Source organism: Pseudomonas sp. M20, from assembly GCF_045037865.1.
In the GTDB taxonomy this organism is placed as follows: Bacteria; Pseudomonadota; Gammaproteobacteria; order Pseudomonadales; family Pseudomonadaceae; genus Aquipseudomonas.
In genome coordinates this window covers 1,840,636-1,897,964 of record NZ_CP173611.1, presented here as the reverse complement: position 1 = coordinate 1,897,964, position 57,329 = coordinate 1,840,636, and the positions used below count along the sequence as shown (strand labels likewise).

The 57,329-nt window shown below is 56.8% G+C and carries 57 protein-coding genes (1 of these 57 running past the window's edge); 38 read left to right on the top strand and 19 right to left on the bottom strand.

Going from position 1 to position 57,329, the window contains the following annotated elements:
• Window positions 1-147, top strand: partial view of a 3-deoxy-7-phosphoheptulonate synthase gene (locus ACI514_RS08615; protein WP_160058216.1) — the 3' end only. It extends 930 nt beyond the left edge of the window; the window shows 147 of its 1,077 coding nt (coding positions 931-1,077); its start codon lies beyond the left edge, outside the window; its stop codon occupies window positions 145-147.
• Window positions 148-200: 53 nt separating this feature from the next.
• On the opposite strand, the gene ACI514_RS08610 is transcribed toward ACI514_RS08615, so the two are convergent.
• Window positions 201-1,280 carry a hypothetical protein gene (locus ACI514_RS08610; protein ID WP_160058218.1) on the bottom strand — a complete coding sequence of 360 codons (1,080 nt, stop codon included), beginning with the start codon at window positions 1,278-1,280 and terminating at the stop codon, window positions 201-203.
• 335 nt (window positions 1,281-1,615) lie between these two features.
• Between ACI514_RS08610 and ACI514_RS08605 the strand changes: the two genes are divergently transcribed.
• The 10 genes from ACI514_RS08605 (at window position 1,616) to ACI514_RS08560 (ending at window position 14,683) form a co-directional block, all read left to right on the top strand.
• Complete coding sequence (locus ACI514_RS08605; RefSeq protein WP_160060105.1) at window positions 1,616-2,485, top strand: triacylglycerol lipase; 870 nt, start codon at window positions 1,616-1,618, stop codon at window positions 2,483-2,485.
• 97 nt (window positions 2,486-2,582) lie between these two features.
• Entirely contained in the window at window positions 2,583-2,864 is a 282-nt protein-coding gene (locus tag ACI514_RS08600) for a peptidylprolyl isomerase (RefSeq protein ID WP_160058220.1), read from the top strand.
• Window positions 2,865-2,997: 133 nt separating this feature from the next.
• On the top strand, window positions 2,998-4,866 hold the full coding sequence (locus ACI514_RS08595; RefSeq protein ID WP_160058222.1) for an extracellular solute-binding protein: 1,869 nt from the start codon (window positions 2,998-3,000) through the stop codon (window positions 4,864-4,866).
• Window positions 4,866-5,927: a microcin C ABC transporter permease YejB gene (locus ACI514_RS08590; protein WP_160058224.1), complete on the top strand. Its 1,062-nt coding sequence runs from the start codon at window positions 4,866-4,868 to the stop codon at window positions 5,925-5,927. The genes ACI514_RS08595 and ACI514_RS08590 overlap by 1 nt, the downstream gene beginning before the upstream one ends.
• Window positions 5,927-6,949: an ABC transporter permease gene (locus tag ACI514_RS08585; protein WP_160058226.1), complete on the top strand. Its 1,023-nt coding sequence runs from the start codon at window positions 5,927-5,929 to the stop codon at window positions 6,947-6,949. Before ACI514_RS08590 ends, ACI514_RS08585 begins: the two co-directional genes overlap by 1 nt.
• 9 nt (window positions 6,950-6,958) lie before the next feature.
• The gene (locus tag ACI514_RS08580) at window positions 6,959-8,533 is read left to right on the top strand and encodes an ABC transporter ATP-binding protein (RefSeq protein WP_160058228.1); all 1,575 of its coding nucleotides are present in this window, start codon (window positions 6,959-6,961) and stop codon (window positions 8,531-8,533) included.
• Window positions 8,534-8,699: 166 nt separating this feature from the next.
• Window positions 8,700-10,106, top strand: a complete 1,407-nt coding sequence (locus tag ACI514_RS08575; RefSeq protein WP_405123544.1) for a sigma-54 interaction domain-containing protein — start codon at window positions 8,700-8,702, stop codon at window positions 10,104-10,106.
• A 294-nt stretch (window positions 10,107-10,400) separates the two neighbouring features.
• The gene (locus ACI514_RS08570; protein ID WP_160058230.1) at window positions 10,401-11,792 is read left to right on the top strand and encodes a GntP family permease; all 1,392 of its coding nucleotides are present in this window, start codon (window positions 10,401-10,403) and stop codon (window positions 11,790-11,792) included.
• A 7-nt stretch (window positions 11,793-11,799) separates the two neighbouring features.
• Window positions 11,800-12,573, top strand: coding sequence for a 3-hydroxybutyrate dehydrogenase (gene hbdH, locus ACI514_RS08565; RefSeq protein ID WP_160058232.1), 774 nt, complete (start codon window positions 11,800-11,802; stop codon window positions 12,571-12,573).
• A 157-nt stretch (window positions 12,574-12,730) separates the two neighbouring features.
• Window positions 12,731-14,683, top strand: a complete 1,953-nt coding sequence (locus tag ACI514_RS08560) for an acetoacetate--CoA ligase (protein ID WP_405123543.1) — start codon at window positions 12,731-12,733, stop codon at window positions 14,681-14,683.
• Window positions 14,684-14,730: 47 nt separating this feature from the next.
• On the opposite strand, the gene ACI514_RS08555 is transcribed toward ACI514_RS08560, so the two are convergent.
• Window positions 14,731-18,504, bottom strand: a complete 3,774-nt coding sequence (locus ACI514_RS08555; protein ID WP_160058236.1) for a hypothetical protein — start codon at window positions 18,502-18,504, stop codon at window positions 14,731-14,733.
• Between the two features lie 136 nt (window positions 18,505-18,640).
• A complete protein-coding gene (locus ACI514_RS08550) occupies window positions 18,641-19,750 on the bottom strand; it encodes a PilT/PilU family type 4a pilus ATPase (RefSeq protein WP_160058238.1) in 1,110 nt (369 codons plus the stop codon).
• Between the two features lie 113 nt (window positions 19,751-19,863).
• On the opposite strand from ACI514_RS08550, the gene ACI514_RS08545 reads away from it, so the two are divergent.
• Together ACI514_RS08545 and ACI514_RS08540 are read left to right on the top strand one after the other, a co-directional pair.
• Complete coding sequence (locus tag ACI514_RS08545; RefSeq protein WP_405123542.1) at window positions 19,864-22,401, top strand: PAS domain S-box protein; 2,538 nt, start codon at window positions 19,864-19,866, stop codon at window positions 22,399-22,401.
• Between the two features lie 51 nt (window positions 22,402-22,452).
• Window positions 22,453-22,728: a peptidylprolyl isomerase gene (locus ACI514_RS08540; protein WP_007912322.1), complete on the top strand. Its 276-nt coding sequence runs from the start codon at window positions 22,453-22,455 to the stop codon at window positions 22,726-22,728.
• Between the two features lie 113 nt (window positions 22,729-22,841).
• Here the strand turns inward: ACI514_RS08540 and ACI514_RS08535 are convergent, their stop codons facing one another.
• From ACI514_RS08535 to ACI514_RS08485, 11 genes are all read right to left on the bottom strand, one after another.
• Window positions 22,842-23,774, bottom strand: coding sequence for a sugar kinase (locus ACI514_RS08535; protein ID WP_160058242.1), 933 nt, complete (start codon window positions 23,772-23,774; stop codon window positions 22,842-22,844).
• Between the two features lie 131 nt (window positions 23,775-23,905).
• Window positions 23,906-25,120, bottom strand: coding sequence for an amino acid deaminase (locus ACI514_RS08530; protein ID WP_405123541.1), 1,215 nt, complete (start codon window positions 25,118-25,120; stop codon window positions 23,906-23,908).
• 39 nt (window positions 25,121-25,159) lie between these two features.
• Window positions 25,160-25,924, bottom strand: a complete 765-nt coding sequence (locus tag ACI514_RS08525; RefSeq protein ID WP_160058246.1) for an IclR family transcriptional regulator — start codon at window positions 25,922-25,924, stop codon at window positions 25,160-25,162.
• 178 nt (window positions 25,925-26,102) lie between these two features.
• Window positions 26,103-26,465: a Mor transcription activator family protein gene (locus tag ACI514_RS08520; protein ID WP_016987191.1), complete on the bottom strand. Its 363-nt coding sequence runs from the start codon at window positions 26,463-26,465 to the stop codon at window positions 26,103-26,105.
• Between the two features lie 31 nt (window positions 26,466-26,496).
• A complete protein-coding gene (locus tag ACI514_RS08515; protein WP_405123540.1) occupies window positions 26,497-26,814 on the bottom strand; it encodes a hypothetical protein in 318 nt (105 codons plus the stop codon).
• Window position 26,815: 1 nt separating this feature from the next.
• Window positions 26,816-27,997, bottom strand: coding sequence for an ExeA family protein (locus tag ACI514_RS08510; RefSeq protein ID WP_405123539.1), 1,182 nt, complete (start codon window positions 27,995-27,997; stop codon window positions 26,816-26,818).
• Entirely contained in the window at window positions 27,997-29,760 is a 1,764-nt protein-coding gene (locus ACI514_RS08505) for an integrase (RefSeq protein WP_405123538.1), read from the bottom strand. The genes ACI514_RS08510 and ACI514_RS08505 overlap by 1 nt, the downstream gene beginning before the upstream one ends.
• A complete protein-coding gene (locus ACI514_RS08500; protein WP_405123537.1) occupies window positions 29,757-30,692 on the bottom strand; it encodes a hypothetical protein in 936 nt (311 codons plus the stop codon). Before ACI514_RS08500 ends, ACI514_RS08505 begins: the two co-directional genes overlap by 4 nt.
• A gap of 9 nt (window positions 30,693-30,701) precedes the next feature.
• A complete protein-coding gene (locus tag ACI514_RS08495) occupies window positions 30,702-31,004 on the bottom strand; it encodes a helix-turn-helix domain-containing protein (RefSeq protein ID WP_405123536.1) in 303 nt (100 codons plus the stop codon).
• A complete protein-coding gene (locus ACI514_RS08490; protein WP_405123535.1) occupies window positions 31,001-31,240 on the bottom strand; it encodes a hypothetical protein in 240 nt (79 codons plus the stop codon). The genes ACI514_RS08495 and ACI514_RS08490 overlap by 4 nt, the downstream gene beginning before the upstream one ends.
• A gap of 8 nt (window positions 31,241-31,248) precedes the next feature.
• On the bottom strand, window positions 31,249-31,485 hold the full coding sequence (locus ACI514_RS08485) for a DNA-binding protein (protein WP_038361110.1): 237 nt from the start codon (window positions 31,483-31,485) through the stop codon (window positions 31,249-31,251).
• A 219-nt stretch (window positions 31,486-31,704) separates the two neighbouring features.
• Here ACI514_RS08485 and ACI514_RS08480 point away from each other — a divergent pair, with 219 nt between their 5' ends.
• From ACI514_RS08480 to ACI514_RS08470, 3 genes are all read left to right on the top strand, one after another.
• Complete coding sequence (locus tag ACI514_RS08480) at window positions 31,705-32,034, top strand: hypothetical protein (RefSeq protein ID WP_405123534.1); 330 nt, start codon at window positions 31,705-31,707, stop codon at window positions 32,032-32,034.
• A gap of 17 nt (window positions 32,035-32,051) precedes the next feature.
• Window positions 32,052-32,465, top strand: coding sequence for a hypothetical protein (locus ACI514_RS08475; protein WP_405123533.1), 414 nt, complete (start codon window positions 32,052-32,054; stop codon window positions 32,463-32,465).
• A gap of 78 nt (window positions 32,466-32,543) precedes the next feature.
• On the top strand, window positions 32,544-33,089 hold the full coding sequence (locus tag ACI514_RS08470) for a hypothetical protein (protein ID WP_405123532.1): 546 nt from the start codon (window positions 32,544-32,546) through the stop codon (window positions 33,087-33,089).
• A 62-nt stretch (window positions 33,090-33,151) separates the two neighbouring features.
• Here the strand turns inward: ACI514_RS08470 and ACI514_RS08465 are convergent, their stop codons facing one another.
• Window positions 33,152-34,558, bottom strand: coding sequence for a hypothetical protein (locus tag ACI514_RS08465; RefSeq protein ID WP_405123531.1), 1,407 nt, complete (start codon window positions 34,556-34,558; stop codon window positions 33,152-33,154).
• 259 nt (window positions 34,559-34,817) lie between these two features.
• Here ACI514_RS08465 and ACI514_RS08460 point away from each other — a divergent pair, with 259 nt between their 5' ends.
• The 9 genes from ACI514_RS08460 (at window position 34,818) to ACI514_RS08420 (ending at window position 42,325) form a co-directional block, all read left to right on the top strand.
• A complete protein-coding gene (locus tag ACI514_RS08460; protein WP_405123530.1) occupies window positions 34,818-35,123 on the top strand; it encodes a DUF2730 family protein in 306 nt (101 codons plus the stop codon).
• Entirely contained in the window at window positions 35,120-35,413 is a 294-nt protein-coding gene (locus ACI514_RS08455; RefSeq protein WP_405123529.1) for an ArsR family transcriptional regulator, read from the top strand. Before ACI514_RS08460 ends, ACI514_RS08455 begins: the two co-directional genes overlap by 4 nt.
• A gap of 2 nt (window positions 35,414-35,415) precedes the next feature.
• Entirely contained in the window at window positions 35,416-35,967 is a 552-nt protein-coding gene (locus ACI514_RS08450) for a phage protein Gp27 family protein (protein ID WP_134176972.1), read from the top strand.
• Entirely contained in the window at window positions 35,964-37,577 is a 1,614-nt protein-coding gene (locus ACI514_RS08445) for a hypothetical protein (RefSeq protein WP_405123528.1), read from the top strand. The genes ACI514_RS08450 and ACI514_RS08445 overlap by 4 nt, the downstream gene beginning before the upstream one ends.
• On the top strand, window positions 37,574-39,067 hold the full coding sequence (locus ACI514_RS08440; RefSeq protein WP_405123527.1) for a DUF935 domain-containing protein: 1,494 nt from the start codon (window positions 37,574-37,576) through the stop codon (window positions 39,065-39,067). The genes ACI514_RS08445 and ACI514_RS08440 overlap by 4 nt, the downstream gene beginning before the upstream one ends.
• A gap of 1 nt (window position 39,068) precedes the next feature.
• Complete coding sequence (locus ACI514_RS08435; RefSeq protein ID WP_405123526.1) at window positions 39,069-39,815, top strand: phage minor head protein; 747 nt, start codon at window positions 39,069-39,071, stop codon at window positions 39,813-39,815.
• Between the two features lie 87 nt (window positions 39,816-39,902).
• The gene (locus ACI514_RS08430) at window positions 39,903-40,379 is read left to right on the top strand and encodes a phage virion morphogenesis protein (RefSeq protein WP_102902395.1); all 477 of its coding nucleotides are present in this window, start codon (window positions 39,903-39,905) and stop codon (window positions 40,377-40,379) included.
• Between the two features lie 583 nt (window positions 40,380-40,962).
• Entirely contained in the window at window positions 40,963-41,274 is a 312-nt protein-coding gene (locus ACI514_RS08425) for a helix-turn-helix transcriptional regulator (protein ID WP_102902394.1), read from the top strand.
• Window positions 41,246-42,325, top strand: coding sequence for a reverse transcriptase family protein (locus tag ACI514_RS08420; RefSeq protein WP_405123525.1), 1,080 nt, complete (start codon window positions 41,246-41,248; stop codon window positions 42,323-42,325). Before ACI514_RS08425 ends, ACI514_RS08420 begins: the two co-directional genes overlap by 29 nt.
• A 105-nt stretch (window positions 42,326-42,430) precedes the next feature.
• On the opposite strand, the gene ACI514_RS08415 is transcribed toward ACI514_RS08420, so the two are convergent.
• On the bottom strand, window positions 42,431-44,077 hold the full coding sequence (locus ACI514_RS08415; protein ID WP_146033712.1) for a hypothetical protein: 1,647 nt from the start codon (window positions 44,075-44,077) through the stop codon (window positions 42,431-42,433).
• 385 nt (window positions 44,078-44,462) lie between these two features.
• On the opposite strand from ACI514_RS08415, the gene ACI514_RS08410 reads away from it, so the two are divergent.
• A complete protein-coding gene (locus ACI514_RS08410) occupies window positions 44,463-45,137 on the top strand; it encodes a hypothetical protein (RefSeq protein ID WP_405123524.1) in 675 nt (224 codons plus the stop codon).
• Between the two features lie 295 nt (window positions 45,138-45,432).
• Here ACI514_RS08410 and ACI514_RS08405 read toward each other — a convergent pair whose 3' ends face one another.
• Window positions 45,433-46,680: an RES family NAD+ phosphorylase gene (locus ACI514_RS08405; RefSeq protein ID WP_405123523.1), complete on the bottom strand. Its 1,248-nt coding sequence runs from the start codon at window positions 46,678-46,680 to the stop codon at window positions 45,433-45,435.
• Window positions 46,681-46,860: 180 nt separating this feature from the next.
• Between ACI514_RS08405 and ACI514_RS08400 the strand changes: the two genes are divergently transcribed.
• The 12 genes from ACI514_RS08400 (at window position 46,861) to ACI514_RS08345 (ending at window position 55,668) form a co-directional block, all read left to right on the top strand.
• On the top strand, window positions 46,861-47,742 hold the full coding sequence (locus ACI514_RS08400; protein WP_405123522.1) for a phage protease: 882 nt from the start codon (window positions 46,861-46,863) through the stop codon (window positions 47,740-47,742).
• A gap of 2 nt (window positions 47,743-47,744) precedes the next feature.
• Window positions 47,745-48,113 carry a head decoration protein gene (locus ACI514_RS08395; protein ID WP_405123521.1) on the top strand — a complete coding sequence of 123 codons (369 nt, stop codon included), beginning with the start codon at window positions 47,745-47,747 and terminating at the stop codon, window positions 48,111-48,113.
• 12 nt (window positions 48,114-48,125) lie between these two features.
• On the top strand, window positions 48,126-49,106 hold the full coding sequence (locus ACI514_RS08390; RefSeq protein ID WP_405123520.1) for a major capsid protein: 981 nt from the start codon (window positions 48,126-48,128) through the stop codon (window positions 49,104-49,106).
• 3 nt (window positions 49,107-49,109) lie between these two features.
• A complete protein-coding gene (locus ACI514_RS08385; protein WP_123375339.1) occupies window positions 49,110-49,544 on the top strand; it encodes a gp436 family protein in 435 nt (144 codons plus the stop codon).
• Window positions 49,541-50,026, top strand: a complete 486-nt coding sequence (locus ACI514_RS08380) for a Gp37 family protein (protein ID WP_405123519.1) — start codon at window positions 49,541-49,543, stop codon at window positions 50,024-50,026. The genes ACI514_RS08385 and ACI514_RS08380 overlap by 4 nt, the downstream gene beginning before the upstream one ends.
• Entirely contained in the window at window positions 50,023-50,256 is a 234-nt protein-coding gene (locus tag ACI514_RS08375) for a hypothetical protein (RefSeq protein WP_102902384.1), read from the top strand. Before ACI514_RS08380 ends, ACI514_RS08375 begins: the two co-directional genes overlap by 4 nt.
• Window positions 50,257-50,259: 3 nt before the next feature.
• Entirely contained in the window at window positions 50,260-51,684 is a 1,425-nt protein-coding gene (locus tag ACI514_RS08370) for a phage tail sheath subtilisin-like domain-containing protein (RefSeq protein ID WP_405123518.1), read from the top strand.
• Window positions 51,685-52,209 (top strand): phage major tail tube protein, encoded by a 525-nt coding sequence (locus tag ACI514_RS08365; RefSeq protein ID WP_405123517.1) that lies wholly within the window; start codon window positions 51,685-51,687, stop codon window positions 52,207-52,209.
• 92 nt (window positions 52,210-52,301) lie between these two features.
• Entirely contained in the window at window positions 52,302-53,003 is a 702-nt protein-coding gene (locus ACI514_RS08360) for a hypothetical protein (RefSeq protein ID WP_405123516.1), read from the top strand.
• A 174-nt stretch (window positions 53,004-53,177) separates the two neighbouring features.
• Complete coding sequence (locus ACI514_RS08355) at window positions 53,178-53,921, top strand: HEPN domain-containing protein (protein ID WP_405123515.1); 744 nt, start codon at window positions 53,178-53,180, stop codon at window positions 53,919-53,921.
• Window positions 53,922-54,065: 144 nt separating this feature from the next.
• The gene (locus ACI514_RS08350) at window positions 54,066-54,707 is read left to right on the top strand and encodes a hypothetical protein (protein ID WP_405123514.1); all 642 of its coding nucleotides are present in this window, start codon (window positions 54,066-54,068) and stop codon (window positions 54,705-54,707) included.
• A gap of 40 nt (window positions 54,708-54,747) precedes the next feature.
• The gene (locus ACI514_RS08345) at window positions 54,748-55,668 is read left to right on the top strand and encodes a hypothetical protein (RefSeq protein WP_405123513.1); all 921 of its coding nucleotides are present in this window, start codon (window positions 54,748-54,750) and stop codon (window positions 55,666-55,668) included.
• A 15-nt stretch (window positions 55,669-55,683) separates the two neighbouring features.
• Here ACI514_RS08345 and ACI514_RS08340 read toward each other — a convergent pair whose 3' ends face one another.
• Together ACI514_RS08340 and ACI514_RS08335 are read right to left on the bottom strand one after the other, a co-directional pair.
• Complete coding sequence (locus ACI514_RS08340) at window positions 55,684-56,199, bottom strand: hypothetical protein (protein ID WP_405123512.1); 516 nt, start codon at window positions 56,197-56,199, stop codon at window positions 55,684-55,686.
• A 12-nt stretch (window positions 56,200-56,211) separates the two neighbouring features.
• Entirely contained in the window at window positions 56,212-56,406 is a 195-nt protein-coding gene (locus tag ACI514_RS08335; protein WP_405123511.1) for a hypothetical protein, read from the bottom strand.
• Window positions 56,407-57,329: the final 923 nt, after the last annotated feature.

The following is a 57,329-nucleotide window of genomic DNA, read 5'->3' as shown; positions in this document are numbered from 1 at the left end:
GAATCTCACCTGTTCGAAGGCTGCCAACCGCTGACCGAATCCTTGCGCTACGGGGTTTCAATCACCGATGGCTGCCTCGGTTTCAGCGCAACAGAACACTTGCTGCGTGCCGCCGCCCAGCGCCTCGCCGAACACGCCAAAGATTGACTTCCAGACCAACCCTCCGGACTCATGGCAAACCGGAGGGCTGGTCGATCCCGCTACGCCTCTACTCGCACCGGTGTGGCAGCCGAGTCCTGACTGACATCGTCCAGACGCTCAACTGTGTAGGCTACCCGCACGGTCGTGCCATCGTGCTCACGCCAGAATCGGTGCGGCACGATAAAGATCAGCGGCTTTCCCGCCGTTTCCCGCGTAATTTCACGGTCATCCCGATGATTGAAAAGATCGCCGTCGCACTTGAGATAAACCAGCTCACCTTCCTGCGTCCGGGCATTACCGATCACGACGGTGACACCATCGACTGAGTCTTCTTTCAGCAACACGCCATCTTCAGCCTCCAGCACGTCGGGAGCCTCCAGCTCACCACGAAGGAACGGAGTGACGAGGATTATTGCCGACTCGGATTCTCGAACCGCGCCATCGGACTGTTCCACTCGATAGCGCACCGACACCTCACCACCGAGATGTGCAGCGATATGCGCCCCGTCAACCCAGAATGACAGCACGTCAGCGACAGCAAAGGATTCGACTTTCAGGCTGTCGCTGAACGTCGCCGGCAATGCGTCGGCGCCCCACAGCAATGTGACACGATCCCCCACCGCCATGCGGGCGTAAGGCTGGAGCACGATAAGCGTGCCTTCTGTCACCCGCTGCGGATCCAGTGTTCCCGCTATCGCCCCCTCGACAATTGGCGCAAGCAGCTGCGGCCGTGTATCTCCCACAGACAATTGCACGCGTGCAGATGACGCTGGGACTGATGAGCTTGCACTGAGCAGTTTCCAGTGAACCTCCAGCGAACCGCCATCCAGTGCGGCGATGTGCATGCCTTTGATAACGAATACGACATCCTTGCCGACCTGGGCTTCGCTGACATAGCGCACCATTTCATGCTGATAAGCGAAGCCCTCTATATCCAGACCGTCCCAACTCAACAGCAACTGATCGCCACAGGCCATGTTTGCATAAGGGGCAATACGGGCAACGACTCTGCCAAGAGAAGGGTCAAGCACCGCCCCCTCCAGACAATCGAGGATCGCTGCTGGCAGCAGTTCGCTCGCCACACAGGGACTGACGGGGTGGCGCATCCGGTAGCAAAACTCGACTTCATGCGTGTGCATTAGTGGCTCCATTCCTTGGAAAAAACGCCGTATCGGTGGACGGCGTCGACAGCCAACATTTAACGCGCGCTCTCACATTTTCGATGTCAGCCCGATCCGCCGCAGGCCCCCGGCAAAAGCCTCCAGCTGGGTAGGCAAACTGCACAGAACTGCTATCAACCAGGCGAAAGACAGCCGCAACTTCCGATTCGGATTTCATAAGTATCTGAAAATTCTTACAACCCCTAGTCCATATTCAACGGCCAATAGAAGCCTATTCTTACTTCGTCAACGGGATGAGTGTTTTAGAGTGGCCCCCGGACTCCCCGATGAACTTCTGCGAAAAAGGTAAGAACATGCAACGGAATGCTTCAACTCGTTATCCCGTCCTGTTGGTACACGGCCTGTTCGGATTTGAGCGCATCGGTCATTTCGAGCTGTTCCATGACGTAAAGAACGCGCTGAAAGCCGGCGGCAGCCGAGTGTTTGTTCCGCACCTCTCTGCCACCCATAAAAACGAAATACGAGGTGAACAACTGCTCGCACAGATTGATCGTGTCTTGCGGGGCACAGGTGCTGACAAAGTCAATCTCATTGGACACAGCCAGGGCGCATTGGCTGCTCGCTACGCTGCCGCGCTCGCACCACACGCCGTCGCCTCGGTGACCTCCGTCAGTGGCCCAAACCATGGCTCGGAGCTGGCTGACTTTCTGCGCAAGGCGCTAGTGCCTGGGCGACTGCCCGAGGCGGTCGCACAGAATGTGGCGACCCTGTTTGGCAACTTTCTTTCGTTGCTCAGCGGCAATGCGAGATTGCCGCAAAACGCACTGGCAGCACTCCATGCCCTGACGACAGAAGGAGTGGGCGATTTCAACGACAAGTTTCCTCAGGGGTTGCCCGGGAGCTGGGGCGGCCAAGGCGCGGCGCTAGTCAATGGTGTGCGTTATTACTCATGGAGCGGCGTGCTGCCGGCTCACAGTCCTTCAACACTCGATCCGACACGGAACATTTGCCATGCGCTATCGCAATACTTCATGACCGAGACGCAGCAGAATGACGGTTTCGTCGGCCGCTTCAGTTCTCATCTGGGGCAGGTTATCCGCTCCGACTATCCGCTGGACCATCTGGGCAGCCTGCGCCGCACAGACAGCACCATCACTACCCTGCCCGACCCGATTGAACTGTACGTTGAACACGCCGAACGTCTGCACGCCGCGAATCTCTGAGCAAAGCCACGGACAATCGAACGGAACTTTGCCGAGAATTCGCCCACTGAATCCGGTAGGCTCCACACTTTACTGAAATAGATTGGAGAGTTTCCCCATGGCTAAAGCCACTGCCCGCCACATCCTGGTTTCCAGCGAAGACAAGTGCAACGAACTCAAGGCCCAGATCGAAGGCGGCGCTGATTTCGCCGATGTCGCCAAAGCCAACTCCACCTGCCCGTCCAGCCGTCAGGGCGGTGATCTGGGTTCGTTCGGTCCTGGCCAGATGGTCAAGGAATTCGACACCGTGGTCTTCAGCGCGCCAATCAACGTCGTGCAAGGTCCGGTGAAAACCCAGTTCGGTTATCACCTGCTGGAAGTCACCAGCCGTCAGGACTGATCCGTCGCCTGATTGCCTACCAACGGCCCGCCTTCTGGTGGGCCGTTGTGTTTCAGTTACATATACGGCTGGCGACTGGCGCGCCTCTCGCGTACAACTTGCGCTTATCGATTTCCCGGTTCCAAGGCTGACAATGCGACTGGTTTTCCCCACATTGATGCTCACCGCCCTCGCCCTGCTGACGGGCGCCACCGGCGCGAACGCTGCACCGCAACACGCGCTGACTGTTTATGGCGAACCCGCCAAGTACCCTGCCGGCTTCAGTCACTTCGACTACACCAACCTGCAAGCGCCCAAGGGCGGAACTATGCGCCGCTCGGCCATCGAGATCGGCCACTTCGATCATGTTCTTCCTTATATAGACAAAGGCATCGGCGTCACGCAGATTGATGGTTTGCTCTATTCGCCGTTGGCTCAGCGTTCGCTGGACGAGCCTTACACGGTTTACGGACTGGTCGCGCAAAAGATGGAGCGCTCGGACGATGGTCTGTCACTGCGGTTCTTCATCAATCCCAAGGCACGTTTTGCTGATGGCAAGCCGATTACCGCCGAAGACGTACGCTACACCTACGATTTATTGATGACCCAGGGCAGCCTGCGTTATCGCACCCAGTTTGCTGACGTCAAAGGCGTCGAAGTGGAAGGCCCGTTGACCGTGCGTTTCGACTTCAAGAGCAATGAAAACCGCACCCTGCCACTGGATATCGCGACCTTGCCGGTGTTCCCCGAGCATTGGTGGAAGAGCCGCGATTTCGCCGGGGGTGGCGGCTATGAACCACCTCTGGGCAGCGGCCCCTATCGAGTCGGTAAAGTCGATTCAGGGCGCAGCATCACCTTTGAGCGCAACGCCGACTGGTGGGGCAAGGATTTGCCGGTCAGTCGTGGCCTGTACAACTTCGATCATTTCAGCATCGAGTACTTTGGTGATACCGACGTCGCCCGGCAAGTGCTGCGTGGCGGCGCCTATGACTACAACCGCGAGTTCTCGGCCACCGGCTACTCGATCGGCTACGACAGCCCCGCACTGAGTGACGGCCGCCTGCAAAAAGCGCATCTGGCCACCGAGGCGCCCCAGTCGGCCCAGGGATTTGTGTTCAATCTGCAGAAACCGATGTTCGCCGATCGCCGCGTGCGCCAGGCTCTGGCCATGCTCTGGGACTTCGAGTGGAGCAACCGGCAGATGATGCGCGGCATGTATATCCGCCAGCAGAGCTACTTCTCCAACACGCCACTGGCGGCGAGCGAGCTGCCCGATGCGCAGGAACTGAAAATCCTCGAACCGCTGCGCGGTCAGGTTCCCGACGAAGTCTTCAGCAAAGTCTTTGAAGCGCCGAAAACCGATGGCAGTGGCCTGATCCGCGACAAGCAGCTGCAAGCACTCGAATTGCTCGAACAGGCGGGCTGGAAACCGGATGGCGATCTGCTGGTGAATGCCCAGGGCGAACCGCTGAGCTTCACCTTCCTGGTCAGCCAGAACGGTATGGATCGCTTGCTGCTGCCGTACAAACGCACGCTGAAACAGATCGGCATCGACCTGAACATTCGCCGTATCGACTCCTCGCAATACGTCAATCGCCTGATGAGTCGTGACTACGACATGATCGTCACCGGCTACCCGGTCAGCACTTCGCCGGGGGGCGAGTTGCTCAATTACTTCGCCTCGGCGTCGGCCAACGACCCGGGCGCGAACAACTACATGGTGTTGAAAAACCCGGCAGTGGATACGCTCATCAACGGTCTGATACGCGCGTCCACGCAGTCCGACATGCTGCACTACGCGCATGCTCTGGACCGTGTGCTGCAATGGAATTACTACTGGATTCCCAACTACTATCCGCCGGGCACGTCGACGGTGTGGTGGAATCGTTTCGGCATACCCTCAGTACAAGCCAGCAATGACGAAGCCATCGAGAGCTGGTGGGAAATCAGCAGCACGCCACTGACCAATCAACAGATGACGGCCGAGAAAATCGCGCGTGGCAGACCCGGAGGGCCGCACTGATGTGGGGTTACATACTGCGGCGCCTGCTGCTGATCATCCCGACGCTGGTGATCATCCTGCTGGTCAATTTCGTGATCATTCAGGCCGCACCCGGCGGCCCGGTAGAGCAGGCCATCGCCCACCTGCAAGGGATCGGCGGCGCCAGTGTCGGTGGCGGCGCCAGCGAAACCATGAGTGGCACCTCCCGTGCCAGTCGCGGCCTCGATCCGCAACTGATCAAGGACATCGAAAAACAGTACGGCTTCGACAAACCGGCCCACGAACGCTTGTGGCTGATGTTGAAGAACTACGCGCAACTGGATTTCGGCAAGAGCTTCTTCCGTGGCGCGACGGTCACCGACCTGATCCTGGAAAAAATGCCGGTGACCATTTCCCTCGGGTTGTGGGCGACGCTGATCACCTATCTGGTGTCGATCCCGTTGGGGATCCGCAAGGCTGTGCACCATGGCAGTCATTTCGATATCTGGAGCAGCACGGCGATTATCATCGGTTACGCGATGCCAGCGTTTCTCTTTGCGATGTTCCTGATCGTATTGTTTGCCGGCGGCACGTCGCTGAACTGGTTTCCGGTTCGCGGCCTGGTGTCGGACAACTTCGAATCGCTGTCGAACCTCGGCAAAATCGCCGATTATTTCTGGCACTTGGTGCTGCCAGTGACGGCGCTGGTGATTGGTGGTTTCGCCACGCTGACGATCCTGACCAAAAACTCGTTTCTCAATGAAATCACTCGCCAGTACGTGGTCACCGCGCGCGCCAAAGGCCTGAGCGAGCGCCGCGTGCTCTATGGCCATGTGTTTCGCAATGCGATGTTGCTGGTGGTGTCGGGCATCCCGCAGGCATTCATCAGTGTGTTCTTCGCCGGTTCCTTGCTGATCGAAGTGATTTTCTCCCTCGACGGTCTCGGACGCATGAGCTACGAAGCCGCGGTTTCCCGGGATTACCCGGTGGTGTTTGGTTCATTGTTCATCTTTACCCTCTTCGGCCTGCTGATAAAACTGGTCGGTGACCTGTGTTACACGCTGGTCGATCCGCGTATTGACTTCGCCGCGAGGAACGCCTGATGTTCAAGCTCTCGCCTCTGGGTCGTCGGCGCTTCGAGCGCTTCAAGAAAAACCGCCGTGGCTGGTGGTCGCTGTGGCTGTTTATCGGTCTGTTTGTGGTCACACTGGGCGGTGAGTTGATCGCCAATGACAAGCCGTTGGTCGTCAGCTATCAGGACCAATGGTACTTCCCGGTATTCAAGCGCCACACCGAGCAGGAGTTCGGCGGACAACTGCCGTTTCAGGCCGATTACCGTAGCGATTATGTGCAGAACCTGATTCGCAAGGACGGTGGCTGGCTGCTGTTCCCGCCGATTCCGTTCAGTGACGATACGCCGAACTACGACCTCAACAAACCGGCTCCCAGCCCGCCGACATCGGTCAATTGGCTGGGCACGGACGATCAATCGCGAGATGTGTTGGCGCGGGTGATTTTCGGCGCGCGGGTGTCGATTCTGTTTGCCTTGATGCTGACCTTTGTCAGTGCCCTGATCGGCATCGCCGCCGGGGCATTGCAGGGTTACTACGGCGGCTGGGTCGATCTGCTCGGGCAACGTTTGCTGGAAGTCTGGTCGGGGCTGCCGGTGCTGTACCTGCTGATCATTCTCTCCGGTTTCGTCGAGCCGAATTTCTGGTGGCTGTTGGGGATCATGGCGCTGTTTTCATGGCTGGCACTGGTGGATGTCGTGCGCGCCGAGTTCCTGCGCGGACGCAATCTGGAGTACGTCAAAGCAGCCCGCGCGCTGGGCCTGAGCGATCGCAAGGTGATCTTCCGGCACATACTGCCCAATGCGATGAACGCAACACTGAGTTACTTGCCGTTCATTCTCACCGGGGCGATTTCCACCCTTACTGCGCTGGATTTTCTCGGCTTCGGCATGCCCGCCGGCAGTGCTTCGCTGGGTGAATTGATCGGTCAGGGCAAACAAAACCTGCAAGCTCCGTGGCTCGGGTTGACGGCGTTTTTCACCCTGGCGCTGATCCTTTCTCTATTGGTGTTCATCGGCGAAGCGTTGCGTGACGCGTTCGACCCTCGATCCTGAAGCGTGACCATGACTGACAACCTGATTGAAATCCGTAATCTCAACGTCGCCTTCCACGGCCAGACCGTGGTGCGCGAGCTGTGCCTGGACATTCGCCCCGGTGAGTGTCTGGCGCTGGTCGGCGAGTCGGGCTCAGGCAAATCAGTGACTGCCCATTCGATTCTGCAATTGCTGCCTGAAAGCGAAGCACAAACCACTGGCAGCATTCGCTATCGCGAGCAGGAACTGATCGGCGCCGATCCCAAGGTCTTGCGCGAGTTGCGCGGCAACCGCATCGCGATGATCTTCCAGGAGCCGATGACCTCGCTGAATCCGCTGCACACCATCGAAAAACAGATTGGCGAAACGCTGCTGCTGCACCGTGGCCTCGGCGGCAAAGCGGCGCAGGCACGGATCCTCGAACTGCTCGGTCTGGTGGGCATCCAGAAACCCAAGGAACGCCTCAAGGCCTATCCACATCAACTCTCTGGCGGACAACGGCAACGGGTGATGATCGCCATGGCGCTGGCCTGCGAACCGGAGCTGTTGATCGCCGACGAACCGACCACGGCGCTCGACGTGACGGTGCAGCGCAAGATCCTGCTGCTGCTCAAATCCCTGCAACAACGCTTGGGCATGTCGCTGCTGCTGATCAGCCACGACCTCAATCTGGTGCGCAGTATTGCCCAGCGCGTGTGCGTGATGAAAGCCGGGGAAATCGTCGAACAGGCGCCCTGCGAAACCCTGTTTACCGAACCGAAGCATCCTTACAGCTGCGTGCTGCTCAACGCCGAACCCGAAGGCGAAGCCCTGCCCCGGGATGAGCGCGAAAACGTGCTTGAGGTCGAGGATCTTAAGGTTGAGTTTGTCGTCGGTGGCGGGCTGTTCCAGCGCAAGCAATACCTGCGGGCGGTGGACGGCATCAGTCTGAGCATCCAGCGTGGCAAGACCCTCGGCATCGTCGGCGAATCCGGTTCCGGCAAGTCGACATTGGGCCAGGCGATCCTGCGTTTGCTCGACTCCGAGGGCGGTATCCGCTTTCAGGGCCAGGCGCTCGACGGCCTCAATCAGAAACAGATGCGGCCGTGGCGTCGACAGATGCAGGTGGTATTTCAGGATCCGTTCGGCAGCCTCAGCCCGCGCATGTCGGTGGCGCAAATCATCAGCGAGGGCCTCGAAGTGCACTGCGAGTCGACGGCCGATGAATGCGACGAGCAAGTCATCCGTGTGCTTAAAGAGGTCGGTCTCGATCCCGAGAGTCGCCATCGCTATCCCCACGAGTTCTCCGGTGGTCAGCGCCAGCGCATTGCCATCGCGCGGGCGCTGGTGCTGAAACCGGCGCTGATCCTGCTCGACGAGCCGACGTCGGCACTCGATCGCACGGTGCAGAAACAAGTGGTCGCCCTGCTCCGCCAGCTTCAGGAAAAACACGGCTTGACCTATCTGTTCATCAGCCACGATCTGGCGGTGGTGCGCGCCCTGGCCCACGACATGATCGTGATCAAGGACGGCAAAGTGGTCGAGCGTGGCGCCAGTCATGAGGTGTTTGATGCGCCGCAGCATCCGTATACCAAAGAGCTGTTGGCGGCGGCGCATCCGGGGTAGGCGTCATATGTGTTCGGCGTGAAACCGGGTCGAGGCTTTCGCGAGCAGGCTCGCTCCCACAAGGTTCACGCCGGACACAAAATTTGGGAAAGACCCAATCTACTGTGGGAGCGAGCCTGCTCGCGAAGGGGCCGGCACAGGCCATACACAATCAGGATCAGCCTCCATGAACACCACCGAAAGCCTCAAGGACTACCAACGGGTTCGCTCCCTGGCGATCCGCTCGCTGTTCGAGATCATTGAGCAGTCCAGCGAAGGTACGGTGATCGTCGATCGCGATGCGAATATCGTCTGGATGAACGAACGTTACGCCCGACGTTTCGGTCTCGAATCGGCTGAAGGTGCCATCGGCAAGCCTTGTGAAAGTGTGATCCCGGGCAGTCTGTTGCGCGAAGTCGTGCGCACCGGGCGCCCTATCCTTCTGGACATGCAGGACACCCCGAAAGAGCCGTTGGTGGTCATGCGCCTGCCCATCCATGACGACGTCGGCACGGTGATCGGCGCGATCGGATTTGCCCTGTTCGACGAGTTACGCACCCTGTCGCCGATGCTCAAACGGTATTTGAGCATGCAGGAAGAACTGGCTTCGACCCGCTCCCTGCTGCGCGCCCGGCAGACCAAATACAACTTCGCCCACTTTATCGGCACCAGCGCCGCCAGCCTCGAAGTCAAACGCCGTGCCCGACGCAGTGCCAGCGCCGAGTCGCCGGTGTTGCTGCTCGGCGAAACCGGCACCGGCAAAGAGCTGCTGGCCCAAGCGATTCACAGTGCCTCACCACGAGCACACAAGGCCTTTGTCAGCATCAACAGCGCGGCGATTCCCGAAGCATTGCTGGAAGCGGAGTTTTTCGGCACCGCACCCGGCGCGTTCACCGGCGCCGACCGCAAGGGCCGCACCGGCAAGTTGCAGATCGCCCAGGGCGGCACGCTGTTTCTCGATGAGATTGGTGACATGCCGCTGCCCCTGCAAAGCAAACTGCTGCGCGTGTTGCAGGAAAAGGAATTCGAACCGGTCGGTTCCAACGACGTCATTCAGAGTGACGTGCGCGTGATTGCCGCCACCTCGACCGATCTGCAAGTGGCGATCAAACGCGGTGAATTCCGCGCCGATTTGTACTATCGCCTCAATGTGCTGCCAATCCAGGTACCGCCATTACGTGAACGTCTTGATGATCTGCCTGCACTCAGCGAAGCGATCCTTGAAGAGCTGCGCAGTCAGCATGAGTTGCATCGGGATGCACTGGAACTGCTCGGGCAACATGCCTGGCCGGGGAACATTCGCGAACTGCGTAATGTGCTGGAGCGGGCAGCATTGCTCAGTGATGACTTGATGCTGAGCGAGCAGGATATTCGTGCGGCGATTGGCACACTGACGCCGGTTGAGCGTGGTTCTGGCCCACTGGCTGAGGTGGTGCCAGAGGAAACATTCGCCCAGGCACGCGAGCGGTTTGATCGGCAGTTGATTCAGTCTGCCCTCGCGCAATGCAACGGAAATGTACCGGAAGCATCTGCTCGGCTGGGGCTTGGTCGGTCGACGCTGTACAAGAAGATGGTGGCGCTGGGGATTGCTTGAGTCTCTATAAAGAGACGCGGATCTCATTAATTAGAAACTTCGTCAAGATCGAAAGATCGCAGCCTTCGGCAGCTCCTACAGGGGAATATCGGGTCCGCACTGTAGGAGCTGCCGAAGGCTGCGATCTTTTCGACTTAATCCCGTCTCTATAGTGAGACAAAAACTCTGAAGCCTGCCCTACCCGCACGACAATATCTTTATATTTCAACGTGTTAGATAACTGGCACAGATCTCGCTAAAGCCTCTCCCACACCCGTTCCACCCACAAAAATAACAATTCTGGAGAGACACACCATGAGTGTGATCATTGCCTTGGCAGCCCTTACGCTGCTGATGCTGGCTGCCTACCGTGGCTACAGCGTTATCCTCTTCGCCCCGATTGCCGCCCTCGGCGCTGTCCTGCTCACCGATCCGTCTGCCGTTGCCCCTGCGTTCACCGGGGTGTTTATGGAGAAAATGGTCGGTTTCATCAAACTGTATTTCCCTGTGTTCCTGCTCGGTGCGGTGTTCGGCAAGTTGATCGAACTGTCGGGGTTCTCCCGCTCGATCGTTGCTGCCGCCATTCGCTTGCTCGGCACCAAACAGGCGATGCTGGTAATCGTTCTGGTCTGCGCCCTGCTCACTTACGGTGGCGTGTCGTTGTTCGTCGTGGTGTTTGCGGTGTATCCGTTTGCCGCCGAGATGTTTCGCCAGAGCAATATTCCCAAACGGCTGATCCCGGCGACCATCGCCCTCGGCGCGTTTTCGTTCACCATGGACGCCCTGCCCGGCACGCCGCAGATCCAGAACATCATCCCCAGCACGTTCTTCAATACCACCGCGTGGGCGGCGCCGTGGCTGGGCGTGATCGGCACGATTTTCGTGTTCTGCGCCGGCATGCTGTTTCTCCAGCGTCAACGCAACAAGGCGCAGCGCGCCGGTGAAGGCTACGGCACTGAACTGCGCAACGAGCCGGAAACCGCTGAAGACCTGAAACTGCCAAACCCATGGATTGCGCTGTCGCCGCTGCTGGCAGTGGGCATCATGAACCTGCTGTTCACCCAATGGATTCCGCAGTGGTACGGCAAGACCCACAGCCTCGCACTGCCGGGCATGGCCACGCCAGTCACCACCGAGATCGCCAAACTGACGGCAATCTGGGCGGTGCAGGCGGCGTTGCTGGTCGGCATTGTGATGGTGCTCGCGTTCGGCTTTCAGGCCATTCGCAGCAAGCTCGCCGAAGGCAGCAAAAGCGCGGTCAGCGGTGCCTTGCTGGCAGCGATGAACACCGCTTCCGAGTACGGTTTCGGCGCGGTGATCGCGTCGCTGCCGGGCTTCCTGGTATTGGCGGACTGGCTCAAGCAGATTCCCAATCCGCTGGTCAACGAAGCTATCACCGTGACGCTGCTGGCCGGCATCACCGGCTCCGCATCGGGTGGCATGAGCATTGCGTTGGCGGCGATGTCCGAGCAGTTCATCAGCGCTGCCCACGCCGCAAACATTCCGCTGGAAGTGCTGCACCGCGTCGCCGCGATGGCCAGCGGCGGCATGGACACACTGCCGCACAACGGCGCGGTCATCACCCTGTTGGCCGTCACTGGCCTGACCCACCGCGAAGCCTATAAAGACATTTTCTGTATTACGCTGATCAAGACCCTGGCGGTTTTCGTAGTGATCGGCACTTTCTACGCCACTGGCATTGTGTGAGGTATTCATGACCACTCTTTCCGGCAAGACTGCACTGGTAACCGGTTCCACCAGCGGCATCGGCCTGGGTATCGCGCTGAGCCTGGCCAAGGCTGGGGCGAATCTGATTCTCAACGGTTTTGGTGATGCATCGACAGTCATCGCCGAGGTCGCCCGGTTTGGCGGCAAGGTCGGTCATCATCCGGCCGATGTCAGTGACCCGGCGCAAATTGCCGACATGATTGCGTATGCCGAGCGTGAGTTCGGCGGTGTCGATATTCTGGTCAACAACGCGGGCATCCAGCATGTGGCGGCAGTGGAAGAATTCCCCGTCGAGCGCTGGGATTCGATCATCGCGATCAACCTGTCTTCGGTGTTTCACAGCACACGTTTGAGCCTGCCGGGGATGCGCGCCAAAGGTTGGGGGCGGATCATCAATATCGCCTCGGTGCATGGCCAGGTCGGTTCGACCGGCAAAGCGGCCTACGTAGCCGCCAAGCATGGTGTGATCGGTTTGACCAAAGTGGTCGGCCTGGAAACCGCCACCAGCAACGTCACTTGCAACGCGATCTGCCCGGGTTGGGTGCTGACGCCGCTGGTGCAGAAGCAGATCGATGACCGAGCGGCCAAGGGTGTCGATCCGCAGCAGGCGCAGCATGATCTGCTCGCCGAGAAACAGCCGTCGCTGGAGTTCGTCACACCGCAGCATCTGGGCGAACTTGTGCTGTTCCTGTGCAGCGAGGCTGGCAGCCAAGTGCGCGGGGCGGCGTGGAATATTGATGGTGGCTGGCTGGCCCAATAGCACGGCCATCCCCCTCTGTGGGAGCGAGCCTGCTCGCGAAAGCGCTGGGTCAGCCAAAGAAGTCGTTGAGTGCACGGACGTCTTCGCGAGCAGGCTCGCTCCCACAGGTGTCATGTGTGCGCTCGACCTTGTGCATGAATAAAACAAGAGGCAAACAATGTCCGACATCCTCTGGCAACCCGACGCCAACCGTATCGCCCAATCGCGCATGGACACCTTCCGCCGCGCGGTCAATCAACGTCATCATCTGAAACTCGACGACTACCCTGCCCTGCACCAATGGAGCGTCGATCAGCGCGCGGAGTTCTGGCAGGCAATCGTCGATGCCTTCGATATCCGCTTTCACACCCAGCCCGACGCCGTACTGCGCGAAGGCGCACAAATGCCCGACGCCGAGTGGTTTCCCGGCGCCACGCTGAACTTCGCTGAACACCTGCTGCGTCGTCGCGACGATGCTGTGGCGGTGATAAGCGTGGCGGAGAATGGCCAGCGCGAGCAGTTGACCTGGGCCGAACTTGCCGAACACGTCGCCGGGTTTCAAGCCAGCCTGCAAGCCGCCGGCGTTGGCCTCGGCGATCGCGTCGCGGCGTGCATGCCGAATACCTGGCAGACACTGGTGGCGATGCTCGCTACCACCAGCCTCGGTGCAATCTGGTCATGCTCCTCGCCGGACTTTGGCACCCACGGCGTAATCGACCGCTTCGGTCAGATCGAGCCGAAGGTGTTGATCACCTGCGCCGCTTATCGCTATGCCGGCAAGACCATCGACCAGACCGACAAGATCAACGGAATACTCAAACAACTGCCAACGTTAAGGCAGTTGATCATCGTGCCTTATGCCCACCACGCCCATGTCGAGGCTTACAAGACTCACGCCGAAGTGACTTTGTGGGATGACTTTTATCAAATCGGCGGCGAACCGGACTTTGTCGCGGTACCCTTCAACCATCCGCTGTACGTGCTGTATTCCAGCGGCACCACTGGCGTGCCGAAATGCATCATTCACAGCACCGGCGGCGTACTGCTGCAACACGTCAAGGAACACGGCCTGCATTGCGATCTTGGTCCTGGTGATCGACTGTTTTACTACACGACGTGCGGCTGGATGATGTGGAACTGGCTGGTCTCGGCGCTCGCGGTTGGCAGTGCCGTGGTGCTGTACGACGGCTCACCGTTCCACCCGGACAATCAGCGCTTGCTCGACTTGATCGACGATGAACGTATCAGCGTGTTCGGCACCAGCCCCAAGTTCCTCGCGACCCTGGAGAGCAGCGGTGCCAAACCCCGCGAAAGTCATGATCTGGGCACCCTGAAGACGCTGCTGTGCACCGGTTCGGCGCTGTCGCCGCAGAGCTACGATTTCGTCTATCGTGACGTCAAACCGGATGTGTGCCTGGCGTCGATGTCTGGCGGCACCGATATCGTCTCGTGTTTCGTCAATGGCAACCCGATGAACGCCGTGCGACGCGGTGAGAACATGGGCAAGAGTCTGGGCATGGCGGTTGAAGTCTGGAACGACGCCGGTCAGCCGGTGGTTGGCGGAAAAGGCGAACTGGTCTGCACCCGGCATTTTCCGGCGATGCCGATCGGTCTGTGGAATGATCCGGACGGAACAAAACTGCGGCAGTCGTATTTCAGTCTGTTTCCCGGTGTCTGGGCACAGGGTGATTACGCCGAACAACGGCCGCATGGGGGGATGCTGATACACGGGCGTTCGGACGCCGTGCTCAATCCCGGCGGCGTGCGCATTGGCACGGCAGAAATATATCGTCAGGTCGAGAAAGTCGCTGAAGTGCTGGACAGCGTCGCTATCGGCCAGCAGTGGCAGGACGATGTGCGGGTTGTGCTGTTTGTCAGATTGCGTGAAGGATTGGTGCTGGATGACCCGCTCGAGCAGCGTATCCGACAAGTGATCCGCGCCAATACCACCCCAAGGCATGTACCGGCGAGGATCGTGGCGGTGACGGACATTCCACGCACCATCAGCGGCAAGGTGGTGGAACTGGCCGTGCGCGATGTCGTGCACGGCCGGCCGGTGAAAAACACCGATGCGCTGGCCAATCCCGAAGCGTTGGAGCAGTTCCGGGATCGGCTGGAGCTGAGCATTTGAGCCCGACGCTGACGCTCTGATAACAAACGCAGGCGGCAGCGCCTGCGTTAGCGGGGCTTGTTTAGCGTAATGACGACCGGCTGAACAATCGCTTTACCGCCACTGGCGTCGAGTGCGCTGCGAATGATCGTCATGTTGCGATCGAAGGTGTCTTTGTCCGTCGCCCTCTGGCTCAGTAACGAGGTCGCCAGTGCAAGCGTGTCGGCATTCTCAAAGGCTTCGGATACCTCATGAAAACTGTAGCTTGAGACAGCGCCCGCCAAAGCCAGGGAACCAGATGCAAGATTCAACAACGGCGCCACATCCAGTCGCTGTCCAGTGGTGCTGGTGTACTCCGTATCGGTGGCGTAGCCGACATCCACGGTCTGCGCACTGCCGTGGAACAGTTCATGGATCAGGTCATCTGCCACCACATCATGGTTGAACCCCAGATTGACGAAATGCTTGTTCAGGTTTCGAGTATGGATTTCAACGAACGCAATATCTTTTGCGTCGCTGGAACTCGCGTTCTTCCAACGCTTGTAGCTGTTCACATCGAACGAGGCGATGGATTCATTATTTTTAAAAGCATCAAGAATGGTATTGCTCATCGAGAAGCCAGCGAAATCAAAGCGAATCAACCGTAGATAATTCACCAGTCGATCAGTAGCCACTTGGGAGGTGTTACCAAACAAGGCTTTCATCAGCAGATCGCCATCTCGCTTGAACTCATGGCGACTGATCACATCGATGGCGTTGTCGATCTTTTCCCGAGCGCGGGGCAGACTTTTCTCGATGAAATTGCGTGTGTAACTCACTGGTAGGGTCTTGGGTGAGTACGGTAACTGTAGGGGGGCTTGATACGTGAAGCCTTTCAACGGGTTGCCCCACAAATTGCCGCGGCGATTCAAGGCATACCATTTGTTGCCACTGCGTGCTGCCAGAACAGCAACGACGTTGCCAGTGGTGCCATGTGGCTTCCAGTTACCCAACCCCAAATGCACATTATCGGATGCACTGATCAGATCATAGGATTGACGGCGACCACTGAGTCTGTGCAACTGGCTGTTGGCCTTGGCAACGAGTTCATGGCTGTTTTTGTTAAAACGCAACAAGCCCTTATGCACCAGTTTGCCGCCTGCCTGTATCCCGGAAGGCACTCCGTCAAGCGGATTGAAAAGTGAAACGGCCGAGGTAAATGCCAACTTGGTAAAACGCGCAGCCTTGGATGTCGTTGAGATAGCCTTGGCAGAAATGCTCAGCACTTTTGAGCTGGCGCCCGCCACCGTTCCCACTAGACCGATACCATCCATCAAACACCCGTAAAACCCATCAACCATCTTGTCGTGCTCACCCGAGGCGATGTCCTCGATGCATTTTTTGAAAGGCACCAACAAGTCGATGAAATAAGTCAGCAATCGCTCGCCCTCCTCCTTGGAGAGCTCGAGTGGGGTGGGTAGACGAACTATTTCCCTCAATTCCCTTTTGTTCAGATAGGGCCGGTTTTCTACCAGAAACTCGGCAATACGTGCGATATCCGGATCGTTGAATTTTTGATAGAACCCTTGCTTTGGCGTCGAAGTGGTTTCTGGCTCTTTCAGCCTGCCAAAGTAATCGAGGATGGCCATACTGCTGGTAATCGAAGAATCTTCAGCAGACGCATGGGTATAGCGTTTTACATCGAGCGGAAGGCTTTGCGTCGCGGTGATGCTCAGTGGGAACGTTGCATCCCCGCTGGCACTCATTCTCGAACGTTGTTGCAGTTTTCGCTCGCGCTTGATGAAAGCGGCCAAGGCGTCATTTTTTCGAGACTCTGCGCGCGATGTGAACAGCTCGTAGCAGGTGACAGCATTCTCGTAAGTTGCATACATCACAATGCCAAAACGTCCCGTCGCCGCGTCTCTGCTTTGTCGTGTTTCTTGATCGAGATCGATTTTCAAGGGGCCACTCAGCCGACGCGACTTAGAATAGACTGCGGACTCGCGTACCGTGAAAAAATGGATATCGGCATTCATGAATACTTGCAGATCCGCCTCCGGCATCTGCGCCAGAGCCAGCTTCACGGTGGACAACATGGCACTCTTCAGTTCATTGAAATGCACAGCCAGTTGACGATCCATCTCCACGTCACAGGAGCCCAGTTTCAACAAGTTCGGATAGCGCGTGTATAGGCTGACACCGGACGGATTGTAGTTGATGGCCGGCTTGGGCACCCCGTTAGTCACCAGGCGCACTGTACGCCTATCCCATTGGCCGGTGACCAGATCACCCGACTGATGCAGGTCGACCATGGACATGACCTGCTGCCCACCTTTCTCGGAAAGTGCTTTTTCGTCCAAAGTGTCACAACCCGGTGCGGCGATTTTCAACGCCGCACGGGCAATCTCTGCTCTGTCAGGTAACGGTGTCGAAAATGCCTTGGCGATTTGCGCGAATTGTTCCGAGTGCTGGTCAAATGCATCAATCGCACGTCGAGTGCAGGCTTCCTCCGTCTGTTCGAGCTCAGCGATCGTCACAATCTGATTGATCAGCGCCCAGTCGACAATCGGGTCGATCAAGGCTAGATCACGTTTATGCTTCTGCTCGTCACTGACCGGTTCAAGTTCGCCGTAAGCCATGATCTGCGCATAGGACATGACGCGCGTCGCGCCGTTTTTTACAGTCTCGATCAGCATCACGGCACGACACAAATTGATCCAGCCAATCGAGCCCAGGGTAATCGACGATGGAATCTCCCGGACCAGAAACTCGGGTGCATTACGTGCCAATAGCAGGTGAGCCGCCAACGGCTCCAAGCCAACGTCAACCCATTTTCTGGTTCGCAGAGAAGCCGTGACCTCCTCAAGCATCTGCGAGGGATGACGATCAACATTTTTTGGCGCATACAGATCAATCCCGGCGACGCAATTGCGCCGCACGCCATGACCTATGGACGGATCCAGATCAAGCAATATTGCCGTCATCAGCAATTGCCGGAGGATGTCATCGGAGACCTTCTGCCCTGTGTTCACACCGAACCAGCCGAGTTCCTTCAGATAGTCGCCTGCAAGAATCAGCGCAACCGGATAATTGACAAATTCGCTGATTCGTTGGGCCGCGCTTTCATGCGTGACAGCCGCACGACCGGTCACATTGTGTAGAGCCGTCAGGAGTTTTTTCCTTGGCATCAACTTGGCAGTGGCATTGCGGATGGCCGAAAACTGTTCCTCGGATAACGCTATTAATTCTTTATTATCGGTTTCAAAGTGTTCCCAGTAGCTGCCAGGCTCATAGGCTTGAGGATCAAACTTGAACAAGGCGATAAGTTCCCTGACCTTTAACGTGTTCTCGGGCAGGCTAATATCATGAAATCGAAACCATTGATCGAGTGTTATATCGTTATCAGGCCATATGTAACCACCGGCCACGCCTGCTATATCCGCAATCAACTTCAATGCTGACCGAGTGGGAACGCTGTGTTCAAAATGCCGCGCCGCCACTAGATCCACCCAGCCTCTGACGGCACGGACTTCCATCTTGCCTTCAGAGGTAACGCGTAACAGCCCATCATGTTCGCGCGCTTCTTCCCGGGCAAGCGCCCCCCTCACCGGGCCGGTATTCAGCAACTCATCGAGCAGAAGCCGGCCAGGGTTATATATCTCGTACAACGACGATCCCGCCTGCAACTCCAGCTCATGCGCATACCAATTGATCTTTTGATTCTCTGTGTATTTGATCAACGCATTCTCAAGATGGGCTAGAACCAATTCACGCTCGATGCCATCGGCTTCAGCCTTGTGTTTCCATTCAGAAAGAGCAACAGCCGAAGACCAGAATATTTTATTTTTAACTTTCCCACTCACAACCAGAACCTCATCAAATAAACCAACTGAAATTTTCAGCCCGATGACGTTCTACTTTCTTTGATACAGCCAAGCCACCTTAAAAACATTAGCCACTGTTTCCAACAATACAACGACATCCTTGATTAACCATCAATCAGTCCATTAATCCCCAGCCTTCTGGCGTTGAACCACGGCTACTACTTTCCTCTCCGGACAGTTTCATCCGCAACTTCAAGTTATTAACCGAATCTGCATTCTTCAAAGCTTCCTGCGCACTGATTACACCTTCAGCGACCAATGCGAACAGGGCTCCGTCAAACGTCTGCATACCCAGACCGGTGGATTTTTCCATTATTGGTTTCAGTTCCTCGAACTGACCGCGCCGAACCAGATCGGCGATGGTTGGCGTACCCAACAGCACCTCCACTGCGGCCCTTCGTTGCCCATCGACAGTGCGCACCAAGCGCTGCGAAATAAAGGCTCTCAGATTATTGCCCAGCACCTGCAACAACTGCGGCCGCCGCTCTTCCGCAAACATATTGATAATCCGCTCCAACGCCTTGTTGGCATTCGTGGCATGCAACGTCGACAACACAAGATGCCCGGTATCGGCAAACGCCAAAGCATGTTCCATGGTTTCGCGATCACGGATTTCACCGATCAGCACCACATCCGGCGCCTGGCGCAAAGTGTTCTTCAACGCCGCATGAAAGCTGCGCGTATCGACCCCGACTTCACGTTGATTGATGATCGAACGCTGGTGCCGATGGATGTACTCGATCGGATCCTCGATGGTGATGATGTGCCCGCTGCTGTGGCGGTTGCGGTGATCGATCAGCGCGGCGAGCGAGGTTGATTTCCCCGAGTCGGTGGCGCCAACAAACAGAATCAACCCTTGCTTGAGCATGACAGTGTCGAGCAGTACCGCTGGCAGCTTCAGATCGGCGAAACGCGGGATGTCGAGTTTGACGTTACGAATGACGATCGATATATCGTTGCGCTGCTTGAAGATGTTTACGCGAAAGCGACCAATGCCCGCTCGCGAAATCGCCAGGTTCATTTCCAGATCCCGGTCGAACTCCCGCCGCTGCTCGGCGTCCATCAGGGAGGCGGCGATGGCGGCGGTCTCACCGTTCTTGAAAGGACGCTCGCTCAGCGCCGTGAGCACGCCGTCGAAACGCGCACTGGGCGGAGCACCCGTGGAAAGGAACAAGTCCGAACCATTTTTATTGGACAAAATTGACAACAGTGCATCGATTTCCATGGCAAAAAGCACCCGCGAAGCATTCAATGAACAGAAAATGGCCTGCGCCTGGCGCAGATCAACTGCAACAATGATAGACGTCGCCTCACCGAACCACGCTCAGGACTGATGTAATGAATGCTGTACCGAACACCGACGACGCTCAGGCACTGATCGCCCGCACCGACTGGAGTCGCGGACCGCTGGGTGCTGCCGGCAACTGGCCGCAGAGTCTGCGTACCGCGGTGGACATCGTGATTCACTCGCCCATGCCGATGCTGTTGCTGTGGGGGCCACAGCTCACGCAGATCTACAACAACGGTTTCGCTCTGCTCGCCGGCCACAAGCATCCGCACGCTTTCGGACAGCCTGCACACCAGATCTGGCCGGAGCTGCGCGACTTTACCGACCCGATTTACAGCGCCGTCCTACAAGGCCAGGTACGTACCTACAGCGAAAGACGTTTCACCCTGCAACGGGACGGCAAAGAGTCCGACTTCTGGCTGGATCTGACCTACAGCCCGATCCGTGATGAAACTGCGCAAGTCGCCGGCATCCTCGTCACCGCCATCGAAACCAACGAACGCCGGCGCATCGCCCTGGAGCTGCAACGACGCTCCGAAGAAAGCCTCAAGGCGCAACGCGAAACCGAGGAACGTCTGCAACTGGCCCTGGCCGCGACCGATGCCGTCGGCACCTGGGATTGGGACATCGGCGAAGATCGCTTTATCGCCGACGCGCATTTCGCCCAACTGCATGGCGTTGATCCCGGCCTGTCCGGCCGATTGCCGATCAGTGATTACCTGCAAGGCGTGCACCCTGAAGACCGCGCAATGGTCGCGCGCAGCATCAAACACTGCATCACCTACGGCACCGAATACGCTGAGGAATATCGCTTGCTGCAAGCCGATGGCGAGGTGCGCTGGGTGTTCGCTCGCGGACGCTGCTACAAGGATCACCATGGCCGGCCCATGCGATTCCTCGGGGCGGCGCTGGATCTGACCGAGCGCAAACACACCGAACAGGCGTTGCGCCAGAGCCAGACCGAACTGCAGTTGATCATCAACGCCATGCCGATCCTGATCAGTTATGTCGACCGCGAAGAATGCTTCCGTCTGAACAACGCGGCTTATCTCGACTGGTATGGCCTCACGCCACAGGAACTCTACGGACGCACGATTCGCGACGTCATTGGCGAAGAAGCCTATTTCCTCCGTCTGCCTTACATTGCCGAGGCGCTGGCCGGCAGGCCGTGTTCGTTCAGCCTGTATACCCCGCATCGCGATGGCAGCAGTCGTCACGCGCTGATGAATTACCTGCCACGCTACGGGGCGGACGGCGCCGTCAACGGCTTCTATATCTTTGTGATCGACGAGACCGAGCGCAAGAAAACCGAAGAGGCCTTGCGCAATCTCAACGAAACCCTCGAAGAACGGGTCAGCGCCCGCACCGAACAATTGGCCCAGGCCAACCAGCGTTTGCAGAACGAGATGTTCGAACGCGAGCGCGCCGAAGATGCCTTGCGCCACGCGCAAAAAATGGAAGCTGTCGGTCAGCTCACCGGTGGTATCGCCCATGACTTCAACAACATGCTCACCGGGATCATCGGCAGCCTCGATTTGATGCAGCGCTACATTGCCAATGGCCGGGCGGACGAGATCGGTCGTTTTACCGAAGCAGCGGTGTCATCGGCCAACCGTGCGGCAGCGTTGACCCATCGTCTGCTGGCGTTTTCGCGGCGACAGTCGCTGGATCGCAAAACCCTGAACGTCAATGAACTGGTGCATTCGCTGGAGGACCTGATCCGTCGGACCAAAGGCGATCCGATCGAACTCACTCTGCGCCTGGCCGAGCATGTATGGCCGGTCAGCACCGACGTCAGCCAACTGGAAAACGCCCTGCTTAATCTGGTCATCAATGCCCGCGATGCCATGCCCGATGGCGGTGAATTGTTGATCGAGACGGCCAACGTCTATCTCGACGGCAGCGATATCACCACGCTCGAACCGGTCAAGGCCGGCGATTACCTGATGCTGGCGGTCAGCGACAACGGCACCGGCATGACGCCGTCCGTGCGTTCCAAGGCCTTCGATCCGTTCTTCACCACCAAGCCGATTGGCCAGGGCACCGGGTTGGGGCTGTCGATGATTTATGGTTTTGCCCAGCAGTCAGGTGGCCACGTCAGCCTCGACAGCCTGCCGGGCCAAGGCACTTGCGTGCGGTTGTACTTGCCGCGCTTGTACGGCGTCGAGGCGGAACGGCCGGCGATCGCGCCCATTGAACAAGCGCCGGCGACGGCGACTGGCGAAACCGTGATGGTCGTTGAAGATGATCCGGCGGTGCGCATGCTGGTACTCGATCTGCTCCGGGAGTTGGGTTACCAAGCCTACGAAGCCGAAGATGCCAAGACCGCCCTGCCGCTGCTGGAGTCCGATCTGCGGGTGGATCTGCTGGTCACCGACGTCGGGCTGCCCGGCATGAACGGCCGGCAACTGGCGGAAATCGCCCGTCAGCATCGGCCGGGTCTCAAGGTGCTGTTCATGACCGGTTATGCGCAGAAAGCCGCCGAGCGTCAGGGGTTTCTCGAGGATGGCATGGACATGGTCGCCAAACCGTTTGCCATTGAGCTGCTGGCCAGCAAGATCCGCACGATGATCAGCCAAACTCCGTGACTTGAGGCATAATCCGCGCCCCGCCGTCACCCCGTTATCAGGTACCGCACGATGAAAGCCCAAGCCCGCCACATTCTGGTGAAAACCGCCGAAGAGGCCGAACAGCTCAAACAACGCATCGCCAAGGGTGAAGCGTTCGATGTGCTGGCGAAGAAATTTTCGACCTGCCCGTCCGGCAAGCGCGGCGGCGATCTGGGTGAAGTGCGGCCGGGGCAGATGGTCGGCGCGATAGATGCGGTGATTTTCAAAAAGCCGTTGCGTACCGTGCATGGGCCGATCAAGAGCAAGTTCGGGTATCACCTGGTGCAGGTGTTTTATCGGGATTAGTGTTTGGCTTTAAGACCCTATCGCGAGCAGGCTCACTCCTACAGGGGAACGCATTTCAATTGTAGGAGTGAGCCTGCTCGCGATCGATTGCGCAGCAAGCGGCCACACAAAACCTATTTCGGAATCAATGCCCCCGGCACCTGAATCACCCGGCTCGCCAACTGATGCCCCGCCTCGGCAGCCTCCACCGGACTCCCGCCCAGCAATCGACTGGCCAGATACCCCGCACTGAACGAATCCCCCGCCGCCGTGGTGTCCACCACTTTTTCGACCTTCTGCGCCGGCACCTCGAATGACTCGTCATCACAGCGAATCAAACAGGCTTCGCCGCCACGCTTGAGCACCACTTCCGGCGTTCCGAACTGCGCATAAGCGGCAAACACCGCCGCGCAATCGGTGAAACCGAACAGCGCCTGTTCGTCATCCACCGTCAGCAACGCCAGATCAACGTAAGGCAATACGCTGCGATACGCCGCCCGCGCGTCTTCGACAGTGGCCCACAGGCGTGGCCGGTAATTGTTGTCGAAAACAATGCGCGCATCACGCTGCCGCGCCTCGATGAGGGTCTGGATCAGTTTTTCCCGGCCCGATGCGCCGAGCACAGCGAGGGTAATGCCGCTGAAATACAGCACATCGTAATCCGGCAAAGCCGCCAGAATCGGTTCGGCTGCCGGGGTGGTGAAACAGTCGCGAACCGCTGCTTCGTTGCGCCAATAGAGAAAACGCCGCTCGCCATTGGCATCGGTCTGAATGCAATACAGACCCGGCAGGCGACCCGGTAGACGTTGTACCAGATCGAGGCCAATGCCCTCGTCGGACCAGATCTGGCACATGGCATCGCTGAAGCTGTCGTCACCCAATGCGGTGACATAGTCGACCTGGGCCTTGTCACCCATCGCGCGGGACAGGTACACCGCGGTGTTCAGGGTGTCGCCGCCGAAGCTTTGCTGCAGACTGCCGTCGGCACGCTGCTGCAGTTCGATCATGCACTCGCCGATCAGGGCGATGCGCGGGGTGTTCGGGCCCAAGGGGCTAAGGGTGTTCATCTTGTGCTGTCTCTAGTTGATCGATGGTGTCTGGACTGGCGCCTTCGCGAGCAAGCTCGCTCCCACAGGGGAATGCATTCCAAGTGTGGGAGCGAGCCTGCTCGCGAATGGCCGCGACTCGGTCTCAAGCTTTAGAAACAAGTTTCCATGCTCTCGATCACCGACAACTGCTCATCCACCAACAACCCCACGCGCCACTTGTCGAACGTCAGGCACGGGTGCGACGTACCAAAGGAAATGATGTCGCCAACGCGTAATTCAACGTCCGGCGCCACCGTCATGAACGCGTGCTGATCCATCACTGCCGTGACCTTGCACGCACCGACGTCATCGCCCAGCGCCGGCACCACACCCGCCTTGTAGCGCAGCAACGGCACAGGCAACCCGGCATCGTACGCCACGTCGCGTTTGCCCAAGGCGATCACCGCAAAGCCTGGCTCGGGCAACGACTGCACGTGCGCCCAGACTTCCAGCGCAGGGCGCAATCCTTCGTGCAAATCGCTGCGACGGTCGAGCACGCAGCACTGCGCCTCTTTGTAGATACCGTGGTCATGCGCTACGTAACTGCCCGGACGCAACACGCTAAGGAAGCGCCCAGCCGCATTCTGCGCTTCGAACGATTCGGCAATCAGGTCGTACCACGCCGAACCCGAGGCGGTGATGATCGGCTTGGCGATCGCGAACGCGCCGCTGTTCTGCAACTGCACCGCCAGACGCACCAGCGACGCGGCGAATTCACGAATGCCGCTGACCGCGTGATCGCCGTGAATCACCCCTTCGTAGCCTTCGATACCGGTCAGGGCCAGCGCCGGTTGCGCGTTGATCGCCTTGGCCAGCTCGATGACTTCCTGCTCGCTGCGGCAACCGCAACGCCCGCCGATCACGCCGTATTCGATCATCACGTTCAGCTTCACCCCACGCGAGGCGAAGTAGGCGCCGAGGTCAGCGACGTTGTCCGGGTGATCGACCATGCAATAGAAATCGAACAACGGATCGGCCAGCAGATCGGCAATCAGTGCCATGTTCGGCGTGCCGACCAATTGGTTGGCCATCAGCACGCGGCGCACACCATGGGCGTAAGCGGCGCGGGTCTGGGTCGCGCTGGCGAGGGTGATGCCCCAGGCGCCAGCGTCGAGCTGGCGCTTGAACAGCGCCGGCGTCATGCTGGTTTTACCGTGAGGCGCGAGTTCCGCGCCGCTGTCGCTGACGAACTTCTGCATCCAGCGGATGTTGTGCTCCAGCGCTTCGCGATGCAGCACCAGCGCCGGCAGGCTGACGTCACGCGTCAGGTGCGCACCGATGGCGGCGTCGCCCTTGTCCCCAGCAGTATTGATGGCAGTGGTCATGGTCGAACTCCTCACTTTCGCGGCCGCAGGCAGCCGCGGTTATTCGTTGATGCGCCGGGCGAGGCTGTTGGCGCTCTCGATCAGCACCCGGCGATAGTCGTTGTAATTGTTCTTCGCATCGGCCCGAGGGGCGACGATGCACAAGGTGCAAATGGCCACGCCTTGCGGATCTTTTACCGGCGCGGCGAAGCAATGGGTAAAGGTGTCGGCAACGCTGTCGAAGGAGAAAAATCCATCGATGCCGGCCTGACGGATCTCCGCCAGAAAACGTTCCAGCGGCAGGCGTTCGCCATCGGGCAGGATGAAGTCGTCTTCGTCGATCAGGTCGATGATCTGTTGATCGCTCAAGTGCGCGAGCAGCAGGCGTCCGGAAGCCGTCCACGGGATTGGCGCGTTTTCGCCGATGTCGGAGGAAATACGGAAATGCCGCTCGCCCTCCTTCATCAATGCCACCGTGTATTTGCGCCCGTTGAGCAGGCACATCTGCGCGGTTTCATGGGTCTGGCTGACGATCTCCTGCAAGGCGTGATCGGCCTCGCGGCTGAGGTCGAAATGTCGCAGGTGCGCCTGACCGAGAAAGTACAACTGCCGGCCGAGATAGACGTGACCGTCCTTGCCCACCGGTTCCAGAATCCGTCGTTCCAGCAGCGAAGCGACCAGCTCGTAGACCGTGGATTTCGGGCTGCCGATGCCGTTGGCGATGTCGTTCGGACGCAGCGGCTGGCCGACCTCCTTGAGGAAATCGAGGATATCGAACGCCCGGTCCAGACCTCGGGCCCGGCGTTTGATGGTGTCTTCGGTCATTTCAGTGGGTTCCCATTCAAAGTCGCCGGATGGTAACTGGCCCTTGGTGTTGTTGTTAACGCGTGACATAAATCATACCCAAAACGCGCGATAAACCCGACCCATTCCGGTCCACCCCGACCCAAACCGGGACACGCCCTGCAATTCCCTTGCACCCAGCGCAACGAAAAACGCCCCGTCAGTCATCAACCGACGGGGCGAACATATCCACCTGACGACGCGCCACCTCATCCTTGCGCACCGCCTTCACAATCTTATAAATCCACTGCAACGACACCGCATACTTCCTCGCCAGATCACTATGATTTGTCCCATTGAACTCCTCAAAAATCTGCCGATCCCGCCGACTAAGCTTCCCCGCCAGCCCCATCGGGAAATAGACATTCTGCCCACCCCAATGCGCCGCCATCCGATCGGCCACCTCTTTAGCCACATGCCGAGCCGCCTCATCCTCCATCGACACCAGCTCAACCAACGAAGCCGCCACATGCTCAGTCAGATCCACCAACAACTCCGGCCCCTTACTGCGCAAGCCACTCATACCCGTACCGCCGCACGCTCGGGGCCAACAATCATTGCACCTGCCCCCTGGCCAACGTCATCCAAACCACATCCACCCCGCGAACCGTCACCGAACTACACGTGAACTGCCCCGCAGACGAATAGCGAATCCCACTCAAACAATCCCCGAACCGCACCACAAACAAATCAGCAAAGTCATCATCAATCACCACCTTATTCTCCAACAGCACCTGCTCCTTGATCCCAATGCCGGCCCCACGCAACTCCCGCACCAGCTCATTAAAAGCCGAAAGCATGATTGGAAACCCCTCAGCCAAAATGCTCAGTGGCACACACCTCAAACGGTTGGTCAGATTCAAAGTCTCCAAATCACACCCCCTTGATGACATCAGCAGACACCTTCGGCACACCCAACTGCACCGCCAAATTCATCGCCGCAATCACCAGATTCCCGATCGCCAACGGATAAAGCAGCGAAACCGTCCCATCCCGCCCACCATGCCGAGTCGGCTGAGACAGGCGCGCCACAATCGCCTCAACAGCGCCAGGCTCGATGACATCCCCCAACGCCTTACCGATCCGCTCAAACCGAAACGTCAAAAACTCCCCCAGCCGCGAACCATCAACCGGCCCCAGCACCACCCGTTCACAGCGCTGCACCACCTCCCGCACATCCGCATTCCGCTCACTCAACTTCACCCCCAACTCCGGCTGGCCGATCATGATGACGCTCACCAACTTCGTGAACCCCACCTCCAACTCCAAAATCCGCTTCAAATGCTTAAGCGTCGGCACCGGCAAACTATGCGCCTCCTCAATCACCAGACAATGGCGATACCCCGCCGCATGCGACTCCTTCAACGCCCGATGCAACTGAGCAAAGCGCGCCTCAGGACTACTCTTCGGCTTAGCCAACGGCGCCACAGCCGTCATCATCGACTCAGCAATATGCGTACTCTTAAGCGACTTCCCCTTCGAATCGTTATCCTCAGACGCCAACACATAAGGCTCAATAATCAGCACCGGATCATTATTCTCAGCAAGACGATTCACCAGATCCCGGCGAAGCGTACTTTTACCGGCCCCCGATTCCCCCTCAACCGCCAGAAAGCCACCGTGCCGCGCCGCCTGATACATCGCCTCCCGCACATAGCGAATATCCGGACTCACCCACATATCCTGGGCACACTGCAACTCATCAAACGGATCACGAAACAGACCAAACGCCTTACGTGTAGCGGGCTGAAGCGTTTGCTTGGGTAACAACATCGAATCGTCCTCCTTGGACAGCACAACCACAGCAGCCGGAACATCGGCCATCAAACACGGCACAACCGCCTCATCAAAAGCACCCGCAATCGCAACGTCATTCGCCCCACAATCCGCCAGAAAGGAACGAATACGCCCCCGCAATACCTCACCATCCAACTTGCGCGGCCAAAGATTGTGATTCACCAACTGCGCCACCGCCGCACTGCTCACACACAACGACTGCGCCAACGCCGCCTGAGGCCGGCCCATCTCCTGCAAAATCCCTTTCAACTTCAACATCACACACCCCCAACCGAACCGAACGGCCCACGCCTGACCTCAACAGGCCGCTTCAACTCAGCCTCAATCGCCTCAAGAAGCTCCTGAGGAACACCCTGCGGAAAACGCTCCAACAACCAGCCGTAAGACTGCGGCGACCACAACTGACCCAACCTCGGCCGCAACCACTTCGCCGCCTCAACCAGACTCAACGGCGCAACCTCAACCGTCGGCGCATCCACATTCAGCGTCGACCCCCGTCGCGGGAGATAAGCCGGCAACACCGTATCCTTCACATACTTAAGCGGATCCACACGCCCACCAAACGGCACCGCCTTCGCCTTGCGCGCAGCCAGCGCATCCGCCTCCGAATGCGTCCCCGTCGCCAACTGCTCCAACACCTTGCGCGACACCTGCGCCGGCGTCTGCGCATGCTGTTTAAACTGCTCACCAATCACCGCCGCCGACTCAGCAAAGCCAAACGCATCCACCCCGATCCGCTCGATCACGTGGTACCGCTCACGCCCGTCATCGCCCACCAACACCGCAATCGCCGAATCCTTATCCCGCCAGCAATTACGCGTAACCAGCAACTTCTCACCGACCATCACACCCGGCACCGAACTCACATCAAACGACGCCCCGCGAAACGACACCCGCAGCAAATTACTCACCTTGCGGTACTCCGGCGTACAGACCGCCAACTCCCGGCACACCTCAACACTCGGCGCCAAGCGCAACTGCTCAGGCGTAATCAACTGCCACACCCCATACCGACTGCGGCGCGTGCGCGTATGAATCGACGTCGAATTGAAAAACCGCATCCACTGCGTGGCCCACGCATTAATCTGCTCAAGCGTCTTCGCCGGCTGAAACTTCAACGCACTCTCAAACTCCCGCTCAACCAAATTGTGCGCCTGCTCAACCTGGCCCTTCGCCCGCGCATTCCCGACCCGATTAATCACCAAATCAATCGACAACACCCGGCACAAATTGCGGAAAATCCCACTCGTCATCGCCGCCCCCGGATCCGTCATCAACACCCAAGGCACCCCGTGAAAAGGATCCGCCGCACCGCGTTTCTGCATCGCATTAATCAACACACTGCACAAATTTTCGGCCGACTCCGCCCCCAACACATACTCCACATACAGCGTCCCGCTCGTATGATCCGTCACCACATACCGCCACAACCGCTGGCGCTCAATCCGCTTCAAATTCGCCGGCTTCCCCTCATAAAACTCAGCCTTATGCATCACCCGCGCACCGTCATCCGCCAAATAGAACTGCGTCGAAATCGACGCATCCACCTGCCACACATGATTAGGATGCAAACTGGCCAACGACACCGCCGGGGCGTCCTGCAACAACTGCGAGGGATGCAACTTATAAGCATGCAGCGCCCGGCAAATCGCACTGCGGCTCAACGGCCGAAACACACCCGTCAACTCATCCACACGACCCGCCGTAATCAACCCATTACTGCGCAAACGCTCAACCGCCCGCACAATCGTCGACAACTGCTTGTTATTCGCCCGAATCGACTCCAACAACATCGCCGAAATCAACCGCGCCTCCTCAATCGGCAACACACTGCTGCCCGCATCCCGACGACGCTTACGCGGTTTCGCCACAGACACCGACTTCAACAACCGTTGCAGCGTAGAAAGCGACACCCCCAGCTCCGAAACACCCGCCGCATAAATCGCCGAACGCTCGCCATACACCGCTGCATCCAGACGGCGAGCAATCTCCATCAACTGCTGAGCTTGAACAGGATTCATCCCTCAACCTCCGCAGCCGACAACCAAACCGCAGCACCATCCGCCGCCCCCAGCAAATTGAACTCACTGCGAACCACGCCCAGCGTCGTCTCCAACTGCCCAATCAACCCGGCCTGAAACACCCGATGATCCTCACCGTCACACGCCAGCGCCGCCAACTTCGCAAACCCCTCCCGCAGCGGCCCCAACACACAACACTCCGCCTCAAACGCAATCGCCGTCACCTCCGCGCGCAACGCCTTCGCCACCTCATCGGCCGGCATCGCCTGCACCTGCTGGCGGGAGCACTCCAGCGCCCGACGAGCGCCATCCAACTCACCGGACCGCTTCGCCAGCAACTCGCTCTGCGCCGAATAATCCGCCGTAGCCTCCTCAAGTCGTCGACCTAACACCGCCGTCTCCCGAGCATGCTGGCCGATCAACTCCTCAGCCAACTCAACAAACGCCTCCTTATCACCGGCCCTGGCCACCTCAACCAGCGCCGACTGCTGGTCCTGCGGCAACTGGCGAAACTGGCGCAACTCGCGATAGCCAAACCCCATCCGCGACATCGAATCCAGCGCCTCCTCACCGAAAGCCCGGACATTCGCAATATCGCGATCCACCTGATCAACCGAACGCCCCAGCAGGCCGCAAAACTCCTCCCACGTCCCACTCAACACCTGCGCACCGTGCGGACTTTTACCCCCGGCAATCGCTCGATAAAGCTTCTTCTCCTTCACAAACGCCAACTTCGAAATCCGCACCGTGCGGGAAAACGCCTCCAACGCACCCGCCATCAGCGACTGACCCAACAACTGATTCACCACATCCCGCTCATCGCCATGCAAAGCCTGCAACGACGCCATCGCATTCTGATCAGCCGTCAACCTCGCGCCATCCAACGCCGGCAACACCAACGCCTCAGCGCAAACACCCTTGCTCCGTGCCATACAGCCTCCTTAAATCCTCGAACCCGCGGCAATCCGCCGATTGATTTCCTGCATCCGCCCCGTCAAGCGCGCCATGTGCTCGGCATGCGCCTGCGCCATCTGCAACACCTTCACCGAATGAGCGAAACGCCCGTTATCCAACTTCAGCGCCAAACCTTCCTCAATCAACGTCTGCATCGCCCGCGTAATATTGCTCGGACTGTCCTGCGTCAAAACCGCCAACTCCGCATTACTCAAGCCCGTCACCGTGTGCCCCTTCAACGCCAACAGCACACGCAACACCCGAGCAGACGCCGACACCGGCCGACTCATCGCAACACCCAAGCAAAAGCGGTCAAACACGACACAGCACGCACAACAAAATCAGGTAAATTGCCCCCTTCAAAACCGAAGGCCCGCACCCGCCACCTATTAAGCAGCCCACGCGTCACCGCAAAAAAAGTGGCAAATAGTGTGTTTTTTGTAGGAAAACTCTCTTTTTCACCCGCGCGCAGTCTCGGCAAACAAATAAAAGCGGTAGATTCCCCATAACCGATATGATTTTTCATCCAGAGCCTCACGCCACAAAACGCGAAGACTCAAGAGCCGACGCCGGGTCCACACAAATCTCCCCGGCCTTAAGCCCCAACTTGATCGCAATCTCATGCGTCTGACCGCGCACACATTTCTTGCGCCCACCCAACACCTCAAACACCAGGTTGGGCGAAAAGCGATTCGCGATCGCCCACTGAGTAATCGAAACACCCTTAGCCCTAAGCTCAGCTTTAGCCTCATCCGCAGTACGTAGCGTCATAAAATCCCTCCGGGGAAACAGCACCCGCCTTGGTGCCGATAAAGTTGCCGTTCGTGGTCGGACGGTGTGAACGAATGATGGAACCGAACGGTTCCCATGTAAAAGGATTTTGGTAACCGAATGGTTTCCTTTTGTGAGCGACTACGCGGCGAGCGGACACGGCTAGGCCTCAACCAAACCGACTTCGCAGCCCTGGCCGGCGTAACCAAAAAAACCCAAATGCTCTACGAAGCAGGCGACCGCGTCCCCGACGCCCACTACATGGCCGCCATCGCCCAAGCCGGCGCCGATCTCTACTTCATCATCACCGGCCAAAAAATCCTCGTCCCCAACACCGACGCAGCAGCCCCCACCTGGGCGCCCATCGACGGCGAAAAACTCGGACGAATCATCGAAATGCTCGAAGCCGCCGCCAAACAAGCCGGCCGGCGTTGGCCATCAAAAAAACTGGCCGAAGTGGCCGCAGAGATCTACAACGCGCTGGGCCACGAACAACAGTTCGACCAGCCCCGCGTTGAGCGCATATTGAAATTGGTAATAAATCGCTGAAATAGCAAAGGAGAACTATGCCAAGCGAGGACGGAGACCTGGTCAGCAAACTATCAGCCAGGCTTTCAGAGGAAATACAAAACCTCCCCATGGATGGAAAAGACCATCAACTCACCATCAAAATCAAAGGCAACCGCGGCCAAATCAACCTCGGCCACCACACCCTCAAACACCCGCCACCCCAACCCAGCGAACGACAGTGCCTGCACTGCAACCACAACCCCCACGACGACGACACCGCCCATAAAAACGCCCTGACACGGCAACACAACAACCACCGGCTCATCCTCAAAACCTGCGTAGCCTGCATCGGCATCGCCGCCCTCAGCTACTCAATCAAAGACCACCTGCCCGAAGCCCTCAAAACCTACGCCCTCATCGCCACAGGCGTATTTGCAGGCCTGGCCTTCATGCTCGTCGCATCCCACTGAACACCCCAACCACAGACGGTGTCACCACCGTCGCCCACGCAGCCCCCACGGACGAAACGCCCCAAAAAGGAAGCACCAATGGACCAGAATAAAAACAACGCAAAAACAGAAAAGACCACCGCGCAAAAAGTCGCGACGGCAGTGTCATGGGTCATCGTCGCCGCCAGCATTTGGTATTGGCTCAGCCCGAACGAACCCATCAGAGTGAAACCAGCCGTCGCCCAAACGGCCGAACAGCAGCAGACGCACACCGTCTACACCAGCGTCAGTCCCCAAGCCTTGGCCAGCGCCACCCAATATTTGGCTGATCTCGACAACGCCATGACACAGGGCCTGCAGATCCTCAAAGCCAACAACCTCAAAGACCTATCGACCCACAGCCAACGCTTCAAAGCCCTGCGTGAGAGCGGCCAAACACAGTTCGGCCGCTCTATATTCGAACCTCTGGGTCATTGCGCCTCAGCAGGCATCTTCGCCAACAGCTGGTGGCAGGCAGAAATTAGCGCTGCACGCCAAGCGGACAAACAATTGTTTTCTGAAGCAATAGAAAACGCATTGACTGAGCTTAGAGCTCATCATTCGGAGTGTTTAAAGGCCGTAACATCGATTACCTTATCAGAGTAAATAAGGATTCAAAGTGATAGTAGCGCCAAGCCAAATTTACTTGGCGTTACTTTTTTTAAAAATCAAAGCTCCTTAGCGTTTTTGATTTTCTCCCATTCGTCATCATCTACTACGTTCAAAATACTCGTAGTGGATGCGTATGGGTAAAAGTCAGGTAGATTGCTGACAATTTGTCCGTCTTCAAAAAAGTGATGCGCTATAGAAGGGAATAAACCAGGATTGACCGGGTGCAAAGCATTCGGATTGTGAAACATTGATAACCCTTCGGACCAGGTCTCGTTGCATTCGCCGTTTACCAAATATGAAAACGTTTTGGGAAGAGATGCATTATCATCATGGTGGTGACAGTAGCCTGCACGATGCAATATTACATTCTTAACGCCAAAACCTGCCTGCTTCCCCATCCTGTTGAATTTCGAGATAGTGCCACTATTTGAGAACATCACCGCACTAATGTTTTCTGCATCTTTTTGAAAGAAATAACCGGAAGGTATCTCCTTAGTACCGTGCTTGTGAGTTTCAATCGCGATCGGATCTATGATCAATTTTCCATTTTCGTCATAGTGAGAGCTGTGGTGCACGCCGTAAAGATAGTTTGGCAGGGATGTAGAGCTCCACAACATTGACTGCTGGTCATGGAAGTCTGCAATCGCCAACACCAGAGGGTTTCCTGCAACGTGCTTCTGCTTCCAGTATTCTTTTTTAAGTTTGGTGTAAAGAGGACTGCCAAATTTTATAGGCATCTCATTCATCGTCTTTTCTAGAATCTGCTCTCGCGTCATTGGTTCTGGCGAGCGGTTAGCTTCTTCCTCAGTCATAGGTTTGGGGCGACCTACGATAGTCGCTTCCACACAGACTTTGTGTCCGTACTTAGCTAAGTTAAAGTCGGGCGCATGATATGATCTATTGAAGTCAAACCCTTCCTCAACAAAATACGCATTCAGATACAACTCCCATATGCGCGCATCAAAACCAGCAGACTGGAACTGTTCGACGAAGTTTCCGTCTATATCTGTGAAGTGAGGCATCATTTCGCTAATGATACCCTTGGCGGACGAAAAGCCTGGCGCCTCGCTTAACTTCCTGAAGAATGGGTGGATCTTCTCCTCGGAAACTATAATTTCAAACAGCTCTAGCGCTTTCCCCTTGTCGTTCTGAGGAAATTCTTTTTGTTCAGAGAGGGTGATCTCTGTGATTTTATTGATCAGATTTTTTTCTGCTTCACTTTTACTTTGAATACACGAACCAACATCGAAACCTCGATATCTTCCGGCTTCATCACGCCCTAAGGTTACCCATGCATACTCATCATCAATATCATGAAGCAACACCCCTAAAACTGATTCGTCTTGATTAGCAAACCAACCAATTTCATTGCTGACCATAGCTCCCAAAGGGTTGCGGGACGCCCCAATTAACGCAGTAAATCTTTTTTTATCAATTGTACTGACTTTGACTTGATCGTTCATATGACACTCCCTGTGTTTTTGGCGAGTTAGAATTATAGACATACACCGACGCCATGGAGGTATTCGACCTACGTTCTAAAATGCCAGTCGCGTCAACGTTCCTCCCTAAACCCAATTAAAAGCCCTCCAACCCCACGCCGCCCACCATAGCGGCGTGAGTATTTCTGGCCCCCGCAAACCCCGGGGCGCCCTGACCGGAGGCAACCCCCATGCGCCCGCAATCCCCCCGCAACACCCCCGACACCCCGCGGGGCACCCCATGACCCACCAAGACCTCACCGCCGGCCTGCAAATCGCCGAATGGCTCATCCTCGCCATCCTCAGCCTCTACACCTGGCTCGCCAAACGCCAAGCCGCCAGCGCCCACCAACTGCTCCACCTCAACACCCGCATCGTCGCCCTCGAAGAACACGTCCGCCACCTCCCAGACCAAAGCGCCATCGCCGACCTGCTCGGCGACATGAAAGCCATCCGCGCCGAACTCACCGGCGTCAAAGACGCCCTCAGCCCACTGGCCCGCGCCCTCGACCGCATCAACGACTACCTGCTGCGAGAAAAACCATGAACACCTACACCGACTACCTGCGCCACGACATCCGCCTCGTCCTCCTGCGCCTGCTCGCCGACATGCCCGGCTACCGCGCCAACAGCTCCGTCCTCAACACCGCCCTCGACCACCACGGCCACAGCACCAGCCGCGACCAGACCAAAACCGAACTCCACTGGCTTGCCGAACAACACGCCATCACCCTCAACGACATCGGCCCCATCCTCGTCGCCACCCTCACCGAACGCGGCCAAGACATTGCCGCCGGCCGCGCCCGCGTCCCCGGCATCCAACGGCCGGGCGCCTGACCATGGCCGGCAAATCCACCATCAACCGCCTGCCCGCCGACGTCAAAGCCTACCTGCACAAACTCCTGCGCGAAGACCGCCACACCCTCGACGCCATGCTCGCCGACCTCCAGGCCCGCTTCCCCAGCCAAACGCCGCCCAGCCGCAGCGCCCTCAGCCGCTTCAAAATCGGCTTCGACCAACTCACCGACAAAGCCCGCCAACAACGGCAAATGGCCGAAGCCTTCGTCGGCGCCTTCGGCGAAGACGCCACCGACAAAACCGGCGTCCTCCTCATCGAAGCCATCTCGACCCTGACCTACCAAGCCGCCCTCGGCGCCCACGAAAAAGACGACATCACCATCGCCGAAATCAGCGCCTTGGCCCGCGCCGCCAAAGCCACCATGGAAGCCCGCACCCTCAGCGTCAAAGAACGCCAAGCCATCGAACACGCGACCCGCCAACGCCTCCTGCAAGAACAAGCCGCCGCCCTCGACAGCGCAGTCAAAGCCAAAGGCATGACCGAAGACCAAGCCCAGTACTGGCGCCAAACCTTCCTCGGCGTCAAACCATGACCCCCTCCGCCAGCACACTGCGCGTCATCGAATGGGACGAACTGCCACCCAGCGTTCGCCAGATCCCCGAAGGCTACAACCCACAAGCCCAAGACCTGCTCATGGCCCACCAAAGCCAATGGCTCGCCATCCACGCCCAAATCAAACTCTGTGAAAAAGGCCGGCGCACCGGCATCACCTTCGCCGAAGCCCTCGACAGCGTCATCACCGCCGCCTCACAAAAAGCCGCCGCCGGCATGGACTGCTACTACATCGGCGACACCAAAGAAAAAGGCCTCGAATTCATCGGCTACTGCGCCAAATTCAGCCGCGTCATGGCCCAAGCCCAAGCCCAAGCCGCCGGCGCCAGCCAGATCGAAGAGTTTCTATTCCAGGACCAAGACGAAACCGGCCACACCCGGCACATCAACGCCTACCGCATCCGCTACGCGTCAGGCTTCAAAATCGTCGCGCTCTCCAGCAACCCCGCCAGCGTCCGCGGCCTGCAAGGCAAAGTCATCATCGACGAAGCCGCCTTCCACCGAAACGTCAGCGCCGTCCTCGACGCCGCCACCGCGCTGCTCATCTGGGGCGGGCGCATCGTCATCATCAGCACCCACAACGGCAAGGCCAACGCCTTCAACCAAATGGTCAGCGACATCCGCGACAAACGCTACGGCGACAGCGCCCAGGTCTACCGCGCCACCTTCGACGACGCCGTCGCCAACGGCCTCTACGAACGCGTCTGCTACATGGCCGGGGAGGCGCCCACAGCCGAAGGCAAACAAACCTGGTACAAAAAAATCCGCAACGCCTACGGCCCGCGCAAAGCGCAAATGCGCGAAGAACTCGACGCCATCCCCCGCGACGGCAACGGCGTCTGCATCCCCGGCGTCTGGATCGACGAAGCCATGCGCCCCGGCCGCAGCGTCCTGCGCCTGGCCCTCGACGACGCCTTCACCCAACAACCCATCCACCGCCGCGAAGCCTACGTAACCGACTGGATCGACCGCCACCTCAACCCCGTCATGCGCCAGGCACTCGCGCCAACCCTGCGCCACTTCCTCGGCATGGACTACGCCCGGCACCGCGACTTCTCCATCATCTGCCCCATGTCCGTCGACCAAACCCGGCACCGCGACATACCCTTCGTCATCGAGCTGCACAAAGTGCCCACCCGCCAACAAAAACAAATCCTCTTCCACCTCCTGCGCGGGCTGCCACGCTTCATCGGCGCCGCCCTCGACGCCACCGGCAACGGTGAAACCCTCGCCGAAGAAACCGCCGACACCTTCGGCCACAACCGCATCCACCAAATCAAAATCAGCCGCACTTGGTACGGCGCCTGGATGCCCAAATTCGTCCAACTCTTCGAAGACGCCCACCTCACACTGCCGCGCGACGACTCCTTACACCAAGACCTGCGCGCCATCGAAACCATCGACGGCATCCCCATGATCAGCAAAGCCCGCCAACAAGACCTCAAAGACCCCGACCTCCATCGTCACGGCGACTTCGCCGGCGCCGGCGCCTTGGCCCACTTCGCCACACTCGAAGTCGCCTGTGGCCCCATCACCGTCAAATCACGGCGCCCACGCCAGGGCCCACGCATCACCCAAGGGTACGCATGAACAACCAAGGCCTATGGATCAGTCCCACCGAATTCGTCAGCTTCACCGAAGCCAAACGCAACCCCGCACTCAAGCGCCACATCGCCACCCGCAGCCGCGCCGAATCAACCACCTTCGGCGCCCACCTGCCAAACCCCGACCCCATCCTCAAAGCCCAAGGCAAAGACATCAAGGTCTACCGCGACTTGCGCAGCAGTGCCCTCGTCGGTGGCAACATCCGCCGCCGCAAAGCCGCCGTCCTCTCACTGGAGCGCGGCCTTAAACGCGGCGACGCAAGCCCCAAAATCGAACGTTTCATCAGCGACTGGCTCGCCGACCTCGACCTCGATCGCATCCTGCGCGAACTGCTCGACGCCCCCTTATACGGCTACCAGCCCCTCGAACTCATGTGGCAGCCCCTCGGCCGGCACCTCGTGCCCCAAGACCTGCTCGGCAAACCCGCCGAATGGTTCTACTACGACCAGCACAACGCACTGCGCTTTCGTGCCAAAGACGCCGGCCCCGACGGCCAACCCTGCGACCCGCAACGCATCATCGTCGCCCGCCAAGACGCCACCTACGCCAACCCCTACGGCTTCCCCGACCTCAGCATGTGCTTCTGGCCCGCCACCTTCATGCGCGGCGGCCTCAAATACTGGGTTCAATTCACCGAAAAATACGGCAGCCCCTGGGTCATCGGCAAACACCCACGCGGCGCCACCGACGACGAAACCAACCTGCTACTCGACAGCCTAGAAGCCATGGTCCAAGACGCCGTCGCCGCCATCCCCGACGACGCCAGCGTCCAAATCATCGAAGCCGCCGGCAAAGCCGGCAGCGCCGACGTCTACCGCCAACTGCTCGAGTACTGCCGCAGCGAAATCAACGTCGCCATGCTCGGCCAAAACCAAACCACCGAAAAAGACAGCAACCGCGCCAGCGCCACCGCCGGCGCCGAAGTCACCCAAGACATCCGCGACGGCGACGCCAGCATCGTCGCCGCCGCACTCAACCTCTGCATCCGCCACGTCGTCGACCTCAACTTCGGCCCCCACATCGCCGCCCCCGACTACCAACTGTGGCAACAAGAAGAAATCGACAAAAGCCTCGCCCAACGCGACAAAGCCCTCACCGAATCCGGCGTCAAATTCAGCAACGCCTACTGGCAACGCACCTACAACCTGCAAGACGGCGACCTGCAACCACCACCAGCCACCACCGGTTCAGCCGCATTCGCCGAACCCACCACCAGCCTCGCACTCGACCAACTGGCCCTAGACCAAGCCATCAACAGCCTGCCGGCCGCCACCCTGCAACAACACACCGAACACGCCATCACGCCCCTGATCCAAGCCCTGCAACACAGCCACAACGACACCGACGCCTTAGGCCTGCTGGCCGAAGCCTACCCACACATGGACAGCCAAGCCCTCCCACAGCAACTGGCCCACCTCATCTTCATCGCCAACACCTGGGGCCACCTCAGCGCCACCGCCGACAAAGAAGACTGACATGGCCACCCAGACCCAACCCGTAAACCCCATCGACCTCAAAGCCGTTTTCGGCCTCGAACCCGCTAACGCCATCGCCTACCTCAAAGCCAAGGGCTACGCCATCACCTGGCACTGGCAAGACATGCTCGATCAAGCCCACGACCAAGCCTTCACCGTCGCCAAAGCCATGCACCTGGACCTGCTGTCCGACATCCGCGCCGCCCTCGAAACAGCCCTGCAACAAGGCCACACCCTCAAACAATTCACCAACAACCTCCAGCCGACCCTGCAAGACCAAGGCTGGTGGGGCAAACCCATCATCGTCGACAGCCAAGGCGCCGCCCAACCCGTCCAACTCGGCAGCCCACGCCGCCTCAAAACCATCTACCAAACCAACCTGCAAAGCGCCTACATGGCCGGTCGCAAAACCGCCATGGAACAAACCACCCAGACCCACCCGTACTGGATGTTCGTCGCCATCCTCGACAGCAAAACCCGCCCCAGCCACCGCGCACTCCACGGCCAGGTCTACCGCCATGACGACCCCATCTGGCAAACCATCTACCCACCCAACGGCTACAACTGCCGCTGCCGCGTCATCGCCCTGACCGAAGCCGCCGTCAAACGCAAAGACCTGACCGTCCAAACCAGCCAAAACCAATCCATCACATTCCGTCCTGACCCCGGCTTCAACCACGCCCCAGGCGCAGGCCTGACCCAAGCCTTAAAACAAAAACAAACCGTCACTCAAAACCACACCCATTGACCCACCCCAATTCCCTGTGGGAGCTGGCTTGCCAGCGATCGCGGCCTACCAGCCCACAAAATTTCCTGACCGGAACAAAAACCCAAAATGCTCACCATCGAAATAAACCAACAACGTCTGCAACAAACCCTCAGCGAAATAGAATCGGCCGTCGGCGACCTCAACCCCCTGATGCAAACCATCGCCACCGAACTCGCCAGCCAGACCGAAGAAAACTTCGAACACGAAGGCCGCCCCCGATGGCCAGAACTCTCCGACGTCACCACCGAAAACCGAGCCAAACACGGCCACTGGCCGGGCCAGATCCTGCAGATCAGCGCCGCAGGCCTTGCAGCCTCAATTACCACCCACACAAAGGCCAGCTCGGCCATGGTCGGTAGTAACAAACCGTATGCGGCGATGATGCAGTTTGGAGGAGACCAGGCAGACTTTCCGCAGCTGTGGGGTGACATACCGGCGAGGCCATATTTACCGATGGACAGCGAAGGCCACCTGCAACCGCAAGCCGAAAGTGCTGTTTTATTGCTGGCTCTCAGTTATTTAGAAAGCGCAGCGCTCGGCTGAAGGACAGGAGAAAAGAGAGGAAGGCAAATTTTACCTGACCTGTAGCTGGAGCAAGCCGCAGCCCTTCGGACTAAAAATATTCGCTATTAGCGAATATTTTTGACTTGTCGCGAAGCCTCAGTTAGCCTGCATCTGCGGTAAGGAGATCATCTCGCTGTTGTGAGGGCTTCGGTCCAGTGGAGGCTTGCCTCTAAACCCTTTCCCAAGCGCTTCGGCACCCGGCAGCACAGGGATCCGGAGACGCGGGGATACTGCTTCCGTGCGAGTCGGAAGCAGGTGCTCAGAAGGGGGGAAAAGCGTCGTTTGCTCCAATTTTCTATCCAGTTGCATGCGAGACCTTCTCAACGTCTGAGAGGGGCAACTGAGGTAAAACCCATGAAAATTGCAAAACCCGCCAAACGACGTCCGGTTGTTAGAAAACGAAAGATTGTTAAGTGGTTAAGGCTGATGATGTGTGTTGTACGTTTGGTCGGATTTTTGTTTCCTCTGATCGACAAACACTGGCCAAAGCTAATGGAAAATCTTCGTGAGCTCTTCTAATGCCTAACCCCCGCTGTTGTCACTTATTAATGAGGATGCTGTGATGCTGAACCAGGCATTACGCTTGATTCGAACCTACCACGATCTGTCGCAAACAGAGCTGAGTAAGGAGCTGGGAATCTCAAATTCCCACCTTTCCGAGCTAGAGTCAGGCAAAAAGCAACCGACTATCGAATTGCTAGGAAAGTACAGCAATCGTTTCGATATTCCGTTGTCATCAATACTGTTCTTTTCTGAGAATCTCGACGCGCCTAAGCCTTCGAACAGATTGCGCCTGGGAGTAGCAAAAAAAGTAATTCATCTTCTCGAATGGATTGAAAATAAAAATGAAGCCAAAGCGAGTAAAAAAGGCTAAGCAAGAGAAAAAGTCCTACGAGATATCACAAAGCGCGTTGTACAAAACCACTTCACGATCGAAGTTAGCAGCTATTCTCTCTCTCAGCATCCATGACCTTCTATGCAGCATAGGAGATTACAAACGCTTTGAGATGACTCCCAAACCTGACCCTTTCAAAATTGGCAAGCCACCTAAATCCCGATGGGTGCAAAAGCCTAAAGGAAAACTACTAGCCATTCACGAGCGTATTCTGAAGTTACTGCGCTGTGTCAAAGTGACTGAGTACATGCAATCAGCTTTAAAGGGAACATCATACAAGAGGAATGCCGAACAACATTTGAGCGGCTGCATGGTGGCGACGCTCGATATTAGCAATTTTTTTCGTTCCACTAAAAAGTCTCAGGTATTTAACTTCTTCAGGGATCGCCTTGAGTGCCCAGGTGATATCGCCAATCTTTATGCTGAACTCGTTACTTGTGATGACTGCATCCCGACGGGGAGCCCCTTAAGCCCTCTACTGTCGTTTTATTCTAACAAGCCATTATTTGACGAGCTGAGTGTCTTGGCGAAAAACTCAAACCTAAAATTCACTTGCTATGTTGACGACCTGACATTTTCGGGCGCTCGCATAACCCACGGGTTCCTATGGGAAGTCGAAAAAATAGTGAAAAAATATGGACATTTGACCGCGGCCAAGAAAACACGTCTTTTCGGCGTAGAGGTTCCCAAGCATATTACTGGCACCGTGGTTTCTGAAGGTGCATTGAGGGTCCCCAATGCTAGGTTTAGAAAAATGAGATTAATTAAACTGGCCCTCGAAGGAAAGCGCGATAGCTTTGGCCTTACCAAAACTCAGCTGGAGTACAAACTGGGTGGATTACTAGGTGAAGCAGCGTACCTTGATAACGATTTCAAATCGTTGGCTAATACGTACAATAGGAGCATTAGAGATATTAATTCGGCGTCACTTGGAGACGGTGAGTATCGACCGTCTCTGAAGGCCACAGACTTGATTGACGATAAATTCATCCCTCCATGGGAAACGGAACAAAGCCCCAGTAAATCTTAGGTAGCTTTCGTTAGCAAGACATGCTTTCAAAGCTAAAAATGCTTCAGCTGAACATTGTTACGCCGTTTCAGAAAGTGCATTTATTATCCTGCATTTCTAAAACATTTAGCTTGGCAAGGCAAGCACTTCCCACCGATCGACATCGTTAAATTGGTGTTCAATTAAAGTATTCTCCGTGGTGACTATCTCCATTTTGACTTGTTCTCTTTCCTCTAAGTCACAATACAAAACCGCCTCAACACCCGTATAAGTACTTGAGATTCTAGGTGCTTTCACCATTTGACCAAGCAGATTTATTTCCGGACGAATTTCATTTTGAAGAGTAATTCGCTGAACCTTATCATCTAAATCCTCAACTGAATAGCCATCATACCAATCGAAAGTCCCTCGACAGAGCATTGATGGAGCCCTTCGGCCAATGATTTTATTGTCTATTAGACGGGTGAGCTTTCTGAGAAAAATAATCACTTCCTCAGTAAAATTAATGTCCAACATAAATATGTTGTCTTCGCATTTCTCTGCAATTTTGCGGCACTGATCTATCATGGTTATAAAATAGGAAAAATGCTCTGCAAAACCATTTGATTCTGGGCTTTGCTTCGTATCTATTCGAACGAGTCGATTGGCCACCTCAAACTCTACAACGAAGCTGCCTTTTTCCAAGTATTGCAGTGCTTTTGTCAATCGCCCAAATAGTGGCAGTTCTAAAACATCAAGCCCTTGCCAAGCCTTAACGTCAATGCTCATATTCAGAAGGCTGCCACCATTATGTTCAAGTCTATGCTCAAACGTAAGAAAGCCACCAAGGCAACTTCCTTGAATTATGGTTCTTAATGTCCCGGAGGTATACTCCGCGTCAAATGAATCAATAAAGTGTTCGTGTCCTTCTCCATCGCACGCGAATAGGTTTGCGTTGATTTTTTTCTTGATCCCACCTAGGACTATGCTTCCGACGCGATCTGTATCAAGTCGCTGGTGGATTGCCTCGAATAACTTGGAACCAGCAAATTCAAAATTCGAGCTCGGGATACTCAGTTCTCGCCCCTCTTCAAAAAATGCTCTTTCGGCCGCTTCAAAATCCTTAAGTTCATCAACACCACGGATGAGTAAATTAAATTTCGCGTCTGGCGCCACTGCGAATATTTCGTGACTTATTCCGCTCGCACTCTTATTAACCCGAACTTTGAATCGCGGGTCAATTTCAGACATGCCAGACTCATAGGTGCTTAGCATCTCATTGACAGGTGTTCCAAGGGGATCAGTAAATCGGTTGATATATCTTCCCAATATATCGACGGATTCGTCTTTTACTGCCGACTTTAGCTCTCGCTCTGTAAATGCCCGCTGATTAACCATTTGGTTAGCACGGATTTCGGCTTGTCGCTTCCACTCGCGAAGCAACTCAACAGGATATGGGGAGTCGTCTGCGTCCACGAGCCTCGAATGCGTCTGACACATCCAGATACCATTGCTGACGTCTCTACGCTCTGCGGCGCTTTGGTTCTGATCATAGCGAGGACCTCCTGGAGCCGCAGCGGTGATATGGCAAGCGACACCGATACTGAATGCTCCATCTAGGGACCCTTTGGCCCCGTGGGTATGAACAGAGCAATCAGGAAACGAGCAAACATTGCCTGCCATATCTCGGAGGGTTCGAATTGTCGATTCTAGAAAATCATCCCGGCGTCTTACCCGAACGACGCCAGATTTTGCCTTCTGCGTAGGGGGCTTTCCTCGCTTGCCAGTTCCCATTTACAACTTGCTCCTATTGGTCGATTTTTTTCGGTGCAATTAACACCTATTTCCTTCGAAAAGATGAAACACACCGTCAAAAAATTTGGCAAAGAAAATTCCTAGCAGGATCAAGCACCAGGAATCATTGCGTAAAACTCTAATAGTCTCACGCTGGGGCAATCGAGATCAGTACCCGTATGCCTGAGTCTGGTTGGGGGCAACGCAAACAAATGTCAGGTCATATCTCTTTGCGCGCGACGACCGCTCGATCAAGCAGTACCTCCCACCAAAAAATGTTTGACAGATGCCGACTTCCGACCAACAATCTAACTTCCGATATCGGAAGTTTAGCGTTTCATAGTCGCAGCAGCTTCAAGCCTGAAGCTGAATATAGAGGTGATTTATGTCTGAATTTGAAGGTGTCGTTCCGGAGGATCGGGGTAAATTGGTACTGAAATGGCGAACCACGGTCGGGTGGAGTGTTGGTGAAACTGCGAAACACGTTGGCGTGAGCACCCGCACGATCTCGTCCGTAGAAAGCGGAGCTCAGGTCATGTCGGACTCCCGGTGGCGGTTGTTCGTGCATGAGGTGCTCGCTGAACTCAATCATGAAAACGAGCAAGTGGTGGTTGTCTTGAGCGAGCAACAGTCGCCTCTTGACGTAGTGTCGAGCGGAAACTACGCGGGTTATGCAATTAGCGATGATGGTGCGACGGCGCTAATCGCATCGTATGGCATTAACCGTCTGTCCGGAGCTCCTGAGGTCCATCGCCAGCGTTTCCAAGTGAAGTCGAACCCGCACGTTATTCGTGCCATCGAAAAATGGGAGGCTGCCAGCCAAGGGGCAGCCCAGGACCACGCTGCATTTCAGATGCAACGCTGGCTGATGCGTCGTGTACTCAAAGGTGAACTGAACAACCCTGAATTGACGCAGCTTAAGGCAGCTATTAATGACGCCAAAGGCGAACTTGAAAAGGCCAGTGGTGAACCAGAAGAAGTCCGAGCACAACTAGCGCGCAAGCTCGATTTGGCAATCGCGGATCTTATGGAGGCCGTCGCTCAGGCAACAAAGAAGTAAACGGTGGTCGCTAATCTTGAAAAAGTGGTCGAGCCATAGAGGAGGCTCGACCACTTCATATCCGTAAACCAAACAGTCGGTTTGGGAAATCCATTATTGGATATTCGCCATGCACTGAATGCTTTCAATACTCGAATTGCGCGTTACACACCATTGACCACCACGTCCCTCCAGTGATTTAGAGCCATTTATGCCCCTATGGCGTCGGTGCATGGGTTCGCCGACAAAAGCCATTCTTAAAGGCTTTATAAAGCCGCACATTCCAGTTCGGCAGTGAATCTCAAGTGCACATCACTTACCAGTCCCATTCTTCGTGTTCCACCTTGGGCTTTGGCATGTGGCCGTCTTGGATTTTTTGAGAAGGGGCAGTGAAACGCACCCCTTGAATGTCATGCAGTCGCAGGCTTTCTGGGACATATTGTATGCCTGGCTCCACTGGTTTCGGGTCCCAGAATCCGTCTTCATCTGGAATGGGATCCGTAGAGATGGCATGCGCAAAAAGTACAACATTGTTCCCGTTTTTTCGCTGCGCTGATCGAAAAATAATCCCATCAAAGCGTTGTGAATGCTGCCTAGCGAGGTACTCCGCAATTACTTGGGTGACTAGATAATTACTTTCCTGGCCGGGAAGCACAGGGGTAGTGATCTTCTGATGCAGCGCCCTCAGGATTTCTCTACGCGCGAAATTAGTTCTGAAGGTAGAGTCAAAGTAGCTAGGGTGAGGCCCCAAATATGCGTTCTCGAGATAGTGGAAATTCAAAACCCGCAACGAGCGTGTAACCTTGAATTTTCCGCTGACAACAGTTCCACCTACCGGAGGCCTGAGCTCTGCGACACACGTATTGCGCTCAAAAGAGCCATAAAAAGCGGGGACGCCTTCCGGATTCATTCGCCCTGACCGAGCCTTTTCTTTAGGTGGTGCCGAAAGCTTTTCGCGCGGCGCCTTGATGATCGGATTTAAGTCATCGTCTGAATTCGACAGGCGTGCGCGATAAATTGGCTTACCCGACGGCAGAAGCGTCTGAATAACACGCGAGCCTTTCAGGGAGCCATAACGATCCACGTCCTTGAAGAGCCATTTCAGGAAGTTCTGAGCGTCATGATTGAAAAAACGGGCGCCATGCTTCAAACCATCGGTGAAATTGATCCAATCGGTCTCGGCATCAATAGGCATCGCAGGCAGTCGAACGTAGGTATCGTCATCAGAGAATCTACGATGTCTTGAACCGTTATGCTTAACCAGCTCGCGGCAGATGGCACGCACAATTGGTACGTCATTGTCACACTGAAAAATTTCGCCGACCCAGTAGTCCAGATCATCTCCCGAGTATTGATAACCGTAGCGATGCGATTGGGACTCGGCTACGCAAATGTGATCGCTGAGAATGAGTTCAACATCATCAGCCAGCCCTTTCAAAGAAATACACCTTCTGGTGGCACCACACAGGCAACACACAGATTTGATGCCCTTGCGCTTTATTCGCGAAGCGAGAAAAGGCTCAACGACGCAGGTGGAGCAAACCACCTCCGACTTATCACTCATACGGCTATCCCTGTTCATTTAATAATCGCGAAAAATCAACAGGAATGATCTCATCCAAAACGCATTAGGCCCAAGCCGTTCCAGAAAACAATTACGTTCTCATCTCCCTAAACCCGATTAAAAGCCCCACAACAAACCCCACCCCAAACTGCGCACACCATCCCTCTGGCAGCGCACACCATGACCCCCCTCCACATCTTCAAACCCGGCCTCCACACCGCCTCCTGCGGAACCACCCTAAACTTCACCGCCACCGACCTAACCGCCACCGTAGCCGCCTACAACCCAACCCTCCACGAAGCCCCGCTAGTCATCGGCCACCCCCAACACAACAGCCCCGCAGCCGGCTGGGTCCAAACCCTCAGCGCCACCGCCGAAGGCCTCATCGCCACCCCCCAACAAATCGACCCCAGCTTCGCCGAACAACTCGCCGCCGGCCGCTACAAAAAAATCTCCGCCTCCTTCTACCACCCAACCGCGCCCAACAACCCCGTGCCCGGCGTCTACTACCTGCGCCACGTCGGCTTCCTCGGCGCCCAGCCGCCGGCCGTCAAAGGCCTGCGCCCGATAGAACTGGCCGAAGCCGAACCCGGCGTCATCCACTTCAGCGAAAGCGCCCCCGCAGCGCCGCCACCACAACCCAGCCCCCAAACGCCCCCAGCCAACGTGCCCGACACCGACACCCTCCAGGCCGAAAACCAGCGCCTCAAAACCGAACTCGCCCAACGCGACCAAACCGCCCGCGCCGCCGCCCAACAAGCCATCAACACCACCAGCGTCGCCTACGCCGAACAACTCGTCGCCGCCGGCATGAAGCCGCTGCACGCGCCCGTCGTCATCGCCGCCCTCAACGCTTCCCAATCCGGAGCAACACCGTTGCAATTCGGCGAAGGCGACCAGCGCCAACCGTTAACCGAAGGCCTCAAAACCCTCTTCAAAGACCTCACCGGCGCCATCAGCTTCACCGAAATCGCCACCCAACAACGCGCCAACAACACACCTAATCCAACAACCAACCCCTTGCTCGCCGACGCCGAAGCGCGCACTAAAAGGCAGGGCTAACCATGGCCACCTTCAACCAACCCAAAGACCTCGGCGACCTCCTGCTCCTACAAGTGAGCCCCGGCTGGACCAAAGACCGCATCACACTCCTGGGCGGCACCAACTACGCCCTCGGCCAAGTCCTCGCCAACGTCGCCGGCAAACACCAAGCCCTCGACCCAGCAGGTGCGGACCCAGCCAACAAAGCCGTCGCCGTTCTCGCCGAGCACATCGACGCCAGCGCCGGCGACACACCCGCCGTCGCCATCGCCCGCGGCGCCGTGCTCGCATTGCCCGAACTCGTCTGGCCGCCCGACATCACCGAGCCACAAAAAGCCGCCGCCCTCGACGACCTCAACGCCCAAGGCATCGTCGCCCGCGCCACCCTCTAACGGAGCCACCCCATGAACCTGCAAGACCTCTTCACCGTCGCCAACCTCACCGCCGCCGTCAACAAACTCCCGGCCATCCCCGGCAAAGTCGGCGCCATGGGCCTGTTCGACGAAAAAGGCGTCACCAGTACCAGCGTCATCATCGACGAACGCGAAGGCCGCCTCGTCCTCGTGCCCAACACCTCACGCAACGACGACCCGGCCCCCATCAAAGGCAACAAACGTAAACGCCGCACCTTCGAAACCCTGCACCTGCCCATCAGTCGGCCCATCCTGCCTAGCCAGTTGCAAGGCATCGCCACCTTCGGCCAAGAGAGCGCCACCGCGCCCATCGCCACCGTCATCAACGACCACCTGCAAGACCTCAAAAACAGCATCGAAACCACCCGCGAATTCCAGCGCATCGGCGCCTTGCGTGGCCAACTGCTCGACGCCGACGGCTCGCTGCTTTTCGACCTCTTCGACGAATTCGACGTCCAACAAAAAAGCGTCACCGTCGCCCTCGGCAGCCCCGGCACCAACGTGCGCAAAGCCTGCCTCGACGCCAAGCGCCACGCCGAATCCAAACTCGGCGGCGTCATGGTCACCGGCTTCCGATCCTTCTGCGGGCCCGACTGGTTCGACGCCTTCACCGACCACGCCAAAGTCAAAGAAGCCTTCGCCCACTACCAAGAAGCCCAAGACCGCATCGGCGGCGACCTGCGCAACGGCTTCACCTTCGGCGGCATCCAATTCATCGAATACGACGTCACCGTCAGCGGCCAACGCTTTATCCCCGCCGACGTCGCCCAAGTCTTTCCCATCGCCCGTGGCGTCTTCCGCCTGTTCAACGCCCCGGCCAACTACAACGAAACCGTCAACACCCTCGGCCAGCCGTACTACAGCAAAGCCGAGCCGCGCAAAATGGGCAAAGGCTGGGACCTTGAAGCCCAGGCCAACCCCTTGGCCCTGTGCTTATTCCCCGAAGCCCTCGTCGAACTCAAGGCCGGCTGACCCATGCGCTACTGCACCCGCGCCGACCTCGGCAACGCCATCCCGCTGATCACGCTCACCCAGCTCTCCAACGACGACCCGGCCGCTAGGCAGCCCGACGAAAACGTCATCGCCAACAGCGTCCGCCAGGCCGAAGAACTCGTCGACGGCTATCTGCGCGGCCGCTACCAATTACCGCTCGATCCGGTGCCCACCGTCCTGCGCGACGCCGTGCTTTATCTGGCGCGCCACTGGCTCTACCAACGTCGCCCCGAAGGCGCCTTACCCGACGCCGTCATCAGCGCCCGCAAAGACACCCTCAAACTGCTCGAAAGCATCCGCGACGGCGTCATCACCCTCGGCCTGCCCAGCGGTCACGCCATGCCCGAGCCCGGTGAAATCCGCGTGCGCGCACGCCCGCAACAGTTCACCGCACAGGTCTGGGAGGGCTACCCATGACCCCAACGCCCAACACCCAGACCGAACAACTCATGGACGCCATGCTTGAGCGGTTGCAAACCGACTTCGGCCACCAACTCATCGTCGAACGCTTCCCCGAGAACCCCCAGCAATACCGCCTCAACCACCCCCGCGGCGCCGTCCTCCTGGCCTACGGCAAATCCACCTTCGGCCACACCGAAAGCCTCGACGCCGCCGTCCAGGCCCGCCAGATCGTCCTGCGCCTGACCCTCATCTTTCGCCAACTCAACGGCACCGACGGCGTCATCAGCCACCTCGACCAACTGCGCGCCAGCCTCACCGGGTGGGTGCCACCCCACACCGACCAAGCCTGCCGTCCGCTCTCCGAACACTTCATTGGCCACAGCAACGGCGTCTGGCAATACGCCCAGGACTACGCCACCCGCGCCACCCAACTGCAAGCCGCCCCCGACCAGTTCGGCCCCTTACTCAAACACCCCGAGTTCGAGCAAACCCCATGACACTCACGCGCTACCGCTACAACGGCCCACCCAGCGGCGTCTCGCTGCGCCTCGATCAACACGCCGAAACGCTCGACAGACAACTACACCCCGGCGAGCCCGTCGAACTGCCCGCCGACCACGACTACACCCGCGTCCTGCTCGCCCTCAACCACCTGCAACCGCTGCCAGCCCACACAAGACCGGCCGGCAAAACGCCCAAGCCACAGCCCCCCGCCAAGGACGAATAACCCATGCCCGCCAACTACCTGCACGGCATCGAAACCACCGAAATCGAGCGCGGCCCGCGTCCCATCCGCGTCGTCAAATCCGCCGTCATCGCCCTGGTCGGCACCGCGCCCACCGGCCCCATCAACGAACTCACCCTGTGCCTCAACGACACCCACGCCGCCCAGTTCGGCCCACACACCACCGGCCACAGCATCCCCGAAGCCCTGCAAGGCATTTATGACTTCGGCGCCGGCACCGTGCTAGTCGTCAACGTCCTCGACCCAGCCATCCACCACAGCACCGTCACCGGCCAACTAAAACAATTCGCCGACAACAACCCACTGCAACTCGAACACACCGCCCTGCAACAACTGCAACTGATGCCCGCCGAAGGCACCGACGCTTACCAGCCGGGCACCGACTACATCGCGTCCTTGGCGACCGGCCAAATCACCCGACTCGCCACCGGCACCATCCCCACCAACGCCCCCATCAAAGTCGGCTACACCTACACCGACCCCGCCAAAGTCACCGCCGCCGACATCATCGGCAGCCTCAACCAAGCGGGCCGACGCACCGGCCTCAAAGCCTTCCAAGACAGCTACAACCGCCTGGGCTTCTTCCCCAAACTCTTCATCGCCCCAGGCTTCAGCACCCTCAACCCCGTCACTGCAGAACTGACCGTCGCCGCCAGCCAAGTCGGCGGCGTCGCCTATATAGACGCCCCCATCGGCGCCACCGTCCAACAAGTACTCGCCGGGCGCGGCCCGGCCGGCGACATCAACTTCAACACCAGCAGCGATCGCGTGCGCCTGTGCTACCCCCACGTGCGCGTCTACGACGCCGCCAGCAACAGCGAACGCCTGCAACCGCTGTCCATCCGCGCCGCCGGCCTGCGCGCCAAAATCGACAACGACCACGGCTACTGGTGGAGCAGCTCCAACCAACCGCTGCTCGGCGTCATCGGCCTTGAACGCCCATTAACCGCACGCATCGACGACCCCCACAGCGAAGTTAATTTGCTCAACGAAAACGGCATCACCACCGTCTTCAACGCCTACGGCACCGGCCTGCGCCTGTGGGGCAACCGCACCGCCGCATGGCCCAGCGTCACCCACATGCGCAACTTCGAAAACGTACGCCGCACCAAAGACGTCGTCGACGAATCCATCCGCTACAGCGCCTTACAGTTCGTCGACCAACCCATCACCACCGCGCTCATCACCAGCCTCACCGAAAGCGTCAACCTGTTCCTGCGCAAACTCATTGGCGACGGCGCCCTGGTTGGCGGCGAATGCTGGTACGACCCGGCGCGCAACCCCAGCACCGAACTCGAACAAGGCCACGCACTGTTCAACTACAAACTCACCGTACCGCTACCGTTCGAACGCGGCACCTTCGAAACCGAAATCACCGGCGACTACCTCGTCAACCTGGGGACCGTATAAATGGCAGGCTTCAGCGCACACCGCATCTCCAACGCCAACCTCTACCTCGATGGCGCCAGCTTCTTTGGCAAGTGTGAAGAGATCGACTTGGGCACCATCAAAACCGTCATGAGCGACTTTCAAGGGCTGGGCATGGTCGGGCTGATTGAGTTGCCGGATGGCATCGACAAGCTGGAAGGGAAAATCACCTGGAACAGCTTGTACGTCGAGGCCGCCAGAAAGCTGGTGACGCCGTTCAAGAGCGTGCAACTGCAGTGCCGGTCAAACGTGCAGGTGTTCAACAACGGCGGGCTGGTGAATGAGGTGCCGCTGGTGACGACCATGACCATCACCGGGAAGGAGTACCAGTTGGGCACGCATAAGCCGCGGGATCCGACCAAGTACGAGACGCCGTTTTCGGCCACGTATGTGCGGCAGATGATCAATGGTGAAGAGGTGGTGTTGCTGGATTATTTGGCGAATATTTTTCGGGTGGGGGGTGAGGATCAGTTGGCGAGGTATCGCAAAAATATGGGGCAGGCTTAACTCCCATCCGCCGTATCGGTGGAAATAATCACTCAAAGAGTCTGAGCCTGTGCCGACATATAGCTCGAATCTTTCACTGTAGGTAATTATTAATGGCTGATTTGACGTGGTGGCAAACACTTTCGGTTTCTTTTCTCACCGCTTCTCTCACCATTGCCGGCACGGCCTACCTTCAGGCTGATCAAAATGATAGAGCCGAGAAAGTGAGGTTTCTCGACGGAGCCCAAGCAACTGCACAAGAAACCAGTCGACTCCTGGACAATGGCTACCTCGCCTTGGCAAAGTTAGTGAAGAGTATGGATAAAAAGGGATGGGGTGAATTTTCCAAAGGCTCATGGGAGGAATACATGGAGTTTCACCGTGGCTGGCGACAGCAGTTAATCGCAGAGCATTTCAAGCTGTCGAGATACTTCGGAAAAGACATGGCAAATGACCTCGTCCACATAGATGAAATTGATATCCATCCAGTGGACAACCTTTCCTCACCAAACCCATGCGATCCAGCTGGGGATGAAAACGATTTTGATATTGAAAAACTCGCCACCCAAATAGAATGCTACGCCCGTTTCGTCACAATAAAGCAAGACATACTCAACGACGAAATCAAAAACAAGGAAACAGACGATTTTTTCGATGTAATGGACTCTGTCATGAAAACAAAGAATTCAACTTGGGAGTTACTCCAGCACTATGACAAGTCCTCTGTTAGCTATTTGAGACGACTCGATTCAAGGCTCACAGAGCTCGGCGTTTCCAAAGTAACGGTCATACCTCTCTCCGCTGAGAAAAAGTAGCTCGGCGAAGACGTACCATATCGAAAATCTCGCCCGTTTTCGATGACCACACCGTCGCTAGGGCCCGAATTTTCGGGCTCGAAATTGGTGCCGACTACCCGTAACAAGTAGGTTATCTTTTTCTTCTCGATAATGGCAATATGATACCTCAAGGGATTTCACTTTGAGGTAGAGATGACATCAAAAGCGTTTACCAAATTTCATAAGACTGTCAGGCGCTGCGACACGCTGGTCGATGCGTACACAACACTTCACAGCTTGAATGCAGCAGATGCCTCGGTTCCAACTGCGCCGAAAGACATCATTCGTGGCGCGATCGTGCTAGCGGTCGCTGCGTTAGACGCTTACGTAACAGACGTTTTTGTCGAAAAATTAGCAACTTACCTGAAAAAATATAGGGCTGACGACTCGCTGGTAGATCTGCTATTGAAAGCGGGTTTAGATACGCGGGAGGCGCTGACCCTTCTTACAAGGGAGCGGCCATATCGTCGGATTCGAAATTTGGTCCGATCTTATTACTCTCAATACACAACCCAAAGATTTGACGTGATCGACTCGGTTTTTCTTGTATATCGACTCAATAAGCTTACAGACAGTGCCGCACGAAAATCAGGTAGAAGCCATATACAGAGTCGAGTGGGTGAGCTTATAGATCGGCGTCACGAGATTGTGCATGCAGGCGACTATAATCAAGCAAATCGTATTCAAGATATTGATGAGGTCCGGGTCAAGCGATGGATCACTGCATTGGAGTATTTCGTCTCAGCAATGGATGAGATTATTTGTAATCGCATCCCTACTCCTATTGCTCGTCAAATTCAAGTAGCAGTCGCTGCTGAAGACGTTGAAGACGTGGCACCTGAAAATCGAGAAGATGATGCCGTCGGACCCGTGCTTGGAGAAGAAGGCGATGACTGAGCATCCTGACTTCTTGAAACACTTACAGGGTGAATTCTCCAAGATTTGCAAATGTGGCAATACCTAAAAGAATGAAAAATCCAGCGTGTCTTATATCGCTAGACTTACGATTGCATCCATTTTCCTCAAACTAGGGTTCCACATATGGATTTCAAGAAAAAGCTTCAGCCAAACCGAAATGCATTTGCCGCGGACCCTTTTGGTTACAGCTCTTCAGCATGGCTCAAGTGGGGAATTGCCCAAACTGTTGCAGGCTTTCATGTAGACATTTCGAAACCACCGACGGCAGAGGATCTCAAGTCTCCCATTCTGTGGATGACCCAAGCAGAAGCATTGACTCAAGCAGCGGTGATGCTGATAAAAAATGAGCCCGACTTTGAAACAATGCCGATCGATATGAGAGGTATATGCGACAGCCAGTATTGTGCAGTGGCTTTGATGCTGGTTGGCTACAGTTTGGAGGTTTGCCTAAAGGCTATGACTATCCTGCGCAGCGGCATTGTCATCTACATGGCGAATGAAAAGTCGTTCTACCACCACAAGTTGGTAAAACTGGCAGAGTTCATACCAGGGCTCACCACTAAGGAAAAAGCGATTTTACAAACGCTCACCCACTTCACCCTTTGGGCAGGCAGGTACCCGGACCCTGGGTCAGGTCGCGTGAATGATGTAGAGGAGGTTTTCAGTGTCTCAGAAGAACACAAAATAGCAGCTAAGGATCTATTTGAGCTGGCCGCACGGGTGATGGGGCACACCAGTGATGTTGTTGATGAAGCGACGCGCTGAGCGCGTCTAAAACAACGAAGTCAACTAGGAAGACGTAAAAATGACTGGTTCTAAATTGCAAAATGCTTTTCGCAGCAAGGCAGTGGGTAAAAGGGGTGAAATCGCGCTTTTTCAAGCTTTTATTGAAGCATTCAACTCGCTCGGCCAAAATGCGTTGGCACAGGAATACCATGGCAATAAATACCAGGTAGTATTTGATGCCAAAAGAGGAAATGGGCGACCCACTGCTCGGTGCGAGCTATGCGATGTCATGATTATTCAATATCCTACTGGCAACGCCAGTGCGGCCCGCGTTACATTCAATCAGGCAAAAGTAACTAATAATGATCTAGGGTGTGGCCGTTCACCATCTGCGGCCGGCTTTGAAAGTTTTCAAGCAAACCTAGAACAGTGGGATTTACTGTCAAATAGGCCTCCTGTAAGAAATGCAACAACCTCATTTTACCCACCCATTAATTTATTGTCTGATGCTATTTTGCCCTCCGTTGGGACGTTTGGTGTGTTTTATCCGTCAGGATCAAGTTTTGATTTTGCGTACTACGTGGCGCGCGGCCTTATGCCGCTTACCAATCATTACAATCGATCCGGGACCCTTCAATGGAGAACTCCCTCGCATTTGGTTTTCGAGAAAGACGGATTCGAAGAGGTTACGGGGACTTGTTGCCTACAAACCTTCGGTGACGCGTTGGAGCGTGGACAAGTAGGAACCCCTGTATGGCCAATTTTACGTGGCGAGAATGGCACACAAATGCAAGGATGGTTGAGGGAGGTTCTTCTATCACTTGCTGAAGAAAATCCGGACTCTTCATTACCGGAGGAACTCTTGAATGGGCTTGAGCTAAGAAACATAGAGAGAGGATTAGATCTCATGCCCCCTGATACTGCGCCATCTTTACCGCGAGCAGTAATATTGGTAAAAACTGACCCCGAAATGACACCCTCGAAGACGCGCTCCAAATAATAGCGAGCAGCTCAGCTATTTTATCCAGCATAAGGTACTGATGGCCATAAACTGCCTGACCGCTAAAGCTCCGCGCTCGTTACGGGCCTTAGAACCTGGCCGCTCAAGTGCTGCAACCACTGCAGCACGACTGGCCTCGTACATCGCAAACGCGTTGAATTCCGAATCCAGCAAAACCAGCAGCACAGCATCAAAGGGCTTAGTCAAATCGATGCTGCCCAAGCGGCCATTGATCTTGGCTGGATTGGCGATGCAGCGCCCCTTGATCTGTATGTGTAATTCTTGTCCATCTCGCAAGCTAGTGGCGTCGTAACCGACTTGTCTGGCGCTATGCAATTTCAAGCCTAGCTTCGTGGCGGCCTCGTACTCAGCCACCTCGCCAGTAATCCCCAGTGGTTTCCCGGTAAGCCGATAAAAGCGTCGAGCGAGGATTTTAGCTTCACGCAAGACCTCAAGAACTTCGGCATCTACATCGGCGAGGTGAGGTCGAATCTCAGCAGCACGATCACACTCGATACTCCTCGCCGACATACCTAACTCTCCTTATTGTTTATTCAAACTGTCGAGACGCGCGTAACCCTTCAGATGCACCAACGCAGCCGACTCAATCTGCAACCCTCGTAACTCAGTTGATCGCGCTTCACCGTTGGGCAGGTAGACCGTCAAAGTATCCCCGAAAACGCTGTAGGTAGCGGTGTACTCAACACCTTCGTACTCAAGCGTGATTTCCTCATCCATCTACAAAACCTCATTGTCCATGTTCATTGATTGCCGCCGGCCACCGCCTCAAGTGGACAACTCGGTCGCAGTTGGCGGCAACGTTGCAGCCACACTAACTGCCACGCTTAAGAAGGCCAACCTTAAAAAGTTGTAGGCGGTTTCGCTTGCGAACTTGCGCTACATACCGCGTCCTTCAAATGCTGCCCTACAAGGCTACCGCACCCGGTGCAATTGCCTACAATCAACACAGAATCCCCCGGCAGCGCATCTGTCAGCCCACCGGTATCTTGTCTCCCGTCACCGCCCACAGTGACCAGGCAGAGCAACCCGTAGCACGCAAGTGCCTCTATGGACAGGACCGGTTGCTCACTGCCTGAGCTTTGATGACGACTGTACGCCGGCCCCTTGATCACTCCGGCATTGCAAAATCCGCGACTCAATCGCAGGCGTACAGTCGCCATCGTTTTTGCAAACCGGTCACGTTTATGGTGGCTGTGCGAAGGCGCTAAACGTGCTTTGAAAGGACACATTTTTGGCGCCTCGCACAGCTGTCTCCCTTGCCTTAAAGGGAAGGCCCCAACCCCGACCGCATTAATTACCTACCTACCAACAGTCTGTTTTGGGTGTCCACCCAACCCTGGTGCCCGTTCAAAAACCCACGTTCCCATGTACGTCATCCACTGCCTTTCCTAGACAAGATGGGTGTCGTATAGCGGCATCCAATCAAGCGCCATGCTCGTGAAAAACCACCATTGAGGGACGGAAGATTCTAAAGATCTGCCGTACTTAAACACGGCCACGCTAGCGCGTTTAAATTACACCAACTGTTACGCCATAAAGGCTACAACACCTTGCGCCGTTGCCTACGGGTGCTTCAGAATCCGCCGGCTTGTGCGGCTTTGAGGCGGGCTATATCGTTTCCCTGTCACTGCAAAACAGTG

Excerpts from the sequence above, each read along its gene's own strand:
- ACI514_RS08340 (WP_405123512.1), bottom strand. The coding sequence starts at position 56,199 with ATGTCGGCGAGGAGTATCGAGTGTGATCGTGCTGCTGAGATTCGACCT.
- ACI514_RS08375 (WP_102902384.1), top strand. The coding sequence starts at position 50,023 with ATGACACTCACGCGCTACCGCTACAACGGCCCACCCAGCGGCGTCTCG.
- ACI514_RS08350 (WP_405123514.1), top strand. The coding sequence starts at position 54,066 with ATGGATTTCAAGAAAAAGCTTCAGCCAAACCGAAATGCATTTGCCGCG.
- ACI514_RS08525 (WP_160058246.1), bottom strand. The coding sequence starts at position 25,924 with ATGACCGAAGACACCATCAAACGCCGGGCCCGAGGTCTGGACCGGGCG.
- ACI514_RS08530 (WP_405123541.1), bottom strand. The coding sequence starts at position 25,120 with ATGACCACTGCCATCAATACTGCTGGGGACAAGGGCGACGCCGCCATC.
- ACI514_RS08360 (WP_405123516.1), top strand. The coding sequence starts at position 52,302 with ATGGCTGATTTGACGTGGTGGCAAACACTTTCGGTTTCTTTTCTCACC.
- ACI514_RS08345 (WP_405123513.1), top strand. The coding sequence starts at position 54,748 with ATGACTGGTTCTAAATTGCAAAATGCTTTTCGCAGCAAGGCAGTGGGT.
- ACI514_RS08595 (WP_160058222.1), top strand. The coding sequence starts at position 2,998 with ATGCGACTGGTTTTCCCCACATTGATGCTCACCGCCCTCGCCCTGCTG.
- ACI514_RS08490 (WP_405123535.1), bottom strand. The coding sequence starts at position 31,240 with ATGAAAAATCATATCGGTTATGGGGAATCTACCGCTTTTATTTGTTTG.
- ACI514_RS08485 (WP_038361110.1), bottom strand. The coding sequence starts at position 31,485 with ATGACGCTACGTACTGCGGATGAGGCTAAAGCTGAGCTTAGGGCTAAG.
- ACI514_RS08540 (WP_007912322.1), top strand. The coding sequence starts at position 22,453 with ATGAAAGCCCAAGCCCGCCACATTCTGGTGAAAACCGCCGAAGAGGCC.
- ACI514_RS08380 (WP_405123519.1), top strand. The coding sequence starts at position 49,541 with ATGACCCCAACGCCCAACACCCAGACCGAACAACTCATGGACGCCATG.
- ACI514_RS08520 (WP_016987191.1), bottom strand. The coding sequence starts at position 26,465 with ATGAGTGGCTTGCGCAGTAAGGGGCCGGAGTTGTTGGTGGATCTGACT.
- ACI514_RS08560 (WP_405123543.1), top strand. The coding sequence starts at position 12,731 with ATGTCCGACATCCTCTGGCAACCCGACGCCAACCGTATCGCCCAATCG.
- ACI514_RS08580 (WP_160058228.1), top strand. The coding sequence starts at position 6,959 with ATGACTGACAACCTGATTGAAATCCGTAATCTCAACGTCGCCTTCCAC.
- ACI514_RS08500 (WP_405123537.1), bottom strand. The coding sequence starts at position 30,692 with ATGGCACGGAGCAAGGGTGTTTGCGCTGAGGCGTTGGTGTTGCCGGCG.
- ACI514_RS08600 (WP_160058220.1), top strand. The coding sequence starts at position 2,583 with ATGGCTAAAGCCACTGCCCGCCACATCCTGGTTTCCAGCGAAGACAAG.
- ACI514_RS08505 (WP_405123538.1), bottom strand. The coding sequence starts at position 29,760 with ATGAATCCTGTTCAAGCTCAGCAGTTGATGGAGATTGCTCGCCGTCTG.
- ACI514_RS08435 (WP_405123526.1), top strand. The coding sequence starts at position 39,069 with ATGGCCACCCAGACCCAACCCGTAAACCCCATCGACCTCAAAGCCGTT.
- ACI514_RS08400 (WP_405123522.1), top strand. The coding sequence starts at position 46,861 with ATGACCCCCCTCCACATCTTCAAACCCGGCCTCCACACCGCCTCCTGC.
- ACI514_RS08390 (WP_405123520.1), top strand. The coding sequence starts at position 48,126 with ATGAACCTGCAAGACCTCTTCACCGTCGCCAACCTCACCGCCGCCGTC.
- ACI514_RS08550 (WP_160058238.1), bottom strand. The coding sequence starts at position 19,750 with ATGGAAATCGATGCACTGTTGTCAATTTTGTCCAATAAAAATGGTTCG.
- ACI514_RS08510 (WP_405123539.1), bottom strand. The coding sequence starts at position 27,997 with ATGTTGAAGTTGAAAGGGATTTTGCAGGAGATGGGCCGGCCTCAGGCG.
- ACI514_RS08610 (WP_160058218.1), bottom strand. The coding sequence starts at position 1,280 with ATGCACACGCATGAAGTCGAGTTTTGCTACCGGATGCGCCACCCCGTC.
- ACI514_RS08575 (WP_405123544.1), top strand. The coding sequence starts at position 8,700 with ATGAACACCACCGAAAGCCTCAAGGACTACCAACGGGTTCGCTCCCTG.
- ACI514_RS08570 (WP_160058230.1), top strand. The coding sequence starts at position 10,401 with ATGAGTGTGATCATTGCCTTGGCAGCCCTTACGCTGCTGATGCTGGCT.
- ACI514_RS08545 (WP_405123542.1), top strand. The coding sequence starts at position 19,864 with ATGAATGCTGTACCGAACACCGACGACGCTCAGGCACTGATCGCCCGC.
- ACI514_RS08410 (WP_405123524.1), top strand. The coding sequence starts at position 44,463 with ATGTCTGAATTTGAAGGTGTCGTTCCGGAGGATCGGGGTAAATTGGTA.
- ACI514_RS08415 (WP_146033712.1), bottom strand. The coding sequence starts at position 44,077 with ATGGGAACTGGCAAGCGAGGAAAGCCCCCTACGCAGAAGGCAAAATCT.
- ACI514_RS08460 (WP_405123530.1), top strand. The coding sequence starts at position 34,818 with ATGACCCACCAAGACCTCACCGCCGGCCTGCAAATCGCCGAATGGCTC.
- ACI514_RS08370 (WP_405123518.1), top strand. The coding sequence starts at position 50,260 with ATGCCCGCCAACTACCTGCACGGCATCGAAACCACCGAAATCGAGCGC.
- ACI514_RS08335 (WP_405123511.1), bottom strand. The coding sequence starts at position 56,406 with ATGGATGAGGAAATCACGCTTGAGTACGAAGGTGTTGAGTACACCGCT.
- ACI514_RS08385 (WP_123375339.1), top strand. The coding sequence starts at position 49,110 with ATGCGCTACTGCACCCGCGCCGACCTCGGCAACGCCATCCCGCTGATC.
- ACI514_RS08535 (WP_160058242.1), bottom strand. The coding sequence starts at position 23,774 with ATGAACACCCTTAGCCCCTTGGGCCCGAACACCCCGCGCATCGCCCTG.
- ACI514_RS08355 (WP_405123515.1), top strand. The coding sequence starts at position 53,178 with ATGACATCAAAAGCGTTTACCAAATTTCATAAGACTGTCAGGCGCTGC.
- ACI514_RS08430 (WP_102902395.1), top strand. The coding sequence starts at position 39,903 with ATGCTCACCATCGAAATAAACCAACAACGTCTGCAACAAACCCTCAGC.
- ACI514_RS08440 (WP_405123527.1), top strand. The coding sequence starts at position 37,574 with ATGAACAACCAAGGCCTATGGATCAGTCCCACCGAATTCGTCAGCTTC.
- ACI514_RS08395 (WP_405123521.1), top strand. The coding sequence starts at position 47,745 with ATGGCCACCTTCAACCAACCCAAAGACCTCGGCGACCTCCTGCTCCTA.
- ACI514_RS08450 (WP_134176972.1), top strand. The coding sequence starts at position 35,416 with ATGGCCGGCAAATCCACCATCAACCGCCTGCCCGCCGACGTCAAAGCC.
- ACI514_RS08475 (WP_405123533.1), top strand. The coding sequence starts at position 32,052 with ATGCCAAGCGAGGACGGAGACCTGGTCAGCAAACTATCAGCCAGGCTT.
- ACI514_RS08585 (WP_160058226.1), top strand. The coding sequence starts at position 5,927 with ATGTTCAAGCTCTCGCCTCTGGGTCGTCGGCGCTTCGAGCGCTTCAAG.
- ACI514_RS08445 (WP_405123528.1), top strand. The coding sequence starts at position 35,964 with ATGACCCCCTCCGCCAGCACACTGCGCGTCATCGAATGGGACGAACTG.
- ACI514_RS08455 (WP_405123529.1), top strand. The coding sequence starts at position 35,120 with ATGAACACCTACACCGACTACCTGCGCCACGACATCCGCCTCGTCCTC.
- ACI514_RS08365 (WP_405123517.1), top strand. The coding sequence starts at position 51,685 with ATGGCAGGCTTCAGCGCACACCGCATCTCCAACGCCAACCTCTACCTC.
- ACI514_RS08425 (WP_102902394.1), top strand. The coding sequence starts at position 40,963 with ATGCTGAACCAGGCATTACGCTTGATTCGAACCTACCACGATCTGTCG.
- ACI514_RS08590 (WP_160058224.1), top strand. The coding sequence starts at position 4,866 with ATGTGGGGTTACATACTGCGGCGCCTGCTGCTGATCATCCCGACGCTG.
- ACI514_RS08470 (WP_405123532.1), top strand. The coding sequence starts at position 32,544 with ATGGACCAGAATAAAAACAACGCAAAAACAGAAAAGACCACCGCGCAA.
- ACI514_RS08495 (WP_405123536.1), bottom strand. The coding sequence starts at position 31,004 with ATGAGTCGGCCGGTGTCGGCGTCTGCTCGGGTGTTGCGTGTGCTGTTG.
- ACI514_RS08405 (WP_405123523.1), bottom strand. The coding sequence starts at position 46,680 with ATGAGTGATAAGTCGGAGGTGGTTTGCTCCACCTGCGTCGTTGAGCCT.
- hbdH (WP_160058232.1), top strand. The coding sequence starts at position 11,800 with ATGACCACTCTTTCCGGCAAGACTGCACTGGTAACCGGTTCCACCAGC.
- ACI514_RS08465 (WP_405123531.1), bottom strand. The coding sequence starts at position 34,558 with ATGAACGATCAAGTCAAAGTCAGTACAATTGATAAAAAAAGATTTACT.
- ACI514_RS08480 (WP_405123534.1), top strand. The coding sequence starts at position 31,705 with ATGCTCTACGAAGCAGGCGACCGCGTCCCCGACGCCCACTACATGGCC.
- ACI514_RS08605 (WP_160060105.1), top strand. The coding sequence starts at position 1,616 with ATGCAACGGAATGCTTCAACTCGTTATCCCGTCCTGTTGGTACACGGC.
- ACI514_RS08420 (WP_405123525.1), top strand. The coding sequence starts at position 41,246 with ATGAAGCCAAAGCGAGTAAAAAAGGCTAAGCAAGAGAAAAAGTCCTAC.